At 50.2% G+C, this 56,385-nt stretch carries 63 protein-coding genes (1 of these 63 only partly in view); 2 read left to right on the plus strand and 61 right to left on the minus strand.

Features of this window, described 5'->3' with window-relative positions:
- Positions 1–348: 348 nt before the first annotated feature.
- The 25 genes from DFR60_RS26625 to DFR60_RS26745 form a co-directional block, all read right to left on the minus strand.
- Positions 349–1,254: a cell division protein FtsX gene (locus DFR60_RS26625; RefSeq protein ID WP_110325959.1), complete on the minus strand. Its 906-nt coding sequence runs from the start codon at positions 1,252–1,254 to the stop codon at positions 349–351.
- Entirely contained in the window at positions 1,244–1,960 is a 717-nt protein-coding gene (gene ftsE / locus DFR60_RS26630; RefSeq protein WP_110325961.1) for a cell division ATP-binding protein FtsE, read from the minus strand. The genes DFR60_RS26625 and ftsE overlap by 11 nt, the downstream gene beginning before the upstream one ends.
- Positions 1,961–1,997: 37 nt before the next feature.
- Positions 1,998–3,059 carry a flagellar biosynthesis protein FlhB gene (flhB, locus tag DFR60_RS26635; protein ID WP_110326073.1) on the minus strand — a complete coding sequence of 354 codons (1,062 nt, stop codon included), beginning with the start codon at positions 3,057–3,059 and terminating at the stop codon, positions 1,998–2,000.
- 43 nt (positions 3,060–3,102) lie between these two features.
- Positions 3,103–3,885 (minus strand): flagellar biosynthetic protein FliR, encoded by a 783-nt coding sequence (locus DFR60_RS26640; protein ID WP_110325963.1) that lies wholly within the window; start codon positions 3,883–3,885, stop codon positions 3,103–3,105.
- Positions 3,886–3,900: 15 nt separating this feature from the next.
- On the minus strand, positions 3,901–4,164 hold the full coding sequence (fliQ, locus tag DFR60_RS26645; RefSeq protein WP_025532318.1) for a flagellar biosynthesis protein FliQ: 264 nt from the start codon (positions 4,162–4,164) through the stop codon (positions 3,901–3,903).
- A 16-nt stretch (positions 4,165–4,180) separates the two neighbouring features.
- Positions 4,181–4,819 carry a flagellar type III secretion system pore protein FliP gene (gene fliP / locus DFR60_RS26650; protein ID WP_432764131.1) on the minus strand — a complete coding sequence of 213 codons (639 nt, stop codon included), beginning with the start codon at positions 4,817–4,819 and terminating at the stop codon, positions 4,181–4,183.
- Between the two features lie 137 nt (positions 4,820–4,956).
- Positions 4,957–5,331: a flagellar biosynthetic protein FliO gene (gene fliO / locus DFR60_RS26655; protein ID WP_002605076.1), complete on the minus strand. Its 375-nt coding sequence runs from the start codon at positions 5,329–5,331 to the stop codon at positions 4,957–4,959.
- 1 nt (position 5,332) lies between these two features.
- The gene (locus tag DFR60_RS26660) at positions 5,333–6,289 is read right to left on the minus strand and encodes a FliM/FliN family flagellar motor switch protein (RefSeq protein WP_110325967.1); all 957 of its coding nucleotides are present in this window, start codon (positions 6,287–6,289) and stop codon (positions 5,333–5,335) included.
- A gap of 14 nt (positions 6,290–6,303) precedes the next feature.
- Complete coding sequence (locus DFR60_RS26665; protein WP_002605078.1) at positions 6,304–7,191, minus strand: flagellar motor switch protein FliM; 888 nt, start codon at positions 7,189–7,191, stop codon at positions 6,304–6,306.
- Positions 7,188–8,039 (minus strand): OmpA/MotB family protein, encoded by an 852-nt coding sequence (locus DFR60_RS26670; protein WP_110325968.1) that lies wholly within the window; start codon positions 8,037–8,039, stop codon positions 7,188–7,190. Before DFR60_RS26670 ends, DFR60_RS26665 begins: the two co-directional genes overlap by 4 nt.
- Before the next feature lies 1 nt (position 8,040).
- A complete protein-coding gene (flgC, locus tag DFR60_RS26675; protein ID WP_110325970.1) occupies positions 8,041–8,475 on the minus strand; it encodes a flagellar basal body rod protein FlgC in 435 nt (144 codons plus the stop codon).
- Positions 8,476–8,487: 12 nt separating this feature from the next.
- Positions 8,488–8,844 carry a flagellar basal body rod protein FlgB gene (locus DFR60_RS26680; protein WP_110325972.1) on the minus strand — a complete coding sequence of 119 codons (357 nt, stop codon included), beginning with the start codon at positions 8,842–8,844 and terminating at the stop codon, positions 8,488–8,490.
- A 16-nt stretch (positions 8,845–8,860) separates the two neighbouring features.
- Entirely contained in the window at positions 8,861–9,241 is a 381-nt protein-coding gene (fliS, locus tag DFR60_RS26685; protein WP_002605082.1) for a flagellar export chaperone FliS, read from the minus strand.
- A 16-nt stretch (positions 9,242–9,257) separates the two neighbouring features.
- Positions 9,258–12,089: a flagellar filament capping protein FliD gene (gene fliD, locus DFR60_RS26690; RefSeq protein ID WP_110325974.1), complete on the minus strand. Its 2,832-nt coding sequence runs from the start codon at positions 12,087–12,089 to the stop codon at positions 9,258–9,260.
- A gap of 11 nt (positions 12,090–12,100) precedes the next feature.
- On the minus strand, positions 12,101–12,577 hold the full coding sequence (locus tag DFR60_RS26695; RefSeq protein WP_002605084.1) for a hypothetical protein: 477 nt from the start codon (positions 12,575–12,577) through the stop codon (positions 12,101–12,103).
- Positions 12,564–12,842, minus strand: coding sequence for a carbon storage regulator CsrA (gene csrA / locus DFR60_RS26700; RefSeq protein WP_025531624.1), 279 nt, complete (start codon positions 12,840–12,842; stop codon positions 12,564–12,566). Before csrA ends, DFR60_RS26695 begins: the two co-directional genes overlap by 14 nt.
- Positions 12,836–13,282 carry a flagellar assembly protein FliW gene (gene fliW, locus DFR60_RS26705; RefSeq protein WP_002605086.1) on the minus strand — a complete coding sequence of 149 codons (447 nt, stop codon included), beginning with the start codon at positions 13,280–13,282 and terminating at the stop codon, positions 12,836–12,838. The genes csrA and fliW overlap by 7 nt, the downstream gene beginning before the upstream one ends.
- A 27-nt stretch (positions 13,283–13,309) precedes the next feature.
- Complete coding sequence (locus DFR60_RS26710) at positions 13,310–13,900, minus strand: DUF6470 family protein (protein WP_110325976.1); 591 nt, start codon at positions 13,898–13,900, stop codon at positions 13,310–13,312.
- Between the two features lie 24 nt (positions 13,901–13,924).
- Positions 13,925–14,908, minus strand: coding sequence for a flagellin N-terminal helical domain-containing protein (locus DFR60_RS26715; RefSeq protein ID WP_110325978.1), 984 nt, complete (start codon positions 14,906–14,908; stop codon positions 13,925–13,927).
- A gap of 10 nt (positions 14,909–14,918) precedes the next feature.
- Entirely contained in the window at positions 14,919–16,394 is a 1,476-nt protein-coding gene (gene flgK, locus DFR60_RS26720) for a flagellar hook-associated protein FlgK (protein WP_110325980.1), read from the minus strand.
- A gap of 28 nt (positions 16,395–16,422) precedes the next feature.
- Positions 16,423–16,869, minus strand: a complete 447-nt coding sequence (gene flgN / locus DFR60_RS26725; protein ID WP_110325982.1) for a flagellar export chaperone FlgN — start codon at positions 16,867–16,869, stop codon at positions 16,423–16,425.
- A 13-nt stretch (positions 16,870–16,882) separates the two neighbouring features.
- Positions 16,883–17,185 carry a flagellar biosynthesis anti-sigma factor FlgM gene (gene flgM, locus DFR60_RS26730; protein WP_110325984.1) on the minus strand — a complete coding sequence of 101 codons (303 nt, stop codon included), beginning with the start codon at positions 17,183–17,185 and terminating at the stop codon, positions 16,883–16,885.
- 241 nt (positions 17,186–17,426) lie between these two features.
- Positions 17,427–17,915 (minus strand): late competence development ComFB family protein, encoded by a 489-nt coding sequence (locus DFR60_RS26735; protein ID WP_110325986.1) that lies wholly within the window; start codon positions 17,913–17,915, stop codon positions 17,427–17,429.
- Entirely contained in the window at positions 17,908–18,681 is a 774-nt protein-coding gene (locus tag DFR60_RS26740; protein ID WP_002605093.1) for a ParA family protein, read from the minus strand. Before DFR60_RS26740 ends, DFR60_RS26735 begins: the two co-directional genes overlap by 8 nt.
- 127 nt (positions 18,682–18,808) lie before the next feature.
- Positions 18,809–19,654: a pyridoxamine kinase gene (locus DFR60_RS26745; protein WP_110325988.1), complete on the minus strand. Its 846-nt coding sequence runs from the start codon at positions 19,652–19,654 to the stop codon at positions 18,809–18,811.
- Positions 19,655–20,205: 551 nt separating this feature from the next.
- On the opposite strand from DFR60_RS26745, the gene DFR60_RS26750 reads away from it, so the two are divergent.
- The gene (locus DFR60_RS26750) at positions 20,206–20,997 is read left to right on the plus strand and encodes a transposase (protein ID WP_243005191.1); all 792 of its coding nucleotides are present in this window, start codon (positions 20,206–20,208) and stop codon (positions 20,995–20,997) included.
- Positions 20,973–21,215, plus strand: coding sequence for a hypothetical protein (locus DFR60_RS31045; RefSeq protein ID WP_243005192.1), 243 nt, complete (start codon positions 20,973–20,975; stop codon positions 21,213–21,215). Before DFR60_RS26750 ends, DFR60_RS31045 begins: the two co-directional genes overlap by 25 nt.
- Positions 21,216–21,371: 156 nt before the next feature.
- On the opposite strand, the gene DFR60_RS26755 is transcribed toward DFR60_RS31045, so the two are convergent.
- From DFR60_RS26755 to DFR60_RS26930, 36 genes are all read right to left on the minus strand, one after another.
- On the minus strand, positions 21,372–22,847 hold the full coding sequence (locus DFR60_RS26755; protein WP_110325990.1) for a flagellin N-terminal helical domain-containing protein: 1,476 nt from the start codon (positions 22,845–22,847) through the stop codon (positions 21,372–21,374).
- 203 nt (positions 22,848–23,050) lie between these two features.
- A complete protein-coding gene (locus DFR60_RS26760; RefSeq protein ID WP_110325992.1) occupies positions 23,051–23,968 on the minus strand; it encodes a M15 family metallopeptidase in 918 nt (305 codons plus the stop codon).
- A gap of 114 nt (positions 23,969–24,082) precedes the next feature.
- Entirely contained in the window at positions 24,083–24,733 is a 651-nt protein-coding gene (locus tag DFR60_RS26765) for a flagellar brake protein (RefSeq protein ID WP_110325994.1), read from the minus strand.
- A 63-nt stretch (positions 24,734–24,796) separates the two neighbouring features.
- Positions 24,797–25,183, minus strand: a complete 387-nt coding sequence (locus DFR60_RS26770; RefSeq protein ID WP_110325996.1) for an EscU/YscU/HrcU family type III secretion system export apparatus switch protein — start codon at positions 25,181–25,183, stop codon at positions 24,797–24,799.
- Positions 25,170–26,687, minus strand: coding sequence for an antitoxin (locus tag DFR60_RS26775; RefSeq protein WP_110325998.1), 1,518 nt, complete (start codon positions 26,685–26,687; stop codon positions 25,170–25,172). Before DFR60_RS26775 ends, DFR60_RS26770 begins: the two co-directional genes overlap by 14 nt.
- Complete coding sequence (locus DFR60_RS26780; RefSeq protein ID WP_110326000.1) at positions 26,687–28,477, minus strand: flagellar assembly protein A; 1,791 nt, start codon at positions 28,475–28,477, stop codon at positions 26,687–26,689. Before DFR60_RS26780 ends, DFR60_RS26775 begins: the two co-directional genes overlap by 1 nt.
- A 38-nt stretch (positions 28,478–28,515) precedes the next feature.
- Positions 28,516–29,295, minus strand: a complete 780-nt coding sequence (locus DFR60_RS26785; RefSeq protein ID WP_055659095.1) for a flagellar hook-basal body protein — start codon at positions 29,293–29,295, stop codon at positions 28,516–28,518.
- A gap of 13 nt (positions 29,296–29,308) precedes the next feature.
- Complete coding sequence (locus tag DFR60_RS26790) at positions 29,309–30,049, minus strand: flagellar hook-basal body protein (protein WP_110326003.1); 741 nt, start codon at positions 30,047–30,049, stop codon at positions 29,309–29,311.
- An 8-nt stretch (positions 30,050–30,057) separates the two neighbouring features.
- Positions 30,058–30,834, minus strand: a complete 777-nt coding sequence (locus tag DFR60_RS26795) for a sigma-70 family RNA polymerase sigma factor (protein ID WP_110326005.1) — start codon at positions 30,832–30,834, stop codon at positions 30,058–30,060.
- 6 nt (positions 30,835–30,840) lie between these two features.
- A complete protein-coding gene (gene flhA / locus DFR60_RS26800) occupies positions 30,841–32,895 on the minus strand; it encodes a flagellar biosynthesis protein FlhA (RefSeq protein WP_055659100.1) in 2,055 nt (684 codons plus the stop codon).
- 2 nt (positions 32,896–32,897) lie between these two features.
- Positions 32,898–33,962, minus strand: coding sequence for a flagellar motor switch protein FliN (gene fliN / locus DFR60_RS26805; RefSeq protein WP_110326007.1), 1,065 nt, complete (start codon positions 33,960–33,962; stop codon positions 32,898–32,900).
- A gap of 15 nt (positions 33,963–33,977) precedes the next feature.
- Positions 33,978–34,835 carry a motility protein A gene (locus tag DFR60_RS26810; protein WP_110326009.1) on the minus strand — a complete coding sequence of 286 codons (858 nt, stop codon included), beginning with the start codon at positions 34,833–34,835 and terminating at the stop codon, positions 33,978–33,980.
- A gap of 48 nt (positions 34,836–34,883) precedes the next feature.
- Positions 34,884–35,090, minus strand: coding sequence for a flagellar FlbD family protein (locus tag DFR60_RS26815; RefSeq protein WP_002605108.1), 207 nt, complete (start codon positions 35,088–35,090; stop codon positions 34,884–34,886).
- A gap of 15 nt (positions 35,091–35,105) precedes the next feature.
- Positions 35,106–37,100 (minus strand): flagellar hook-basal body complex protein, encoded by a 1,995-nt coding sequence (locus DFR60_RS26820; RefSeq protein ID WP_110326011.1) that lies wholly within the window; start codon positions 37,098–37,100, stop codon positions 35,106–35,108.
- Positions 37,101–37,172: 72 nt separating this feature from the next.
- Positions 37,173–37,571 (minus strand): TIGR02530 family flagellar biosynthesis protein, encoded by a 399-nt coding sequence (locus DFR60_RS26825; RefSeq protein ID WP_110326013.1) that lies wholly within the window; start codon positions 37,569–37,571, stop codon positions 37,173–37,175.
- A 27-nt stretch (positions 37,572–37,598) separates the two neighbouring features.
- Positions 37,599–38,216, minus strand: a complete 618-nt coding sequence (locus DFR60_RS26830; protein WP_110326015.1) for a flagellar hook assembly protein FlgD — start codon at positions 38,214–38,216, stop codon at positions 37,599–37,601.
- 54 nt (positions 38,217–38,270) lie between these two features.
- Positions 38,271–39,674: a flagellar hook-length control protein FliK gene (locus tag DFR60_RS26835; RefSeq protein ID WP_110326017.1), complete on the minus strand. Its 1,404-nt coding sequence runs from the start codon at positions 39,672–39,674 to the stop codon at positions 38,271–38,273.
- A 33-nt stretch (positions 39,675–39,707) separates the two neighbouring features.
- Positions 39,708–40,160, minus strand: a complete 453-nt coding sequence (locus tag DFR60_RS26840; RefSeq protein WP_110326019.1) for a flagellar FliJ family protein — start codon at positions 40,158–40,160, stop codon at positions 39,708–39,710.
- 10 nt (positions 40,161–40,170) lie between these two features.
- Positions 40,171–41,472, minus strand: a complete 1,302-nt coding sequence (locus DFR60_RS26845; RefSeq protein WP_110326021.1) for a FliI/YscN family ATPase — start codon at positions 41,470–41,472, stop codon at positions 40,171–40,173.
- Positions 41,473–41,492: 20 nt separating this feature from the next.
- Positions 41,493–42,281, minus strand: coding sequence for a FliH/SctL family protein (locus tag DFR60_RS26850; protein WP_110326023.1), 789 nt, complete (start codon positions 42,279–42,281; stop codon positions 41,493–41,495).
- Entirely contained in the window at positions 42,265–43,272 is a 1,008-nt protein-coding gene (fliG, locus tag DFR60_RS26855) for a flagellar motor switch protein FliG (protein WP_110326025.1), read from the minus strand. Before fliG ends, DFR60_RS26850 begins: the two co-directional genes overlap by 17 nt.
- A 1-nt stretch (position 43,273) precedes the next feature.
- Entirely contained in the window at positions 43,274–44,893 is a 1,620-nt protein-coding gene (gene fliF / locus DFR60_RS26860) for a flagellar basal-body MS-ring/collar protein FliF (RefSeq protein WP_110326027.1), read from the minus strand.
- Between the two features lie 29 nt (positions 44,894–44,922).
- Complete coding sequence (fliE, locus tag DFR60_RS26865) at positions 44,923–45,231, minus strand: flagellar hook-basal body complex protein FliE (RefSeq protein ID WP_002605118.1); 309 nt, start codon at positions 45,229–45,231, stop codon at positions 44,923–44,925.
- Positions 45,232–45,489: 258 nt separating this feature from the next.
- Entirely contained in the window at positions 45,490–46,692 is a 1,203-nt protein-coding gene (locus DFR60_RS26870; protein WP_110326029.1) for a PspC-like choline-binding domain-containing protein, read from the minus strand.
- 18 nt (positions 46,693–46,710) lie between these two features.
- On the minus strand, positions 46,711–47,940 hold the full coding sequence (locus tag DFR60_RS26875) for an N-acetylmuramoyl-L-alanine amidase family protein (protein WP_110326031.1): 1,230 nt from the start codon (positions 47,938–47,940) through the stop codon (positions 46,711–46,713).
- 83 nt (positions 47,941–48,023) lie between these two features.
- Entirely contained in the window at positions 48,024–49,220 is a 1,197-nt protein-coding gene (locus tag DFR60_RS26880; protein ID WP_110326033.1) for a C40 family peptidase, read from the minus strand.
- 192 nt (positions 49,221–49,412) lie between these two features.
- Positions 49,413–49,811, minus strand: coding sequence for an ATP synthase F1 subunit epsilon (atpC, locus tag DFR60_RS26885; RefSeq protein ID WP_110326035.1), 399 nt, complete (start codon positions 49,809–49,811; stop codon positions 49,413–49,415).
- An 11-nt stretch (positions 49,812–49,822) separates the two neighbouring features.
- Positions 49,823–51,214 (minus strand): F0F1 ATP synthase subunit beta, encoded by a 1,392-nt coding sequence (atpD, locus tag DFR60_RS26890; protein ID WP_055659131.1) that lies wholly within the window; start codon positions 51,212–51,214, stop codon positions 49,823–49,825.
- 64 nt (positions 51,215–51,278) lie between these two features.
- Positions 51,279–52,133 (minus strand): ATP synthase F1 subunit gamma, encoded by an 855-nt coding sequence (gene atpG, locus DFR60_RS26895; protein ID WP_002605124.1) that lies wholly within the window; start codon positions 52,131–52,133, stop codon positions 51,279–51,281.
- A 16-nt stretch (positions 52,134–52,149) separates the two neighbouring features.
- On the minus strand, positions 52,150–53,652 hold the full coding sequence (gene atpA, locus DFR60_RS26900; RefSeq protein ID WP_110326037.1) for a F0F1 ATP synthase subunit alpha: 1,503 nt from the start codon (positions 53,650–53,652) through the stop codon (positions 52,150–52,152).
- Between the two features lie 34 nt (positions 53,653–53,686).
- Entirely contained in the window at positions 53,687–54,235 is a 549-nt protein-coding gene (gene atpH, locus DFR60_RS26905) for an ATP synthase F1 subunit delta (protein WP_055659134.1), read from the minus strand.
- Positions 54,223–54,738, minus strand: a complete 516-nt coding sequence (gene atpF / locus DFR60_RS26910) for a F0F1 ATP synthase subunit B (protein ID WP_022031959.1) — start codon at positions 54,736–54,738, stop codon at positions 54,223–54,225. Before atpF ends, atpH begins: the two co-directional genes overlap by 13 nt.
- Positions 54,739–54,781: 43 nt before the next feature.
- On the minus strand, positions 54,782–55,039 hold the full coding sequence (gene atpE / locus DFR60_RS26915; protein ID WP_002605128.1) for an ATP synthase F0 subunit C: 258 nt from the start codon (positions 55,037–55,039) through the stop codon (positions 54,782–54,784).
- Between the two features lie 71 nt (positions 55,040–55,110).
- The gene (gene atpB, locus DFR60_RS26920; protein ID WP_055659136.1) at positions 55,111–55,812 is read right to left on the minus strand and encodes a F0F1 ATP synthase subunit A; all 702 of its coding nucleotides are present in this window, start codon (positions 55,810–55,812) and stop codon (positions 55,111–55,113) included.
- A gap of 51 nt (positions 55,813–55,863) precedes the next feature.
- Positions 55,864–56,265, minus strand: a complete 402-nt coding sequence (locus DFR60_RS26925; protein ID WP_002605130.1) for an ATP synthase subunit I — start codon at positions 56,263–56,265, stop codon at positions 55,864–55,866.
- A gap of 20 nt (positions 56,266–56,285) precedes the next feature.
- Positions 56,286–56,385, minus strand: the end of a protein-coding gene (locus DFR60_RS26930; RefSeq protein WP_055659138.1) for an AtpZ/AtpI family protein. Its footprint extends 236 nt past the window's final position; 100 of the gene's 336 nt are visible here — the last part of the coding sequence; the start codon falls outside the window, past its right edge; it ends in the stop codon at positions 56,286–56,288.

Below are 56,385 nucleotides of genomic sequence, written 5' to 3' on the forward strand. Positions count from 1 at the left end.
AACATTACTATATTTCGTGAAGAGAGTACAAAGTGCCACAAGCCCAGTATTTCAAAGGGGTTGTGGCACTTATACGTTCATTCATGTGTCAAAGACGGGATTATATTTTAATATGACAACAGATTCAAGTGTATCCATCTTAATTCACCAAACCGCATCACCCGCCTCTATTCAATTTTTTCACTGCATTTGGATAATTTTTTGACTTGTTAAAACATAGATTATCAGATTTTCGCGGACAGAATGTCCGTGCGAAACGATAGATTCAGCATACTACATATATACTCCGGCGTCAATCATATTTTAAGCGGCAGGGAACCTGATCCGGTTATCCTGCCGCTGATTTACTCACTTCTTCAATTTCCCCATTACCGAACAGCCCCCCGCAACTCCCGTCGCCAGCCCCAGAAGCACAGACGCCAGCGTCAGTTTTGGAAACACCTCCGACGGCGGCAGAAGACTCACAGCTCCGCCATACAGATTGAGCCCGGCCGCCACCAGCTCCAGTCCCCAGCGGTACCCTGCAAACAGCAGGAAAAGGGGGATGCACATTCCTGCCAGTCCCATAACGAGACCCTCCACCAGAAACGGCACACTGATAAACTCTTCCCTGGCCCCCATCAGCCGCATGACTCTGGTCTTCCCCTTCTGAGACTCAATACCGACGGAGAGGGTGTTGTGAATCAGCAAGATGGAGATCAGGAGCAGAATCGCCGCGCTCCCCGCAATCAGCCTTGATATGACCGTCTTGATACGCAGCAGCGCACGCACCGTATCCGCCGAGTGCGTCACCTTGCGGACTCCCTCCAGATTTTTCACATACTCCACGAAGCCCTCCTGCTGTTCGATCCCTCCGATGTAGACCTGATAGTGGTTGGACGCCGCCAGCGGGTTATCCCCATCAAAGATTCCATCCAGCAGCTCGCCGTCCTTGAAGTAATCATTTCGAAAGCCCTCCCAGGCGTCATCCGCAGAAGTATAGACCGTTCTCACGACCTCCGGTCTCTCACGGATTAAGCCCCCGATCTCCTCCACCCGTTCAGGGGATACCGTCTCCTCGAAGAACACGGCCACATAGACCTCTTCCTCCGTCTTCTGCAGTACGCCGTCCAGATTTAAGACAGCAATATAAAAGATGCCAAAGAGAAAAATACACGCCGCAATGGTAAGAACAGAGGCCGCCGTGTAAACCTTGTTATGCCATAGATTTTTAAAGCCCAGCCGGCATAAATACAGCCACGTCCTAAAAGCCATACATCAGACCTCCCCTGCTGTTATCCTTAATCACCCTGCCATACCGCAGCGCAATCTGACGCTTATGCATGTATTTCACCAGCTCCTGGTTATGGGATACCACCAGCACAGTCGTACCCTGACGGTTAATTTTCTCCAGCAGGCGCATAATCTCTTCCGCGTTCTTCTGATCCAGATTTCCCGTAGGCTCATCGGCCAGAAGAAGGACCGGCTGGTTTACCACCGCCCGCGCCAGGGCCGTCCGCTGTTTTTCCCCGCCGGAGAGCTGTCCCGGATAACATCCGGCCTTTTTCTCCAGGCCCACCTGACTTAAGACCTCCATGACCCGGCTCCGCATACGTTTATGGTCCGCCTCGATGACACGCTGGGCAAATGCCACATTTTCGTAGACCGTAAAATCCGGAAACAGGCAGAAATCCTGAAATACCATGCCGATATACCGCCGGTAACGGCACACCTGCCGCTCCTTCAGCTGCCTCAAATCAATGCCGTTCACCACGATATTTCCCTGGTCCGCCTCCGTCTCCCTCAGGATCAGCTCCAGAAGCGTCGTCTTTCCGGCTCCGCTGTTACCCACCAGAAAGACGAACTCCCCCTTTTCGATCTGAAGGCTCACATCGTCGAGGGCTTTTTGCCCCGTTTCATATGTCTTTATCACTCTGTCGAATAAAATCATGGTGTTATCCACAGTACTCCTCTTTTCCATCACGGTTATCCACGAAATTAAATACCTTTCCCCGGGATCAGATGTCTTTCTTCTTCAGCTTATAAACAAATGCCAGCACCTTCGCCACGGTCTGGTAGAATTCCTCAGGAATTTCCATATCCACCTCAACACTGGCATACAGCCCCCTTGCCAGCGGCTTGTCTTCCATAATATAAACTCCGTTGGCCTCGCCGACCTCCACAATCTTGAGCGCAAGATGATCCGCGCCTTTCGCCAGTACCACGGGAGCCCGGTTCGCATTGGAATCGTATCCCAGCGCTACCGCGAAATGGGTCGGATTCCTGATGATCACATCCGCCTTCGGGACATTCTGCATCATACGCATGGACGCCATCTGGCGCTGTTTCTCCCGAATCCGTCCCTTGATCTGCGGATCGCCCTCCGTCTGCTTGTACTCTTCCTTGATTTCCTGCTTGCTCATGCGCAGATTCTTCTCATACTCCCACCACTGGTATAAGTAATCGAAGGCGGCCAGAAAAATAAAGGCGACCCCCACCGTGTTCACCAGCGACACCGCAGTGTCCCCAACGTACACGAAAGCCGCCTGTACCGTACCGTCCATCAGACGTGCAAACTCGTGGATTCTCCCCTCTATATAACTGTAAATCACCCAGGCCAGGATGGTAATCTTAATCAGCGCCTTTAAAAGCTCCACCACCGAGCGGATGGAAAACATCCGTTTAAAGCCTTTTAGAAGGCTGATCCGGTCCATCTTAAACTTCATGACATCCGTGGAGAATGACATCCTAGTCTGAAAGAGCGTCGTGACCACTGCGACTGCCACTCCGATAAAAAGCAAGGGAAGCGCCGCCTGTCCGAACAGGAGCATGGCCTTTAACAGCTTGTCGGACAAATCGTCCGCCGCCAGGGGCGTCGTGGAGGCAGCATAAGAAAAGAACAGCTCCATAGCCGTCTTCAGCGTGCGGTAGATCTTGGGGGCCAGCGCATTCAGGGAATTAAACAGCACCAGCAGAGAACAGACGGCGATGACGTCGTTGCTCTGAAATACATTTCCTTTTTTTCGTTCGTCCTGCCGCCGTTTCGGGGTGGCTTTCTCAGTCTTTTCGTCTGCCGCCACGTTCATCACTCCCTTCTGTATACAGAATAAAACCTGATACGCCCTATGATGCGAACATCATCAAGACCTTCTGTACCTCACTCATCATCATACCGTAATAAGAGTCAATAAACGCCCCGATAGGGCGCGCGAACAGCATCATTAATAAAATACCCAGCAGAATCTTCGACTGGATATTAATAACAAACACATGAATCTGGGGAATCAGCTTCATGAGCACGCCCATGGACACCTCCAGCACGAACTCCGCTGCCACAAAAGGCAGGGCCAGCTTGATCACCATCAGAAAAACGCTGCCGAATATACTCACAAGATACCAGGCAATATCCTGAGTCACCAGTCTGGCCGCCCCCACGGGTATCACCTCATACGTATAGGCAAACAGCTTCACCGTCAAAAGATGGCAGCCGGTCGCAAAGAAATACAGAAAAAAGAACACATTGATAAATTGTCCTAAGATAGCGGTCTGGACACCTCCCGCCGGATCCATAACCTTGCCCATGGACAGTCCGAACACCGTATCCATCAAATCTCCTGCTACATAAACCATATAGAAAAACAGCTGGAACACGCTTCCGATCACCAGCCCCATGATCACCTCGCGGATCAGAGCCTCCGCCATCTGAAAGGTGCTGTAGGCCTGTATGGCGGTAATTCCCTGAGCCGCTGCCGGCGCGATCACCAGGCTAAGCGTCAGCACCAGGCCGGTCTTCACCATGGCGGGAATCCCCCTCCTGGCAAACACCGGATGGACAAAGATCAGTCCGCCCATTCGCGCAAACACCAGCAAAAACACATCGAAATACTCTAAAACGCCGCTGTCCATCGCCTATTCCCCGCGTTAAAGCGACGCCATGATCGCAAACAGCTCCACCACAAACTCGTCCATCACCTTAAACATCCAGGACCCCAGCGCCAGAAGCACCAGTGCAATCACCAGAAGCTTTGGGACAAACGTAAGCGTCTGCTCATGAATCTGCGTCGCCGCCTGAAAAATAGCAACGATCAGACCCACGACAATACTGACGATTAACAGCGGCCCTGCTATTTCAAATGCAACCATCATAGCTTCCTTCATCACTTCCATCACCTGGTCCGCAGTCATACTATGTACCCCCTCATCATCGGAATCCGGCAACCAGTGTCTTGATCACAAGACTCCAGCCGTCTACCAGAACAAACATCATAATCTTAAATGGCAGTGCGATCATGGTAGGCGGCAGCATCACCATACCCATAGACATCAGGGTGCTGGACACCACCAGATCGATAATCAAAAATGGGATATAGATCAGAAATCCCATGGTAAACGCCTTATTTAACTCGCTTAAAATAAAGGATGGAACCAGCACCGTCAGTCCCAGTTTCATGTAAGCTTCCGGTCCTCCCGACACATCCGGCACCTCAGCCTTTGAGATGGAGAGAAAGAGATCCAGACTCTTCTTCTCCGTCTGCTTTAACATAAATTCCTTCATCGGCTCCTGTGCCCGGGTAAACGCCTCCTCCCTCGTGATCTCCCCTGCCTTATAAGGCTCGTAAGCCTGCGTATTTACCTTGGAAAACACAGGGCTCATGATGAACAGCGTCAGAAACAGAGCCAGTCCAATCATCACCTGGTTAGGCGGAGACTGCTGTGTGCCCAGCGCATTGCGCAGAAATGAGAGAACAATGATAATCCGGGTAAAACTCGTCATCATAATCAGCAGAGACGGCACCACAGCCAGAAAAAGAAACAGGAACATGATATCCAGCATATCCATGGGCTTTCCGCTTCCGGAGCTTCCCTCCAGCGTCAGAGAGATATCCGACGCATATGCGATCTGTCCGCATGCCGCGGACACCCTGATAAATGCCGCCAGACAGAGAAGCCCCCTGGCAATTTTCCTTTTCCCCTTCATCATAAGTCTCTCCCGTTTCTCTTCTGTCTTCCGTCCTGCTGCCGTCCGTCTTTTTTGACCAGCGTTTTGAGCTGTTCCGTAAATACAGACGCAAAGTCCGGCGAAACCTCCGCCGGACTCTTTTTCTCATAAGTCTCCAGTTCCTCCAGTCTGGTGATACCGGCCGGAGATACTCCCACAAGCAGAATCCGTCCCTGAACATCGACAATCATTAAGTAGCTGTCCCGCCCCACCGCCAGGCGGTCCAGAATCTTCATATCGCCGGACTGCTGCCTTCCGTTCATCCCTCTCCCCAGCATTCTTGTGGTGATGTATGCCAGAACGAGAACCAGTATCAGTACAATCAGATAAAATAACACTTTAAGAACCGCCATATTAATCCCTCTTGCCGACTATCTCAATAATTCTTGCGGCAAACTTCTCATCTGTCACTAAAACGTCGCCTTTTCCTATCAGTTTACCATTGACCACCACGTCAGCCGGCGAACCCGCCTGCTTATCCAGCGTCAGAATCTGCCCCTTCTGCAGGGCCAGAATGTCCTTTACGCTGCAGACCGTACCGCCGATGCGGACAGACACGTCAAGCGTAATTTCCCGGAGTTTTTTCCTCTCCTCACCGATGCTTTCCACCTGATTGTCCACAGGCACATACTTAAATTCCGGAAATGACACCTCCCGGAACGATACCGTCTTCTCTTTTTTCTTAAAAGCCAGATCCTCCGCCTGCACCGGTTCCTCTGCTGCCGTCTCCTGTCCTATGACCGGAATTCCGAAGATTTCCTGAAGTTCCTCCGTGGCGATTCCAATAACCTCGGCCGCCAGAACACCGTCGATCTCCAGATGGAGGCGGATCAGCACCAGCTGCTGCTCCCTGTCCCACCGGCGGATCGTATCCAGAATCCGTTCCGCACTGTCAAATGCCGTGACACGGGTCAGTACCTCGCCCATCTCACGCCCCAGGAAATCACCCAGATCATCCATCGCCGCGCCCATACACTGGGACGCCACCTCTTTTAATGTACTTAAAGCGATCTCGTCAAGCGGACTCTCCGTATTTACCGGCAGCCCCATAATAAAATTGGAGATCTTCACCATATCCGCCCTGTCAAATACATACAGCTGCGGAACACGCAGCCCCTCGGCCGTCCGTTCTGCCTCAATCACCACATTGAAATGGGGCAGATATTCCGCCAGGGCCTCCATATCCGTCTCGCCAAGCTCTGTCACCGTCGCCCTGGCATTCCTGCCAAGAAGAGAAGCCAGCGTATTGCAGACAGGCACCGCTTCCATTTCCAAAAGCTCTGTCAACGCTTCCTGATCCAAATATCCCATACTCTTCCTCCCGGCTATAATACCTTATTAATCTCGACCGCCTTGCGCAGCTTCGTATGGCCAAGCTTCGCCTCGAAGCAGGCCACGTCTTCCACGTAAATATCAATGCTGCTGTCCACTTTTTTATTGAGAGGCACTACGTCCCCCGGCTGAAGCTGGAGAATATCCTGGGCATCCAGAGAAAATTCGTGGAAAATCGCCCGCAGCTCCACTTCCGATTCCAGCAGATGCTGCTCGATATAGCCTCTCTTGGCCAGCTGCTTCGCCTCGTCCTTCTTCTGGCTGACCGCGTAGGTATACCCAAACTTCGAAGTCAGCTCCTCCACGTTAGGCGCCGGCATCACCAGATTTAATACCGCCGAAAGCTTATCGATCAGCACCTCCAGCTCCACCTGTATCACCACGTCCTCGGGCGCGCTCACCTGAAGCAGGTGAGGATTCGTCTGAAGGCCGGTCAGCGCCGCATCCACGTCCAGATATTCCTTCCAGGAGTCACCGATAAATTCCGTAATCTTTCCCAGTAAATACTGGAGAATCGCCTTTTCAATGTCTGTAAAATCACGGCTCAGCTCATACTCCGTGCCTGCGCCGCCGAGAAGGCGTTCAATCATGAAAAAGGCCAGTCTGGTGTCCACCTCGAGCACCAGAGGAGCCTCATTATAATCCTTGTTGTCAGGGCTTAAGGTAATCATGCCAAAAAGAGACCGGTCAGGAACTGAATTGCTGAATTCCTGATACCGTCTCTCCACAATACCCGTTACGCTTATTTCGCAGTAGGACTGCATCAGTCCCGTCAGATACGGTGCGAGAGCACGTGCAAAACTGTCATATAAGTTCTCCACCGTGCTCATGCGCTCTTTCGTAAATTTCTTGGGCGATTTAAAATCGTATGTCTTTATCACTGTGCTGTACCTTCCTGTCCCCCGCTCATATCCGCCGGCATGTCGACCGGAAACAGCGGATCCATCGTCTCCATACCGTCTATGTTATCCTCAGAAACCTTATATTCATTTCCCAATATGATCATGTCCACCCGGCGGTTCATCTCCCGCCCTTCCTTTGTGCTGTTGTCCGCGATGGGGTAATATTTGCCGTAACCGCGGCAGATCAGCTTCTTCGGTTCCATCCCGACATTCTCCTCTAAGTAGATCGCCACGTTATCGGCGCGTTCAGAGGAAAGCAGCCGGTCGTTGATCAGAGAATTAGCCGCCTGAGCCGTGTGCCCGTTAATATAGATGGCCATAATCTCATCCTGCCTGTCCTTCAGCATGATTCCCAGAGCCTCCAGCATGGATTTGCTGTTCTCCTGTAAGACCGCGCTGTCCGGGGCGAACAGCAGATCATTCTTAAACCGGATGTAGACCGCGTTCTCGCTGTCGGAAACAACGGCATCCAGATTCTCCATCTGGAAATAAGACTGGATATCCTTCGCCATATCGGCCATGGCCAGAGACGAGGCAGACTGTGATCCCGCTCCGCTGCCGGTGTTAAACTGAGAACCTTCTCCCTCCGGGGCATTGGCTCCCTCACTGATGCTGGGATACTTCAGATCCTGCGGTACATCCTCTAAGTCGCTGGTCGTCTCAATTCCCAGCTGACGCTGCATCGCCGCCGCGATCTCTTCCAGCTTGCTGATATTTACATTGGAAATACTGTATAGCAGTACAAAGAAGGTCAGGACAAGGGTTATCATATCCGCGTAGGTATTTAACCACTCCTGACCGCCTCCTTCTTCTCTTCGTTTCTTCATGTTATTTACCAATCTCCAGGGCTTTTAATGCCATGCTCTTTGCAATATTCAGCGCTGTCACATTGGCCTCATAGGCACGGGTGGCGGCCATCAAATCCACCATCTCCTCAGCGCTGTTCACGTTCGGCATCATGACATATCCCTCCTCATTGGCGTCTGGATGATCCGGATCGTACACCGGAACGAGAGGATTCTGGCTCTCCACCACTTCCTCCACATAGACTCCGCCGCGGTCCGCCTTCGTCATAGCCTTACCCAGCTCGGACTTAAAATCCAGCTGATTTTCCCGCAGCACCACCTGTTTCCTACGGTAGGGGCCTCCCTCTGCCGTTCTTGTCGTATTCTGGTTCGCCAGGTTCTGCAGGATGATATCCGTGCGGAACCGTTCTGCCGTCAGGGCCGAACCCGTTATATTGAGAGAATCCAAATACCCCATAAGCCGCTCCTTTTATTTACCCGTATTGTTAATCACATATCTGAGCGTGGAAAGCTTTCCCGACATCCGGGACGTCATCGCTGAATACTCGGTGTACGCCTTCCATAAGTCCAGTTCCTCTTTTTCCACCTGTACGTTATTCCCGTCCGGCCTGGCCTCCGTGTCGTTATCTGTTCCGACGACCGCCTGGTACACAGGACCGTTCCCATCTACCGCCTCTTTTAACACCTGCTTAAACTCCACCTTTTTCGCCTTAAAATCCGGTGTCTCCACATTAGCGATGTTATGGCTGGCGACCTGCTGCTTCAGCCACATCGCATCCAGCCCGCTCTGCAGCGCCCGAAACGCTGCGTCCTCAAATAATGGCATATGTACGCTCCTTATCTCATCCGGTATGTCCCATCCGAACCTGCTTATCCGCCTGGGAAAATGCCTCCTTCAGTTCGGTAATCATGGGGAGGACTTCCTCCACCGGTTCCGGACTCTTCTTAATGTTCGCCTGAAGGATCTGATAGTTAAAATATTCATAAAGGGAAGCCAGCCCTCCCGACACCTCATACTGGTGATCCAGTGTGGTTGATAAGTGGGTGACGATAGCCTGCGCCTTCTTAAAATGGGCGTTGCTTCCTTCATAATCGTTCTGTTCCAGGCTCACGAGCCCCTTGTTCAAGCGGTTGATCACCTCGTCAAACAGCAGATTGATCATATCGCCCTGTGTCATGGTCATGACAGACTGTTCTTTATATCTTGCATATGGGTTTTGCATAATGATTACTCCTTTATCATGATGAGAACTGCTGGGTCAGCCAGGAGCTCTGGCTGTTCATGTTGGAAATGGCCTGCTCCATGGCGTTAAACTGCTTCCAGTAACGGGTCCTCTCCAGTTCATACTTGGTATTTAACTTCGACAGTGTCTCGGATATGCGCTTCATCTCATCATAGATCGTGTTGCTGGTAATCAGCACATCCTTGGTACCCGCGTAGCGAACCATGCTTCCCGGACTTCCGCTGCTGACATTCGCTGCTTCCTTGATCGCCTCCTGCAGCTTTACCGCGACGCCCTGCTCCTTATCCGTAAAAAGCTTCCGGATATTGTCAGCATTTGTCGCCACCATGGACTTTAACGTCTCCTCGTCGATGATCAGCTTGCCATTGTCGCGCCAGTTATCGGATGTCTCGATCCCGATATCGTAAAGCGCAAGCCCCGCGTCCTCTACACTGCTGTAAAGCACCATTCTCATATCACTCAAAAAGCTGGAGACGTTGGAATCGTTATGAAGGAGCCCCTTCTTCGATTTTTCCTCCCAGAGTTCGATCTCCCGGTCGCTCATCTCTTTCTTCTGGGCGTCTGTCAGCGGGGCGTACTTCTTGTAAGTTGCCTCCTCCGCCACATAGCTGTTCAGCTCTTCAATCAGAGTGTTATAATCTTCTACAAAACTCTTTAAACTATCTATTATTTTATCAGTATCCCGAGACGTAGTCAAGCTAATTGGGGGGTCACCGGCACCGGTTGTGCCCGTTAATTCCATGGTAATTCCATCCAATTCGAAGGTATTGGTATTCCGCTCCATGGTAACGCCGTCGACGGTGATTTTAGCGTTTTGGCCAGCAGTGATTTGGGCGGTCATTTGGGGGCTGAAAGTGTAGGTATCATTTCCAAACAATTCCTTAATAAACTGGTTGGAAGCAGCGTCCGTACCGGATATTGTGGCAAGCCGGGTTCCACCTGTGATAGTCAGTTTGTTATCAGCATATGCTACATTCCCACCGGTTGCATTTTGAATAGCAGCTTTAAGGTCATCAATATTAACAGGACTCCCACTCGCCATATCAACCGAAATAACTGTTCCATCATGAGTTTTAACATTAATGACGCCCGATCCAGGGACCTGTGATGCAGCGTTCGAAGTAATATTGCCATTTACTGGTGAAATCGCTATATTCTCTGCACCAAACAGTTTTTTAATTGCAGCTTTTCCATCATCATTTGTTCCAGAAATACTAATTGTCGTATTTCCACTTATTTCAATACGGCCATCTGCAGAGTACACTGCTCCAGCACCTAAAGCATTAACTAAATCACTAATTTTACTGCTTTCGGTTAATGTTCTTCCATTAATAAACATCGTTCCGGTAAAGCCCGCTGCTCTTAATGAATTACCTGCGCCGAGAAGGTTATTCTCCCCACTCGAGAATCCGAGTATTCCTGCTATTCCATTATCCAAATTATCTTGTACAAAGCTGATTTTATGTTCCTTTGAAGCTAAAATAATAGTGTCAATATCGGTACCAGCGTCATTTTTTGTTTCAATTGTAAAACGAACAGCTTCAGTTCCTAATTTCTTATCAAGTTGAGAGTTTAACGCATCTATCACACTCTGATTCGTCTTATAATTATTAGTCCCGCTTTTTCCTTCCAGCTTGATTTCCACAGCGTTACCGTCTACCTGAAATACAAATTTTTTATCATGACCGGCATTTAAGTCCGTTCTGATTGAATCCAAAACTTCAGCCTTTTCACCTGCCATACGTTTTGAAAACAGTGATGACTGAACTCCCGTCGCATCCACACCAAACATCGTTGTAAGCAACGTTCCATAGGTCTGTGACATACTAATATTTGAGATATCGCCAGTCGAAGTCGATTCCATAATAAACTTATCCGACGCCGAAGAATACGACACTTTCACTCCCGCATCGCTGTTATTAATGGCACTGATGACATCGCTCAGCGTAGAATTATCCGTCAGCCCCTTGATTGACACACCGTTAATCTCAAACTCGTATCTCCCGCCCTGGGGTTTATTGGCAAAGTTCATGTTTTTCAGGGAAGTTCCGTAATCGAGCTTATTGGAGAATCCAGTCCCAAATCCAAGATTTTTCACGGTATCCGCATCTCCTGAGGACTGAATAATCACTCTTCTCGAAGAGTCCACAGAATTGGAGGTTGGATTTCCCGCTGCATCCAACTGCACTAATTCCATGGTTCCGCTATTGCTTCCCGATGCCGGTGTATATTTCATACCAACCGCAGTACCGAAATTCCGATACAGCGCCTGGTTAATATTCTTTAACGTGTCCGTATCATCTGCACCTGCCGTAAATGTGATTGTACGATTCACCCCATCCAGCGTAGCGGAGAAAGAATATGTACTGCCATTTGTAAACTGGCTTAAATCCGCGCCGCTGCCAACCGGTGCTCCTGTCACATTTCCCGTCGTTTTCACAGTACAGGCCGTGGCGAGACGGTCAATCGAGTCAATCTTCATGCTGCTGACCGCATTTCCTGAAACCGATGTGACCTTGATATTCGACGAACTGCTGACACCGGTCATGGTATTGTATAAGCTGCTGCTCATCAGGTTCGTGTCGCCGCTTCCATAATAAGAGAAATACTTATCGCTGAAGGTATTGATCTTCGTTATGAGGCTGCGGTAGATATCCTGTTTCCACTCCAACTGCTGTTTTAGTCCGGTCTGCTTGTCGATCTTGGACTGGGTTCCTGACAGCATGCTCTGTACCATGCTTTCCGTATCCATACCGGAGGCAAGCCCTGCTATATAGTTTTTATTGCCGCTGTTGCTGACGGTATTAATCGATGACGTCGATGACATCGCGCCTCCCCCTATCTTTTCTGATTATAGAGCATGCCCTTCGCTCCCTGGTCCATCTGTTTTAAATATCCTGTAAATTTCGTATTTGTGTTGTTCTTCCTGATTTTCTCCTGCAGAAGATCCCTGACCCGTTCCATCTCGGCCCGTGCGCCGGGCTCCAGCTCCTGTATTCTCGATATCACACGGAAGATTTCCTGGCCCTCCGAAAAAAGTGCCTGTTCCTCTTCATTTAATGTCCTGAAATCCCACCTGTTCTTCGAAATCTCATAGAGCCGCCTGCCCTCCGGGGAAAAATGCTTCATCGCCTTCATCCGCTCATCAATCCCGTCTATCTCTTCGATCAGGCGCTGCCTGGCCGCGATCCCGGCCTCAAACTCTTCCGCCTCCCTGTATTCCTGCGAGGCGATGCGGCTGGTCTCCTCCTCATACTGAAGAAAGCAGGCTTTCTTCTCATGGAGAAGTTTCCGCATCTCATCAAGCATCTCCATGATTTTCCTCCTGCTTCTCTTCCTCTTCTTCGGCCGTCATTGCCCGTAAATTTCTGGACAACTGGAACACCTTTAATAAATCGACCTTATCCGATGCCTCTTTATTATTCTCAACCGTCAAATACAGCTCTGTACGGCAGATCTTCATATCCTCGGGAGCCGATATACCCAGACGCACCTTGTCTCCCTTTACCTCGGTAACGAATATCTCGATATCGTCGCCGATTTTGATTGATTCGCCCTTTTTTCTGGATAGTATCAGCATACGTCATCCCCCGCTTCCTCATTGAAAATGGGCTGTCGTATGGCGTAATCCTGTTCCAGAATCACCTGTACCGCCAGATTCGTCTTGTGGTTAATGATAATCGGGCTCTTTAAATTGACTGTAGATTTGCGGAAGGTTTCCCCTATGACCATGAGGACCCAGCAGTCTAAATCGTCCTCGGGCACTGCCTGAAGCATGATCAGAACGTCCTGCATGACCACCGGTGCGTAATCCCGCCTTACCTCCAGGGGATTCAGCATGATAAAGCAGACACTCTTCTGTTCAATCGACTGCAGCCAGCAGATTCCATTTCCCATGTTGGAATCATTGACCAGAACGAACTGGGTGAACTCCTCAAAGCCAAAGATCGGCTGCTTAAACGTTATGATATTTTTCTCTTCTATTTCGAGGATTCCAAAATCTCTTGTCTCTATCTTCAAGTTTTTCCCTCCGCATCTTTCACCATGTTATTCTTCATAAGCCGGATTTGCACTCGGCGGAACGTACATGGGGTCACCTATGTACTCGATATCCACTCTTGGATACTGCTCCACATTTACATTCAGCTCGCCCGGCACGTAGACCGATTCCGTCTTCTGTACCTTCGGCTCGAAATTCACGGAGGCCGGTGCGAAATCAATGGCCAGATCCGCCGGAGTCCAGGAAATATCCGTTCCCACGGAAGGGATAAATCCGATTCCTGTCGTCACATTCGTCTGCGCGAGCATCTGATTTTTCATGATATCCGCCACGGTGACTCCATCCTGAATCTGCATCATCTGGTTGCCGACTCTCGAATACTGGGCTGTCGCATCGGCGGCGGCCTTCAGCCCCGCCTGGGCCGCATCACTCATCAGTCCCCTGGCCGTCTTAAATCCCATGCTGTCTCTGGAACGTGAGGTATCAATATTTACTTTAATATTTTCAGATTTCATATTCAGGCGCCCCGGGTTCTGTATGATGCCGATCTCCGGGTCCGGAATCTCGCTGTCCAGTCTGGCCCGCTGCGACGTCATAGACAACCTGATGGGCGTTGTCGTAATTTTCAATACATTCATGTCATGACACCTCTTCTCCTGATATTATTTCATGAAATCAAAAATCGAGGGTGGTATGATGCTGGATCCAAGCTGCAGGGTTACCATCCAGGCTGTTTCATAAGACTTGTTATTGACGGCCTCCGTCTCCACGCTTACCGCCTCCAGATTCTTCTGGGTCTCCTTGAGATTGACAAGGCCGCTCTCCAGACGATCCTTCGTGCGGTCTAAAAGCTTTTCCCTGGTACCGATCTCAGAGGTTGCTATCGATATATTGCTCTGCTTCTTCTTAAGCTGTGTGAGCGTGTCCATGGCGCCGCTCTTATCTCCGTCCTTCAACTGACCTTCCATCTTTCCGATCAGGCTGTACAGGTTATTGGGGAGTCCCTGATCATCGGTACCATAGCCCAGCACATCGACGCCCGATGTGGAAATCCGGATTCCGGTTCCCGCCGTATTCGTGCCGCTGGCGTAGGTTCCGAAGCCAATATCCAGATAAACCGGTTTATTTTCATTGAAATGGGTAGCCGGATCATCCGGATCATAGGCGTCTACCGCCTTGCCGTTAAACAGCAGATTTCCATCCGCATCCACCGTAAATGGCGCCTCCCCGTTTGCCGAACCGGAAAACAGGAATTTATCTCCATATCTGGCATTCATGGTCTGAAGAATCTCTTCCTTCAGTCCTCCCAGCTCCTCGGCAATCGCATCCAGACTGTCCTGGCTGCTGGCGCCTCCCGCCCTGGTTGCCTTCTCGAAAACGGTCTCCAGTATAGAATTAATCGTTGCAATATTGGAATCCGCCGTGTCCAGCTCCCCCACTGCATTTTTTACTGTATTGATGTGTTCTTCGCTCCTGGCGATCTGATCACGCACGGTAAATGCCTTGGCTGCGGCCGCCGGGTCCTCGGAAACGTGATTATACTGCCTCTGAGAAGTCAGCTTCAGGTTTGAGGATGCCAGATTTGCTACATTTCTCTGGAGGTTCCTGTTATACATTGCCGTCATCATATTTTCTGTAATTCTCATATGCCCCTCTTTACCTTCCTACCAACCCCATCTGGTTGATAATCATATCCAGCTGTTCATCCATGGTTGTCATCAGTCTTCCCAGTGCCGAGTATGCCTTATTATAGGTCATCATGTTAATGCCTTCTTCATTCAGTGACACTCCCGACACGCCCATGCGGTCCGATTCCACGCTCTCCGCAATTGCAAGAGACGCCTTGAGCCTGGAGTCATTGGTCTTTTTATCGGTTCCCAGTGTATTGGTGTATCCCGTGATAAACTCACTGAAGGTCCCAGTAAATTTGTCACTGCCTTCCCCGAACTCAAAATCCTTCTCCATAGCCGCTTTCATGGCGAGAATATCCTCATTATCGAGATCTCCATCCGGATTCTTTTTTCGGATAATATAGGCGGAATCCTTTGTCCACATATCACTGATCCGGATATTGCCGGCGCTGACCTTTCCATTAAAATCCCCCTGGATAAGAGTCTTAAACGGTCCCGGCTTATTTGGATCATCCTCGTGAACCATGCTGTTAAATACATTGGCCATGGTCTGCGCAAAATCGTCCAGTTTACGCTCATAGTAGGGAATTCCTGCGTTCAATGAATTATTGCCGGTCAGCATATCTTCAAATCCCTTGATCGCTCCCGCCCCCAGATTGGCCGTCGTCCCGTCTCCCCAGGAAAGCGAGGTTCCATCCAGTCCGATTCTCACCGCATCGTTGCTGTAATTTCCGCCGTTGGCGTCGACCACCAGCTTCCCGCCCAGCTTCACCTGAATTCTTCCCTGATCCAGTGAAATGACTTCCAGCTTCCCGTATCGTGACAAATCGTCGAGAATGGTATTTCTCTGATCCAGAAGATCATTCGGGCCGTAGTTCACGCCGTCGTAATCGTCGTTGACAAATATCTCGTGGGCGATGGACTTATTCAAATCGCTGAGCTGTTTTAACTTCGTGTTAATGTCATCCACAGCAATAGACAGATCATTTTTCGTCTGTTCCTCCAGACTTTTTAAATTGGTATCATATTCATTCAGCACCTGGGTAATGCCCTTAAATGCATTCAGCACAATATTGGCGTTGGTCTCCTGATACGGATGCTGGCTGAAATCCGCCAGCGCCTGAGAAAGCACGGTAAGTGCATCCTTGATACCGGTCCCTTCCACCTCGGGATCACTCAAGATACCTTCCATCTGCTCCATGACAGCGGCCTTCTGGTCGAAATAACCCACATCCGAATACTGCTCCCGGAATTTCGTGTCCAGGTAGGGATTTCTGATCTGGCTCACACCGCTTGCGTCCACGCCCTGGCCAGCCAGCGGTATGGAGCTGTACTGGAACCTGTCACTTCCGTAAACCTGTACGGAAACGGTATCGAGGCGCTGTCTCGTATAGCCCTTTGTATTGATATTGCTGATGTTGTTGCCGATGATATCGAGAGCCTTCTGGTTCACCATCAGCCCGCGTTTGGCCGTTTCCAGCCCCATAAATGTCGGTCTCAATTCTTCACTCTCCTATACCGGTCTCCCATCAGACCTTTTTCTCAAACCGCTGGCCTTTGGGTCCCACTGTCTTCCCGTAGATACCGGTTGGATTTCCCACCATCCGCGCATCCAGTCCCATCTTTTCCAATTCCGATTTTGCCAGGCTTTCCGCCTTTTCATTATAAAAACGGATATTACCGATCGCCCCATCCAAACGCCGGTATAAGTCTGTCAGCTGTTTCCGTTCCTCTCCGCTGCACGACTCCGCGACCTCCTGCAGTGTCTTTCCGGTAAGCCCTGTTCTCGCAAACAGTTCCTGACGTCTCTGTTCCATATTCTGAAGCTGTTTATCCATGGCCTGCTGCATCATGATGGATTCCTCGATCTTGTCAAGTTCCTTTGTCATCAGAAGTCCCAGTTTTTCCACCTGCTTCTGTTCCATTTTTTCAAACATTTCTGTATATTCCGTCAGAAAACGAATTATTTCTTCCAATATTTTTCCCTCTCTATAAACCGCTCATCAGCCTTTTCGCAATCTGTTCCGCCGACACCTGGTACGTGCCTTCGGACACCTGCTGTTTTAACGCCGCGATCTTATCCGCCGGGGCGCCCTCGTCCATGGACTTCCTAAGCGTCGCCGCAAATGACGATGCCTCGCTCTTTTTCGCGCCGTCACTGCTGATGCAGATGGCGTCACCACGCATTTTTTTATCGGCCGATGCCGGGACAGAAACGGATTTTTCTGTATGCCTGCCACTGTTTACCGCATTTTGATAAACGGAATAATTCCTCGTAACCTTCACATCCATATCCCCGACTTCCTTTCTCTCACTGATTGTTCTGCTAACTCTATAATATTTATCGGACGGTATCCCGGAAACTTTATAGTTTGAGGGATATTTTTTTAGTTTTTTTTGAATTTATTGGCGGGTTGACGCACTTTTATGGATAAAAAAACGAACCTGCTGCGGCAGGAGGGCTCAGAGAATGAATTCTAAGGCCGGCGCCGTTTGACTGGTTCGTTTTTGAGATAGTTTGTTTTGAAGTGATTCAATGGCGAGGTTCCTTTTTCACCATCAGGATTGCCTGAATCAGTGCGCTGGTCACCTCTGAGGCGAACATCTCCTCATTCTTTCTTCTGCGTTCGTCATCCTGTTCATTCATAACCACATAGTGTGGTTTCAGGCGGTTCAATGCCAGAGCAGCAATATCTTTTTTGCACTTATCGCATTTGCAGCAGTTAAAGCGGTCGAGTGTCGCATCCAGCTTCGATATAACCAGTTCCTCCATCAGGTTGACCAGTACCATATTCTGCTCTTCCTTTACCGGAATGGAAACAGCTGGCCGGCGAATAGCCTTCGCCATACTGGCGGCAGTCGGAACAGGAGGTATAGTTCCCATAAGTCCGGCAGTTCCCGTTTCCATGGTGACGGCGCTTTCATCTGCCCCGGGAACGACATTTCCTCCTTTTTTCGCGGCAGAAGGCATAATCTTCCGGTACATCATCTCTTTATCTATTTCTGATCTGCTCTTAGCCATTTGCTTCAAGCCCCCTTTGGAAGAGTTCGTCCGCCAGTTTCTCATAGTCCTTTACTGCATTGCAGGCAGGAGCATATTCCAGCACTGATTTCTGCAGCGACTGGGCTTCACGAAGTGCCACGCTTTCCCGGATGTAGGCGTTCATGACCGGGAAATCCAAATCAGCAGCCACCATATTAAGCGTGCCTTCCACTTCTCTGCTGAACCGGGTTCTCGGGTTATGCTTTGTTAAAAAAGCCCCCAAAACCTTTATATCGGGATTACAGTAGCTTCTCACCCGTTCAATTGTCTCGTTTAACTGCATAATTCCCTGCAGGCTGAAAATGTCCGACAGCATCGGCATCAAAATATAATCAGCCGCTGTAAATGCATTTACCGTCAGAATTCCCAATGCCGGAGGAGAATCAATAAATATGTAATCGTAATAGGGCTTCAGCGAATCCAGGGCCATCTTCAAAAGGAACTCTCTTCTTGCCCCTGTAAATTCAAGTTCAATACTGCTGAGCAAAATATTGGAGGGAATCAGGTCCACCAAAGACGATTTCTGAACCGCATACTTAGGCTTTAATTCTCCCTTCAAAACATCGTAAATCGTTGCACAGCCATCTGTTTCAGCGCCCATACTGAAACTTAAATTCCCCTGTGGATCCATATCCACCGCCAGTACCCGGTAGCCTTTTGACTTAAATACCGAGGCCAGCACATACGCCGATGTCGTCTTACCGACACCGCCCTTTTGATTTGACAACGCAATGGTAGCTGCCATGAGAATTCCCCCATAACTTACAATTTTCCACACAATATGACATTATTGTTATTATAGCAAGAAACAGGAAAACATACAATTGGATTTTTCTTCCGGTTAGAGGCATTTACCGCTTATTTTGGCACACTTACACTTCCTTCAGGTGTTTCTCCAGCATTTCGCACAGCCTCGGAATCTGAGACTCAAACTCCACGCCATACCATCTGGAGCTGCCGGAAGCAGCGGTTGCCTCAATACAGAGAACGACAAAATCCGCAGCCAGTGCCAACGCGCTCGCAAGGCTCAATCCACGCATTACACCTCCCAATACCACCGAGGAGTAGAGATCACCAGTTCCATGGTAACTTTGAGGACAACGATAAGTAAAGTAGGAAAAGCTCTCTCCGTCACGATTCAGATAGGCCACTCCCAATTTTTCAGGTTCAAAGCTGACACCAGTCAGGACAGCAGTTTTACATCCCAGCTCCAACAGCCGCTCCAGCATTTCCCGGATATAAGCCTCATCATAATCCGTACGGTAAGGCATACCAGTAAGCAGACTGGCCTCCGTGATATTGGGCAGAATCACTTCCGCCTTCGCGCAAACCTTCGCCATAGCCGCCGGAAAATTCTCATCAAATGCAGGATATAGCTTCCCATTGTCCGCCATAGCCGGATCAACCAGCACCAGATTTTCCCCAGTGGCAAACTGATCAAAGAAATCACAAATCTGCCCGCACTGTTCCGCCGATGCAAGGTAACCGGTATAAATACCATCAAATGAAATCTGTTCCGTCTTCCATGCCTCGGAGATCGGCGCAATCTGATCGGATAAATCCTTACAGGTAAAACTCTTAAACATCGTATGCGTGGACAACACCGCCGTTGGAAGGATACCGCATTCCACTCCCATAGCAGAAATAACCGGAAGCGCAACGGTAATAGAACAGCAGCCAACACAGGATATATCCTGCAGAGTAACGATTCGTTTCATTTATCAAATCCTCCTTATATGTATTCTTATTACAGTGAAGTATAACAAATATTGGACTGGTCATAAATACCCAGAGTGTATGAAAATGACCAGTCCAGTTATAGTGGCGGCGGCCTGCAGGAATAGAAAAATTAAATGTTGAGAGGTGAGATGCGCTGAAGGGCAGATAGGCAGATGAGAAATGATAGATAATTCCGGAAATTTGAAATATAGCACGATAATATTCTCACTCTAAATATAGGTAAAAAAATGTCCTATAAAATTATGTTTAAAATAATAACAAAGCCATTGTATTTCACTCATTTTTATGGTATAATTCACCTATATTTATATTATCTTTGGCATTTCATCTGCCAAATACGCAAATCATGATATTTCATATACCGGCAGTATCGCCGGGTATTTTCAAAAATAGTTACTGGGAAAAGGCCCGCTGACAGCTGCATTTTACGGTATTTTATAAAACAAAACCAGAAAATGTTCCTATTTTACCTGCCATGTGCCAGGAGTCTGCCGATCTTTTTCCCTGCCAAGCAGAAAAGGGGAATTCTATGGGGCAAAAGGATATTTCTCTGGTTCGTTACTTTGAAGACGAGGACCGCTATGCGGATTTAATTAATGGCTTTATATTTGACGGAGAACGAGTTATTTCGGGCGATGATATCCAGGAGCTGGATTCCCGTATAATAGGATTTTTATCAAAAATCAAAGACGGATTTAAGATTCAGAAATACCGGGATTCTGTAAGAAAAGTAGTATTGGGTCTGGGATTTGCCATCATTGGCCTTGAAAATCAGGATCGAGTGAATCACGCCATGCCCATTCGGATTATGCTGGAAGACGCAGCCGGTTACGATAAACAGATGCGTCGAATCCAAAAGCATCACCGGGACAGAAAAGATTTACAGGGCGATGAATTTCTGGGCGGCTTCTCTATCTGCGATAAGGTTTACCCAGTCATCACCATCTGCATTTATTATGGTGACAAACCTTATGATGGAGCGAAAGAACTCTATCAAATCCTGGAATACGAAACCTTGCCGGATAAACTGAAAGTTTTCTTAAACAATTACAAAATACACGTCCTTGAAATCAGAAGTTTTCATGATATCGATCGTTTTAAAACCGATTTACGTGAAGTATTTGGATTTATTCAACGCTCCGGCGACCCTGCTGAAGAACAAAAATTTACATTTGAGAACAAAGAACGATTTCAGAAAATGGACGAGGAGGCCTTTGACGTCATAACAACGGTAACCGGTTCGAAAGAACTGGAACTTATGAAGAATAATTATAGGGATGAAAGGGGAAAATCAATATGTGCGAGGCAATACTGGGAATGATTGAGGCGGGAAGAGTGGAGGGACGGACTCACGGAGAAGCTAAAATTGTAGCTATAATCAGGAAAAAATATATTAAGAAGAAAAATTTACAAATTATCTCTGATGAACTGGAACTGGATTACTTCTATGTAAAAGAAGTGATAGACTTGATTCATGAGCATCCGGACTGGACAGACTTGCAGATAGGAGAAACACTGATAATGCGTAATAATTTTTAAGATAGACGACACAGACATACGGGATAGACTATAAACGCTTCATAGAAATATTATTTAACTTTAATATGTGATATCTTAATCCACGTTATATTGTTTGAAGGGGGCGGTCTGTCTGAAACAAACCGCCCCCCTTAAGGAATATGAATATTAATATAATTACTGTAATAACTGTAATACAGACTGCGGCTGCTGATTGGCCTGTGCAAGCATCGCCTGTGCAGACTGAACCAGTACGCTGTTCTTGGTATAATTCATCATTTCCTTTGCCATATCTACATCACGGATACGGGACTCTGCGGAAGTGATGTTCTCTGTGGTAACACCTAAGTTGTTAATGGTGTGCTCAAGACGGTTCTGGATAGCACCAAGTTTACCGCGGCTGGTGGATACGGTGTTAATGGCGGTTTTGATCTTAGCCATGGCTGCGGATGCACCGTCTCTGGTGCTAATATCAACAGATGATAAATCTAATGCGTTTACATGCATATCACCAATACTGAGTTCCAGCTGGTTATAAGTATCATTGGTATCACCAATTTGAAGTGTTAAACCACCACCAGCTGAAAGACCAGATCCACCTGCTAATGTCGCCTGTGCTGCGTTTAATTGCGCCCCAGTCTTTGAGCCATCAAAACTAGCTGTCAAATCCAAACCAGCTTCTTCAAACATTTTATTTAAATCTGCCGCAGTATAGGACTTACCTGTCTCCAGCCCTATTGTTATATCTCCTCCTGCATTGATTGCAACACCTGTCGAAGCAGCAGTATTAGATAATGTTATTTTTCTTGTATCATTTCCAGCCTTATTTGATGTAATGGTCACTCCACTCGCAGTTACTATCTTTGCCTGAACAGGATCTTTTGTATCAATATGTCCTATATCTGTCTGGGCAACACTTGTACCGCTGAACCCTATATCATCTTTAAGTGTCACTTTCAAGTTCTTAGCATTGTCCGGGGCACCACTAGCAGCTGCAATTGCCCGATCAATATCATCCTGAGTAATGGAATCACCAGTTCCGCCACCTACCTCAATAGTCAATTTGCCGCTGGTATTCCATTTAGCTACTACTGATTTTCCGCCGCCTCCGGCAACAGTATCAAATTGTACTGTTAAACCTTTCGGCCCCGAAACCTCTACACCAAAAGCTGTATTAAGGCCCGTTCCATGTGCCGCGATAGTACCTGCGCCACCACTGGTCCCAACACCCATCGTACCATCCAGCAACTTTATTCCATTAAAGTCGGTACCATCGGCAATACGGTTAATCTCATCTTTTAATGCGGAAATCTCATCCTGCAAAGCTTTCCTGTCAACATCATCAGTATATGTACCATTTGCCGACTTAGTAGCCAGTTCTGTCATACGATTAAGCATAGAATGAACTTCCTGTAATCCACCTTCTGCTGTCTGAACTAAAGAAATAGCATCCTGAGAGTTATCGCTTGCCGCTTCCAGTCCCTTAATCTGTGCTCTCATCTTCTCAGAGATCGCCAGACCTGCTGCATCATCACCTGCACGGTTAATTCTGTAACCGGAAGATAACTTCTCCAGTGATCTTGCTACTGCACTGTTGTTTACGCCCAACTGTCTGTTGGAATTGAGTGCCATAATGTTGTGCTGAATCCTCATAATATTACCTCCATGTAATTTTACATTGGGACTTCCCTGTCCCTCATAATAAATAAGTATCTCCAATGTCGGACGGGCCCTGTCTGACACTGGACCGAGCTTCCAAGACATACCATCTTTTCCACTCTGTAATATATATCGGACGATTTCACCTTTTCCTTCATCGTAAAAGTGCACAAAAATCAATTTGATTTTTGTGCACTCTATCCATAAAGGCTCTCTTCAATATAAAATTCTTCCAGTGACAGATTATGCTCCTTCAAATACCGAGCCACATCAATTCCCACATATCGGAAATGCCACGGTTCATATTCAATCCCTGTTATTTCTTCTTTTCCCTCATCATATCGCAGAGTAAACCCATAATCCTGTGCGTGTTCCCGAAGCCATTTTCCTTCCGGAGTTTTCTCAAATGCCCGTTCCAGCTGGTGATAGGACCGTGTATAGAAATCAACTGCCAACCCCAGACAGTGTTCTCCAGATCCGGGTATTGACAGGGTCTGGCGTGCCAGTGCATATGATTCTTCCTTCGAACGGCCCTTTTTCACATAAGCGGAAACTTTCCTGTTAAACAGCTTCTCCTGTTTATCCAGCGTCCGGTAACCAGAACATACCACAGGGGACAGGCCTTCTTCCTTCATGGCCTCTAACATATTTATCAGCGGTTCATAAATCCTTTCATCTACCTTCTGATCCGTTCCCGGTACATCTCTCAATGTTACCGCATAATCCTCCGGAACCGGGTATTCAGCATTTGTCAGGATCAGACACCACATATCTTCCGCATTTATTACCAATTCTTCCTGCTGTTCCATTTCATAATCTGCCGATTTCTCAGATTCCTCTATCTCGTTACCTCTGTTACCATCTTCCCTGATATCATTTCTTACAGCATTATCTCCGGTAACAACCTCTTCAGGACGCGCTGCCAGCATTTTATCACCATCAACCACCGCCGCTTCAGCCATAATTTCTGTGCCCTTTTTCGCCTCCGCTGTCTTCCGCTCCTGCACAGTAAAATGCGCAGAAATATACAGAAGCATAAAAATCAGTAAAAATGTATATATCATAACCCGCCGGTTTCTAACCACCTTCCGGTCCTCCGGCTTCTTCTTTCCCATCTACTACGCTTCCTCCTGCCTGCCAGACTAACGCCCATTTATCATAGCCGCCACACCTTTTTAACAGGTCCGTAATCAGCCAGCCCTATCGTTTCCCGCACTGCGTCCTTTTATCTACCGAATCCGTCTCAACTGATCACTCTGCCGTTTCAAAATATACCGGTAAAGCAGATCCTCCTGCTTTGTGGCCATCTCCATAAACTCACAGCCATACCCAAATTCCCCATCTGGACGGTCCACGCTTCTGCGCACCTCACAGGTAAAGAGCATAGAGTCCCCCATGGCAGGTATCACAATATTAAAACGGTCATTCACCTTAAACGCCTCCCGGCTGCGGAACATGAGTCCGCCCAGGCTGATGTCTACCAGATGTACTTTTAAACCGTTATAGTCTGTGGATTCCTCTTCCATATCTAGGATATCATCCCCTCGCATGCAGTTATAGATGACCCCCGTGTCCCTGGTACTGATACGGAAATACTCCCGACGCTCATCATTTGTCGCCTCGTTCAAATCGATCACACGGGCCAGCTTTGGAGATGATAAATAAACACGCCCAATCAGCACTTTAAAACCGATCTGTGTGTTATAAATCTCGATCTTGACCAGTAGATTATACGGTATGGAAGGAAGTTCATTTCTCGAACTGCCGATATCAATAAAATTCTTTCCAATCCGGTGCATGACCCCCATGGTGATTAAATCATTGTTCTTGGCCTTTATCACACAGGAAGATCCAACATATCCGTCTGACAAGTCAACCATGTCGCGTACCCCCGTTTTTCTGTCATTTCATTCTTATCGTTACCATTCAGTCTCTCTATTGCACTATTCTGCAGGTTCCTCTTTTTTCTTTCCAGAGGCCAGATTTCTCCGAATCCTTTCGCCCGCTGCGTTCTCCTTGCCGCGAGCCGGCATAGCCGCCGTAGCTGCGGCCGCCTCCACTCCCCGGATTGACGCCGAGGTTTCGATCAGCTTGCAGTAAATAGCGGCCACCACCTCGTACAGCTCCACCGGTATGTTGCTCCCAACCTCCAGCATGCAGAGAAGTGAAGCAGCGCTGTCGTCCTTGAATACCGGAATCCCCTTTTTCTCTGCAATATCTATGATATGCTCCGCCACGGTTCCATAGCCAGAGGCGATGACAACCGGGGAAGCGTCTTCTTCCGCGTTATATTTTAAGGCAACCGCCTTGTTTTTCTTATATTTTGACATCGACGCCTGTCCTCCTGTACGGAAGATTTTTAAATACATCCATCAGTGAACGCACATGGTCCAGTCCACTGACTTCTACTTCCGCCGCATGGTATCCATACTCCTCCATAATCTTTCTGAAATCAGGCGTAAGCCGCCCAAACACGGCTGCGTATGATTCCGGACAGTACAGATAAAACTCCATCTCCCTGCCGGCCACCTGAAACTCCGCCTCCATCTGGCCGATTCCCGGAATATCGAAAGTGATCAGCACATGGACATGGTCTTCTCCATCGCGCTCCTGCCCGCTGCCGCCTTCATCTTTTGGATCGATCCAAAGTTCTGAAAATGCCTTCATCCCCTGGTATTCCACTGGTATAACAAAATGAAGCAGCGGCGTATAGTTGCATGGTGAAGACAGAAGGCTTGTAATAATTTTCTCGATTTTCTCACCGTTTAAGCTGTTCATAGGAGTCTCCCGATCCTGCTTCCTGATGATCTCCGCCAACGTATCCATGATTCGGGAACGGTTCTCCCGGTATTCCGGGCTGCCGAACTGGTTTACATAATCTTTAAGAAGGTTTTTCAGCTGGTCCTTGTCCTCCCGGCTGTTTACATGAATCAGGAGATTCAGTAACGCCTCCTGCAAATAGGACTCATTATCCTGATACCGCGACATATTATAGAGAAGATTCGGTATCATCCGTTCCGTCTGAGGGGAGAATAAAACGCTGTTCTCCAACTCCTTCAGAGCATCTAAAATATCCGCCTTGACTGCTTCCCATTCCGTCAGACTATTTTCTACCTCTGAACCGCGTCCATACACGCCGCTGCTCTGCCACATTCCGCCGGCCTGCCGCGCACCGGCCTCGCCAGTCTCACTGCCTTCCATATCCCGCTGTCCTCCGGCTCCATCGATCATGGCGCGGACCCGGTCCGACAGCATTCCAAAAATCCCGGATAAATTCCGGCTTCCCGCCAGCTGACTGGATAAGTACTCCAGACTGTTAGCCACGGAATCGAGAACATCATTTCTCGACACGCTTCCATTTACCGCCTTCAGGAAATCGGCCATTTCCAGCCGCAGTTCCGGCTTTTCATACAACAGGTTTCTCAGGAAATCGAACAGCGGTCCCTTAAACAGCGTGGACGCATATTCCTGATCCACCAGTTCTCCAACGATATCATCGGGATTGATGAGCAGCGAATGAAACAGCTGCCTGATTTCCTGCGTCATGGTGTTGTTGTTCACTGGAAGAAGGCTGATAATCTCCTCCAGCATATAGATATTCTTTAAATAGTTGACAGTCACAGCCGGATCCTTCAAAAGGTTCATGAGCGTCGCTGCCCCCGCCTCCTTCTGGAACACGTTGTGCTGACCCAGCAGCGCACTTCCCGACGGGTTCTTCGTGATATGCCGGATTTCCTGCATATCGAATGGCACGGATGGGTCTTTCTGCGCCCTGTCGGGCTGAATGATATTCTTGTTAATCACAGGGGACGTCACCCGTAAAATATCTGCCATTACCTGATTCCTTTCCTGATTTCTCCGTCAAGATAATAGAAGGAACAGCTCTCTTCCCGCTTTACAATGGTCATCTTACAGTCCCCGATATTAATCACGGTTCCCGGATGAACCTCGGCCGCTGTCAGGCGGCATTTGCCCACCTCACGGAGCTGGCGTGCCAGATCGGCAGCCTGCGTCTTTAACCGTTTCTCCTTTAAATTGTGAATCGGCGCCTCTAACTTGAGCTTTGCCAGGCGCTCCTTCTGCCTCGGTGTAATGCTGCCATCCTTCAGCTTTCCGTTCAGGTAGCTGATGTCCTTAGCCGTCTCCGCCTGTTTCCTGGAGACAGCCACCAGATCGACGCTGATCTTCTCCACTTCCTCCATCAGCTGCGGCGTCACGCCCAGCGTTACTATCGTGGATACATGGCTGGAAGCTCCCACAGTCTTCACATTCATGCAGTTATGAACTGCACAGCTTCCGGCAATAAATGCCCCCCGCTTTCCGATCAGAGTCAGATCATTGCCGCAGGATACCTCTGAGTTGATGATATACTCAGCCTGAATATTGTGCTGCGCATAAATAGTACAATCCTCCAGGAATTTAGCGGTAATATCCACGCCTGCTTCCAGAACGCCGCTCTTCATTCCCCGCATCCCCTTATGGAGTAAGATACTTCCGCCCGCCTGCAGAACCGCGCCTTCCACGATTCCCATGACAGTGATGTCACCCTTAGCTTTAACGGTATATCCTTCAAAGACGTCACCGTGAATGGTGACACTCCCTGTAAAATCAATATTTCCTATGGAATTATCCACATTTCCCGACACGACGAAGACGTTTTCCACCTGAAACCTGCCGCTGCGAAAGGTTAAGTTGCCTTCGCAGGCGGTCAGAAGCTTGTCGCGTTCCGGAGAGTAGACAACATTTTTTCCTTGCGGAATCGGGGGCATGGTACCATTCTTCCCCCTGACCGGCTGTCCGAAGACATCCATCCCATCCTGCGGCTCGGTGGGCATAGTCAGTTCGCAGACCAGTTCCCCCTTCTGCACATTATGGATCAGATTCATGCTCTTAAAATCAATGCCGCCGTTTCCTTTTGAGGCATACTTTATTTTTGCTTCACGGGGAAAATAGTCCTTAATGCGGCCGTCATTACCATCGATCGCCGGGGTTCCCCTGGCTATGAGAAACATCTGGCGGTACAATTTCTCCGACGCTATGGCGTTTACCTTTTCCTCGTCGATTCCGTGTGTGATTCGATGTGCTTCCAGCTCCTGTTCAATCTGTTCCCGGGTAATATCACTGCCGCCGCCTGAAGGTTCTATAAGCATCAGAGACACCGCCATACGGTCGTCTGACACCGTCAGCTCGACACCGGCGTCGCGGTATTCTTCCTCACCGGAGGCCTTCCAGCTCTCGGCCGCACTCCCATTTTCCAGATTACTGCGGCTCATTCTGCCGCCCAGGCTGCCAGCGCTTCCATCGTCCGTAACGCGGTTCTCCGAACCGATGTAATCCGAACCGCCAGAATCCTTTACGCCCAAACCATCTGCTTCCGCCTCTGTGCCTGCCGTATACTCCGTCTCCTCAGAGCCGTTTTCGCCTGTCAGTTCTCGTTCCAGCCGTTCTCTGCGCGTTCGTTCCGCGTCATTCCAGTCTTCGACTGTCTCTATACGCTGATCTCTGCCCGCCGCCATTTTACTGTCTTCGGTCTGGGGCCGGACTTCGCGCTCGGCCTGCTCGTCTTCCCCGCCATTGTCAAGGAATTTTGAAAACATGCTAAAAATCAGGCTCTTATCGCTCATGGGATTCCCCCTTTTTATGTAGATACTTCAAGTTTCGATTAGCGAAGATTGTTGATCATTTCCTCCATCTGATCCGCCGCGCTGACAATCCGGCTGTTTAACTGGAATGCCCTCTGGGCCTGGAGCAGATTAATCATTTCCGTGGGGACATACGTACTGGAAAGCTCCAGTGTACCGCTTAACAGACGGCTTCCCGCCTCATTCTCGTCCATGTCATCTATCGGGACCCATTCTCCGGAAACGGCGCCTGTCCCGTATAAGTTCTTTCCCACTGGAATCAGTCCATCCGGATTCTCACACGTATATAAGCCGATCACCTCGCTGAGCCCGCTCAAATCCAGCTCATTGGTAGACTGCTTCTTTCCGTTGCTGCCCTCCACCGTCTTGTATTCCAGCTCGATGCGGTCTCCATCACGGCTGAGCACATAATGGCCATCCCGTGTCGTAAGATAGTTTCCTTCATCTGTGGCCGATATCTGAAACGACCCGTCTCTTGTATAATATGGCTCCTCCGCGTCTTCATCCTCGGATTCCACCGCGAAATACGCTTTTCCGAGAATGGCAAAATCCAGATCCCGCTCCGTTTTCTCGAAGATTCCCTGCTCAAACACGGTCTCCGCGCCGTTGGTTTTCACGCCGTGGCCCACCTTCTGGTCTGCGTTTCTCGTATCCATCTGCGTATAGAGCAGGTCGTCAAAGGAGCTTCGCAGCACTTTGTAGCCCGGTGTGCTGACATTTGCCATGTTATTGGCAGTCACATCAAGCTCCGACTGAAACGCGTTCATGGCCGAAATCGCTGTATAGTATGATATATTCATCCGCTATTTCCTCCTACAGCTTCCCGATCTCCGAAGCTGATTTCTGGTTCATCTGATCCACGATCGTCAGAGCCCTGCTGCATGACTGGAACGCACGCTGAACCTCCATGGCCCGCGTCATCTCGGAATTTAAATCCACGCCCGATTCTTCCAGCTTCCCCTGATAGACCTCCGGATACACCTGCGTCAAAACTACACCATTTTCGGCGCCGTATGTACCGTTGTCGTAAAATGCCAGGTTATCGTAATTATCCGGTACCATGATCTGGATCTGCTCCAGCTCACCGTCCTCGTTATCGTAGATGATTCCATTTTCACCCACGCGGAAACCGCCCTCTTCCACCTGAATAGGACCGCCGTCTCCCATGACACGGCCGATTCCTTTTAGAACGAGATAACCGTCCTCATCCTGGGTAAAATGGCCGTTGCGTGTCAGATACTGCCGGTCTTCGCCCTGAATAACGAAGAGACCGTCGCCGCTGATCGCCATGTCAAAATTCTTACCGGTATCCACCAGCGCGCCCTGTCTGTGGGTCGTCATCTCGCGCTCCGCCACGGATATGGTGGAACCGCCGCCGATTCCTGTAGTCTGTCCGTTCATCTGACGCACCAGCTGCTCGTCAAAGGTGGTCTTTACCAGACGTTTGCTCTGGTATCCGCTGGTCTTCACATTTGCAATATTGTTGGCCGAAATGTTAAGCGCCCTCTGGTTCATCAGCACGCCCGAGGCGGCTGTATAAAATCCTGAAAACATATGGTTTCCTATCCTCTCACATATTCTTCCAGACTGTTCTTTAGTTTTTTCATTGCCTTCGTATGAATCTGGCACACCCGGGACTGGCCGATGCCCATGACCTCGGCAATCTCCGAATATTTCAGTTCCTCATAGTAGTACAGCGACACCACGAGCCGTTCTTTATCGCCCAGCGCCTCTACCGCCTCCGCCAGCGTTCTTTGAAGCTCTTTATAAAACAGGCTTTCCTCCGGCTTCGTATCGACGTCTGTCGCTTCCAGTTCCCCTTTTGCAATCACGCCTGTCATGTCCTGCAGCACCGCTTCAAAAGAAAGAATCGCTGCGTGGTTCATGTACTTTAAGTGGTTCTCCACCTTTTCCACCGGAATATCCAGAAAACCCGCGACTTCATCCGCATCCGGTTCCCGCATTTTCTCATGGGACAGCATGGAATACGCCTCATCTACCTTTTTCTGGAAACTGCGGGCCCTGTGAGGCACCCAGTCCTGGCTCCTGATATAGTCGATCATGGCACCACGCACGCGGATAAACGCGTACGTTTCAAACTGGGCTCCCTTCGACGCATCATACCGGTCAAGGCACTCCATCAGCGCCAGCACTCCCTGGTCGATCAAATCCTCCTCTTCCGTAAAGCTGCCCGCCATGCCGCGAAGCTGTGCCGCCGCGGAACGGACGATGGGGAGGAAGTGGACGATAAGCTTATTCCGCAGCTCCTGGCTTCCGTTTTTTAAGTAAACCGAAAGCACCGCCTTCCCCTCTTCTCTGCTCATCTGTTCCATCTGCATAAACCGTTACCTCTGGCCCAGGGCGATATTCCCCAAAGCCTGTATCTGTATGTTATTATCGATCTCACTGAACGACACCACTGTCACATTGGGGTAAAACTGGTCGATCAGTTTCTTAAAATAAATCCGCACAACCGGAGACGTAAGCACGATCGGCACATTGACAAGATCCTTGATTTTATTGATCTCTCCGGTGGCCGACGCCACGATATTCTGAATAGCCGATGGCTCCAGCGCCAGATAGGACCCCGTATCCACCTTCTTTACGGATGACATGATCATATTCTCGATCTTGTCGTCCAGGCTTAAGACCTTCATCTGCCCCGCTTCGGAGAAACGATGGGAAATGGTCCTCTTCAGAGCCTGACGCACATATTCCGTCAGCATATCCGTATCCTTTATCTGGGTTCCATAGTCGCCCAGCGTCTCCACGATCGTCTCCATGTCGCGGATCGGTATTCCTTCGCGCAGCAGATTGGAAAGCACCTTCTGAAGCTCTCCCACCGTAATCACAGCGGGAATCGTGTCCTCGATAATGCTGGCGTTTGTTTTTTTCAGTGTTTCCAACAGATTGTTGACTTCCTGGCGGTTTAAGAGCTCATGTAAATGTTCCTTCACCACCTCGGATAAATGGGTGATAACCACCGAAGTGGGATCAATCAGCGTATAGCCCGCCAGTTCCGCCTGGATCTTCTTATCTTCGCTGATCCATTTGGCCGGAATGTGGAATGCGGGGTCGATGGTATCGATGCCCGGAATGTCATCCGCATCCCCTCCCGGCGGCAGCGCCAGATAGTGATCCATCAGGATATCCCCTCTGGCCACCTCCTCGCCCTTCAGCAGGATGCTGTACTGGTTGGGATTAAGCTGCCCGCTGTCCTTAATTCGGACCGACGGGATTACGAAGCCCATATCCAGAGCCATCTGCTTACGGAACATGACAACACGGTCGATGAAGTTGCCGCCGTTGCTCTCATCCGCCAGTGGTATCAGGCTGTAGCCGAATTCCATCTCAATCTGTTCCACGGTCAAAAGACCGTATACATTTTCAATATTTTTATAGAAGGAAGCTTCACTGGTAACTTCCGCTTCCACATATCCTTCCGCCGCCTCTGCAACGATGGTCTTCTGCCGTTTCAAAAGCACGTATCCGCCTCCGATCATCATTGCTGATATCATGAGAATCTGGGGCACCGGGAATCCCGGAATCAGACACAGGCAGGCTGCCGCGCCGCCGGCCGTCATAAGCACCTTGGGCTGCGCCAGAAACTGGCTCGTCAGGTCCTCGCTTAAGCTGTTCTCCGATGCGGAACGCGTCACCACCATACCAGTTGCCACAGAGATCAGAAGCGCCGGGATCTGGGATACCAGACCGTCTCCGATTGTTGACGTGGTGTAGATCTGCATGATCTCGGAGATACTCCCCTGGCCGTTCATCATACCGACGACAATGCCGCCTACGAAATTGATCAGCGTGATGATGATGGATATGATCGCATCACCTTTTACGAATTTGGTAGCGCCATCCATGGAACCGAAGAAATCGGCTTCCCTCTGGATCTTCGAGCGCCGCTCCCTGGCCTGCTGTTCATCGATCAGACCGCTGTTTAGATCGGCGTCGATAGCCATCTGCTTGCCCGGCATGGCGTCCAGCGTGAATCTGGCCGCAACCTCGGCCACACGTTCCGAACCTTTGGTGATAACGATAAACTGTACCAGCACGATAATCAGGAATATGATGAAACCGATGACTGCGTTCCCCCGGATTACGAACTGTCCGAAGGTTTTAACCACCTGCCCCGCGTAACCGTTGTCAAACAGGATCTTCCTCGTCGAGGAGATGTTGAGCCCCAGCCGGAACAGCGTTGTGATCAGCAAAAGGGACGGGAACACGGAGAACTCCAGCGTTTCCCGGATATACATCGTCATGACAAGGATCAGCAGCGACAACGTGATATTCAGTATAAATAAAAAATCCAGTATGGGCGTCGGCAGGGGGATCAGAATCAGGAAAATGATTCCGATGATTCCCGCTGTCACAAGGATATTAAACCGTTTCAAATTTATTCACCATTTCCAATAATACTTCTTGTATTTACGATTTCACTGATACGGACCCCGAAATTATCGTCAATCACGACGACCTCCCCGCGGGCGATCAGCTGTCCATTTACGATGATATCCACTGGTGCATCCGCCTGCTTGTCAAGCTCCACCACCGTGCCGTTGTTAAAGTTCAGCACGTCCTTCAGTCTTCTTCTGGTCTTTCCGATCTCAACGGAGACGTTTAAGGGGACATCCATGATGAGGCCCAGATTGCCGTTTATCGACGGAGAAGCCTGGAATACGGTCCGCCCGCCGTCCACCGCAGCGGAATTCACCGTGCGGCTCTCAGCCGCGGACTGTAAGTGCTCTCTCCCGGCCGGCGCCGGAACACCGCCCGGCTGCACCGGTTTCACGAGAAGACTTTCCTCCATGGCTTTCGCCTCGGCCTCCGCCTTCTTGTCCGCTTCCCTCCTGGCCTCTATCTCCTGATACATACAGTCTGCCGCCGTGGTGGATATGCATTCCATAAACTCAGATTCCACCATGTCCTTGATCTTCACACGGTAATGAATCACGATCGTCTTTGATTCGGGAGCTTCACCAATGGCTGGGGACAGATTCTGCCTGCCGTCCGATAAGATCAGCTGGCAGTCCGATGACTCCATGGTATTGCCCAGGTATTCAGCCATGACCTCCACGGATGCGTGGACCATCTGGTTCATCAGCTCCGTGGCCGCGCTCATGGCGACCTCATCGAACTCAAAATCCGGGTCGGGCAGATCATCGATTCCCATCAGCTCATTTAGGAACGCCTGCATATCCCGCTGGCGCAGGATAATGACCATATTGCCGGCAACTCCGGAGGTCAGACAGCTCTTCACGAAAATGGCCGGTTCCAGAATCCCGTATTCCACTTCCTTCACCGTTATCTCCGTAATCTCCGGGCCGCTGATCTCTATATCCGCCTTCAGAATCGATGACAGGGACTCCCCCGCCGCCTTCGCGTGCAGATTAATCAGTTCATCAAACACCTGCCGGTCCGTCATATTTATGATCCCCTGGTTTTCTACTTCCTTCGCCATCGCCATAAGCTCCTTTTATTCCTCATTCTTTCTGTTCTTCCGTCTGCTCTTTTTCTTCTGCTTTCCCTCTTCCTTCACAGGATTCTTATCCTCGTCCGTCTTCTTGCGGCTGGCCGGAAGCAGTTTATAAAGTTTTTCTTCTATGAATTTTGGGTTTTCCCCATCCTGGATTGCCAGAACGCCTTCCAGGACCAGTTGTTTACATAAAAACTCCTCATCGTGTCTCGCCTTCAGTTTGCTCGCCACCGGCAGACACACAATGTTGGCCAGAAGAGAGCCATACAGGGTGGTGATCAGGGCCGTCGCCATGCCCTTTGCCAGGGCGTTGACGTCCTGCATGTTGCCCAGCATCAGGATTAAGCCGACCAGCGTACCGATCATACCAAACGCCGGCGCAAAGCTGGCCGCTTTCTCATAGAATCCCCGGTCCAGCGCATGACGCTCATCTAACTGATCCAGCTCCGTCTCCATAACCTGGCGGACCTTTTCCGAATCTACGGAGTCCACCACCAGTAAGAGGCTGTTGTGCATAAATGGCTCGTCAATCTCATTTAATTTGTCCTCCAGGGAGAGGAGTCCCTTCATTCGGGCCTCTGTCGCCAGCTCCACGATCTGTTCAATGGACTGCTCCGGATCGAACTTATACGGTTTTATAATGATCTTTAAATGTTTCCCTATCTTTTTAAATGCCCCGGAGGGGAAGGACAGCATCATAACTCCGATGGTGCCTCCTAAGGTAATGGCCATACTTGGAATATCGATAAACGCCCTTAAATTGTGTAAGACCAGTTTCATGGCCTCCTGATCAAAGGTCATACCGAACAGTACCAGCGCTACCGCCAAAATAAAACCCAGAATTGACATGATATCCATATCTGCTACATCCTTTTCTAAACTTTTCTTGTTGTATTTCCGCCGCGGCTATCCTTTTATCTGTTCAATCAGATCGCTGAACGTCTTTCTCCGGAATGCCGCTACCCGTTCGACTACCTCTTCCTTTGATTCCCGCACAATCAAGTGTTTGCCGTTGGTCAGAAGAATCGTGGTATCGGGATTTTCCATAATCATCTCGATTAAATCACAGTTGAGGATGAACTCCTCGCCATTTAACTTACTTAAGGGAATCACCGATACCACCTCCTGTTATCGTTTCAGATTTACAAGTTCCTCCAGAATCGAGTCCGACACCGTAATGATACGCGAGTTGGCCTGGAAACCTCTCTGTGTTACGATCATATCGGAAAACTCTGTGGATATATCCACGTTGGACATCTCCAGTGAAGACGTCTTTAACGCTCCTGTTCCGTCCTCACCAGCCTGGCAGGCCTTGGCCTCGCCGGAGTTGGAGGTTGCCCGGAAATAGGAGTTGCCGTTCTCTTCCAGGCCGTACGGATTTTCAAAGGTAACGAGATCGATACGTCCAATCTGAATTTTTCCCTTGTCCGGATGGGTCGCTTCGATGATACCGTTTCCAAGAATGGCAATCGATGCGCCGGAGAGTGAGATTGCGCCGCCTTCCGTACCGTTTTCCAGCGTAAAGGTACCGCTTCCGAGGCCTACATCGTTGGACTGTGTAGCGGCCGTGATGGTACCCGCGTTATCCTTGGGTATGAAAGAAGCGTATGTTTTATCCGCCTCATCTGCGTTTAAAAATGCGTTATTAATATCTGAATAGCCCTTATGGTCGATGGTCAGGGTACCGCCGCCGTCTTCCGTAAGCACCAGATCTCCTGCAGCGTCGCCTTCGCTGATATCACCGGAATACGTCTTGCCGCCGCTTACTGCGGTCACATGCCATTTTGCCTTGTTGCCTGCGCTGGCAGGAATCTTTACCGCGCTGTATTCTATGTTGTCGCCAGGGTTGATTCCCGAAGTACCATAGTCCTTGAGACTCATGCTCTTATTGAAGAATCCGGTTCCCGCTGCCGCAGGCATCGTCACATTGTGAAAGGACTGAGCCGTGTTTCCTGAACCACCGTTAAAAGAAGATGTAATTGCGGTGTAACCCGGATGGCTCATCTCGATGTACTGTCCCGTACCGGATTCCTTCAGCCACATCTTGCCTGCGGTTGTGGTGTTCTCATTTATTTCACCGACAAACTCCCGTCCGCCGACCGTCGCTGTTACCACCCAGGCCATCTTACCGCCTGTGCCCGGCTTCAATTCTGATTTGAAGTCCACCGGTCCCGCCGCGTCAAAGGCCGGGCTCGTGCTCATCCCGGAAAACTTCAGTCCGCCGAAGATACCGTCAGCCGCATCTGTGGAGGTGGCAAATTCGAAGGTTCCTTCGTTGATTCCAAAATGGTCGCCCAGCAGCTCCGCGCCGGTCAGCGGCTTCTGGAATACATTCTCCGCCGGTGTCGCGGTGATGGTAAAGTTTCCGCCCGGATGGGCCTTTCCGCCGCAGCCACGGGTGATGGCGCTGTTCATCTTGCTGTTAAAGTCTGAAAGACTTGTAAATATGGCATTTTTATTCACATGCACGGTAATGCTGGAATCGTTGATATCGGAAGAATTCACGACGATATCGGAACCGGAAGGCAGATTATCCTCCGCCTTGAAGGTAATGGATACGTTGGCGTCCGTCGTCGCCTTTTCCGAAGTGATCGTAAACTGAGTTCCGTTGATATTCAGCGTCTTGGATGCCAGCCCGCTGGATTTGGTCGGAATGTTCAAATGGATCTTGTCGGAGGATGGCGCCTTTCCGAGCGGATCACCGGACACGCCGAGAACCGTGTAGCCGTTGGAGTCCACCAGGTTGCCGCTGTTGGAATCCAGCATTAAGTTTCCCGCTCTCGTGTAAAAGATATTTCCGTCCGCATCCATAACCTGGAAGAAGCCCTCGCCTGTGATCGCCACGTCCATAGGTCTGCCGGTGGACTGCAGCGCCGAACGGCTCATATCCAGATCGATGCCGCCTAACTGGGAACCATATCCAACCTGGCTGGCATTGGTTCCGCCTTTATTGTTGTCGCCGCCTGCGGCGCTCTGTAATGTCTGATAAAATACATCCTGGAAACGCGCACGGCTGGATTTAAATCCGTACGTGTTCACGTTGGCAATATTATTGCCGATAACATCCAGCTTCGTCTGGTGTGCTTTCATACCTGACACTGCGGAATATAATGATCTTAACATAGTTTATATCTCCTTTTCTAACCGCCTTACCCGTCCGTCAATCGGGGTAAGAATAGCCTCCAAAAGGACCGGCTATACCATAACGGTTCCGTCAATGTTTGTGAAGACAGTGCCTTTTAAGCTCTCCTCGTTCACAACTGTCACTACTCTGTTATTCTTTACATTTACAACAAATGCCGTGGAATCCATCAGGATTAACGGAGCCTTAAGCCCCTTTTCTCCGGCCAGTTTCACGCCCTCATTCAATCGTTCCAGCTTATCAGAAGACACATCCACGCTCCGCTCCATCACCCGCTCTACCGCGTGCCTGGAGAACGTCACCTGGCTTTCTTCCTTTAATTTCTGTTCCAGCAGTTCCTTGAATGCGCTGCTTTCTTCCGTGCCCTCCGCCGGCTTGTTTCTCGCGGCTTCCCACGGTTTTCCTGTACATATGGGGGTATGAAGCATTTTGTTGTATATCATGGAATCCATTCTCTTACCTCCTTACCTCACATTCTCTCATACCTTCGGATCTTTATCTCCCGGATCGCTTCCGTCCTTGTCCCCGTCGCTGCCTGCATCCGGGTCCTTGCCGTCATCCTTCTTTGCTTCCTCTGTCCTGATCTCCATAATCTCATCCATGCTGTAGGATTCTCCCTCCACATAGATCACGAATTTCCCGTCCAGAAGAGAAACCTTGTTTACGATGCCCTCCGTCTTCTTTAAGTCCCCGGCGACCGTAAATTTTGCTGCCGTAACCGTCTTGCCGACAAGTGAGGTCACATAGGTGCTCTTGGCGTTATATGCCATCTCCTCCATCTGCTGCATGGTCGATATCTGGGCCAGCTGCGTTACATACTGGGTATCGTCCACCGGATTCATAAAATCCTGGTTTTTCAGCTGGGCTACCATCAGAGTCAGGAAATCGTCCATACTGACGGCCTTGTCGGATGCGTCTCCAAACACCGCGTCTATGACATCATTGCTCCCAGAAGTGCCATCGGTGCCTTCCGTACCTTTATCGCTGTCGTTCGATGCCTTTGCCGGTGTGTTGTCTCCCAGTGCTCCTGGCCCGCTGCTGCCGGAAGATGCAGTCCTTAAGTACGGATTCGTATAGTCTGGTATCTGTACTGACATGTCTCTCCTTTTCTTTTCATCCCTGTCCTTATCATCCCTGTCCTCATGGGGTATTTACACATATGCATACAATCTGCGTACCAGGCTTTCCGCCGCCATCCGCTCTGTTTCCTGTGCAAACACGCCGTCGTCGGCCGTCAGTCCCTGATTCATACCGTGGTGATAATGCCCTCGGGTCTGCTGCCCCTGATTCTGGTAAAGCTCCTGGCCAAATCCTGCAAAATCCATTCCGCCCTGGCTGTTGTGGTATACCTCCTCCACCTCCGCGTGAAGCGGCTGCAGCATCTCTTTTAAGCTCATCATCTGGCTGTTCACCAGCTTCTCAGTCTCCGGATTGGATACTCCGATGCTAACCGACGTCCTGCCGTTCGCACTGGCCATATGTACGATAATCTCTCCCAAGCCTTCGGGCTTCAGCTTGATGGTAAATTCCGACAGTTCCCGTTTCATGCCCTGCTCCACGCCTGCCTTCAGCTGTTCTGCTGCCGGTGTGTGGATATCGGAAGCGGTATTGTCCACCGCTGGCACGCTCCGGAATCCGCCCTGTCTCGACGCGTTTATCTTATCGAGATACGTCACGCCTTTTCCGTCTGAATTCTTCTTCAGCTCCTCCAGCATCTGGTTGTCCAGTGCCTCATCACCATCGGTCTCTTCTTCTGTCTGAACCCGTTTTCCGACTCCCATGGCCTTCATCTGGTCCGACTGGTCCTTCAGCAGATCGGAAAATGTTCCCTCATCTCTGCCTGTGCCGCTCTTCGCCTGCACCGCCATATCATCGGCAGGAACCTGGGTTTCCGCTGCTGCGGGCTCCATAGCTTCTGTCTTTCGGCCGTTTCCTGTTTCCTCTGGTTTCTGGGCCGCCGTCTGGTAAAGCGCCTCCTGATTCTTAAGTGCTTCTGATGTGTCCGCATTTACAGCTGCTGCCTGCTGAACCTCCGCACTTCCGGTGCGCTGTTCCACTCCGGCCTCTGCTGTGGCTGCGGTTTGATTCAGTATCCCTCCAGCCTCTGTTACCGCCAGCAGTCCGCCATCTTCTGCTTCCATACCGTGCACCATTGCTTCAGCCGGGTCTTCTGCCATACCTTCCAGAGCGGCTGCCGCTGCCGCGGCTTCATCCTGCACGGTTCTGTCATCGGCTTTTTCCGGCTCCTGCTTATTTTCCGGCGTTTTCTTTACTGCCGTGTCATCCTGTCCGGAGGTTTCCGCCTTCACCGCATCCTTTCCGGTGTCGGCCGCCTTCTGATCCGCCTGCGCGTCTGTGATCTTCTGCGCCTCCGCTGCCTTCTTCGTATTCCGTGTCTGTTTTCTGCACTCTGACACCTTTTTGCCCGACTTTAACATCTCGCTGAAGGTATCGGCAAAATCGGCTTTCCCTGCATCTCTGCCTTTTCCATTGTCTGTGGTTCCAGACTGCTTCCAGCCGGTTCCCACAGCCTTCATGGCTGTTCCCATATTCATTCTCTTCTCACCGCCTTTCTCTCTGTGACATATCTATTGGGAAGCACCACGCCGCACGAAATTACCCGCAACATGCTCCGCTATGGTCTCCTGCTGCTCCTTCGCTTCGCCGCGGTGGTATTCCTCTAACTGTTTTTCCTTCAGCTTTTCCAGCTTCTTTACCTCTCTGGAGGCCTCCGTCACAATCTGACGCTGCCGTTCCAGCCCTGCCTGTAAAAGCTCCAGCTCCTCCTCCATCTCCTCCAGCTGGTTCCTTGCACTTTCCAGGATAGAGAAGCAGGCTTTCAGCATAAATATCGTCGTTCCCTCTGCCTCCCGCCTGGCTATATCCGCCTGCACTCCGGCGGCCTTCTCTGCCATATCCTGTTTTTGGGCTTCCAGTGCATCCCGTTCTGCGGTCATCCTGCCTAAGATTCCCATCTCTTTTTCCAGATTCTGACTCTGGAAATTCAGCATACGCTCCAGTGAAAATGCAAACTTTTTCATAAGAACCTCTCTATTCGGTCAGTTGGATCATACGGATGACGGCCTCATCAAGGGAGAAGCTCTCATCCGTCTTCTGCTGCAAAAACTCATATATTTTATCAATTCTCATCAGCGCGTCGTCCAGTTCCTTATTGGTCCCCTTCTTATACGCTCCGATGGAAACGAGATCGATGTTGCTCTCATAGACCGAGAGAAGTTTCCGGATCTTTCCGGCCGCCGCTTTGTGCTCCGGCATCACAATGTCGCTCATCAGACGGCTGACGCTGGATAAGATGTCGATGGCCGGATACCGGTTCTGCGTCGCCACCTTTCTCGACAGCATGATATGGCCGTCGATAATGCCGCGCACCGTATCGGACACCGGTTCATTGGCGTCGTCGCCTTCCACCAGAACCGTGTAGATTCCGGTGATGGAGCCTGTCTCAAAATTGCCCGAGCGCTCCAGCAGCTTCGGAAGCTCCGAGTAAATGGAGGGCGTGTACCCCCTCGCTACCGGCGGTTCTCCGATACTTAGTCCCACTTCCCGCTGCGCCATGGCGAATCGGGTGAGGGAATCCATCATCAAAAGCACATCCATGCCCTGATCCTTGAAATACTCCGCGATTGTAGTGGCCGTCATGGTGCATTTGGAACGCATCATAGCGGACTGGTTGGAGGTGGCCACTACCAGAACCGAGCGCTTTAAGCCCTCTTCTCCCAGATCCCGGTTGATAAATTCCACAACCTCACGGCTCCTCTCACCAACAAGCGCAATGACATTGACATCAGCCTTCACATTCTTGGCGATCATACCCATCAGCGTACTCTTTCCCACGCCGCTTCCGGCAAAAATTCCCATTCTCTGCCCCTTGCCAATGGTTAAGAGGCCGTCGATGGCCTTGACACCCATCTGAATCACGGTGTCGATTCTGGGCCGTTCCATGGGGTTGGAACGTTTTCCCGTTATGGGATAATAAGCGACTTCTCCCAAAGGCCCCTGCCCATCGATGGGCATTCCCATAGCATCCACGGTACGGCCGATCAGCTCATTGGAGACCGGTATGAGAAGACGCTCCCCCGTATTGCAGACCGCGCTTCCGTATCCAATGCCTTCTGTCTCCTCGTAGGGCATCAGGAGTACCCTGTTTTCACGAAATCCCACGACCTCCGCCTTCACCGGCGGATTGTCTCCCGGAACGTCGATGGTACAGACATCCCCGATCCTGCAGGCAGGCCCCATGGCTTCCACCGTGGTTCCTACGATCTTGTCTATTTTCCCCAGATATGTATACAAATTGGCGTTCTGAACCGCCTGTCTCACATTCTCTATCATCTTATGCGCCGCCTGTCACACTATTTCAGCAATTCCGCCAGCTGCCGCTTTAAATTCTCCAATTGCACAAACACGGAGGCGTCCACGATTCCTTCCTCCGTCTCAATCTGTACATAGCCAGGCTGCTGCTGCTCCGGTCTGATGCGGACGTATCCGCCGTTTCTGTCTCTCAATGGTTCCAGACGTCTCTCCAGTTCCTCCACCAGAACGATGGAGTCGTCCGATAAATGCACGGTGATCTCATTCTTATCACGCTCCGACATCACGGCCTGCTCTACTAAATCGGCCAGTCCCTCTGCGCCGGCGCCTACCTCTCTCTGCAGGATTTTCTCTGCGATTACAAGGGCCATCTCTGTAATTCTGGCCTTTATCTCCTCCGAGTGCTCTTCCAGCTGGCGTCCCGCCTGTTCCACGGACCGTCCGATCTTTTGCAGCCCATCGGATATGTCTGCTTCGGCCCTGTTAATCCCGTCTTCATAGCCGCGTTCCTCTGCCTGCTGTTTCAGCCGTTCCGCTTCCGTCAGGGCCGTGTTCACAATCTTATCCCGCTGGGCGTAAGCGTCCTCTAAAATCCTGGCGGCAGACTGTTCTGCCTGGTTTCTGGCATGCTCCAGAATCTTTCTCTTTTCTTCGGATATCAGTGCATAACGGGGCACCGCTCCATCCGCGGCTTCTCTGGCCGTATTACCCGGTTCCCCGCTTATCTCCTCCGCCTGGGCGGTCTCGGGGCCGGTCATCTGATAGGCCGGAACTCTTCCTTCCCCCAGCACCGTCTGTCCGGACTTGATTACCCTATACAATGATCTCATCCTTTCCATCCTTGGAGATTACGATCTCGCCCTCTTCCTCCAGACGGCGGATCACAGCCACGATTCTCTGCTGCGCCTCTTCCACGTCGCTCATACGAATATTATGCAGGTACTCCATGTCGCTCTGTATGGATTCTCTCATACGGCTGGACATATTGGCAAAAATTGCGCTCATCACATCCTTGTTGGACACCTTTAACGCAACCGCCAGATCCTTGGAATCTGTCTCTCTTAAGAAGCGTTGGATAGACAGCGGATCCAGGTATGCGATATCTTCAAATACAAACATCAGCTTGCGCACATCCTCGGCAAGCTGGGGATTCTTTAAGTTCAGTTCGTCAAAAATGTCTCTCTCCGTGCTGCGGTCCACATGGTTCATAATGTCGGCGATGTAGTTGAGTCCGCCCACCTCCATGGTCTCCTCCGAAGATGAGGAGCCGATCTTCTTCTCCAGCACCTCTTCCGCAATCTTGATTGCCATCGGCAGAGCCCGGTCCATGCCTGCGATGCGCTCCACCACATCCACCCGTGTCTCCTGGGGCAGATTAGCGATGATCTTAGACGCCTGCTCCGGCGTGGCGTATGACAGTATGAGCGCCAGCGTCTGCGGATGCTCGTTCTGTATAGCAGTCATCAGGGTCTTATAATCCACTTTTCTGATAAAACTGAATGCCTTGGTCTTAAGCGCCTTGCTGACCCGGTCCATCAAATTTCTGGCCTGCTGCTGGCCAAATGCTTTTTCCAGCACTTCCTTGGCGTAGTCTTTTCCGCCCTCGGTAATCACCTTTTCCGTCACACAACAATTATAAAAGTCCTTGGCAATGTCTTCCATCTCATCCGGTGCCAGGTGAGGGAGTCTCGTAATCTCCATGGACAGCTGCTCCACTTCATTCTCTGTCAGATACCGGAACACCTCGGAGGCCCGTTCCGTACCGAGCATGGATATGACGGCCGCAGCTTTTTCTGCTGGTCTTCTTTCTTCTGCCGGCATATTACTTCTTCTCCTCCTTCAGCCAGGTACTTATCATGGATGCGATAATCTCGGGATTGTCCTCTGCGAAGGAACGAACCTGATTCACCGGGTCCTGGGGTTTTACCGGAACGTCGGCAATCTGGTTCTCCACTGCGCGCTCTTCGGCGCGTTCCGCAATGTCGCTGTCCAGATCAAAAGCATCTCCCTCAAACGGTCCGAAAAGCTCCTGGTCTTCTTTTTTCTGTTTCTTTCTTCTGTGGCGTAATATGAGGAACAGAAGCACGAGGAATAGGAAAACGCCGGCCGCGGCTCCCGCCACCAGCACGCGCGGATCGATTCCCCCGACTCCCGGAGCCGTCACCGGAATCACCGGTTTTTCCGGTTCCGGAGTTTTATCCGTTGCAATCTGCTGGAAGCTGGATACCACAATGTCTTCCTGTGCGATATTGGCAGCCTTCGACGCCGCGTCGATCAGCTGCTGTTTCTTCGACTCCGTCAGATTATTATCATTCACTGTGATGGCCACGGTGGCCTTCTGCAGCTTCACATTGTCTTTTTCAATCTGTTTCTTAATATAGCCCACCAGATAATCCACATCGCGGTAGTAATCTCCGTTAGCCCCATTGGCTCCGCCGGTTCCTGCCGCACCGTAAGTCGGAATATCCGTGTTATTCTCTTCCCCTGCCACACCGCCGGCGCCTCCGCCCTGGCCGTTTACCGACTGGCCCGACTTATAGTGATCCACCACGCCCTGACCGTTGTCCTGAGGCTCATACTGCAGGTCCTCGGTGATCATCTTATCGTAATCGATGACTACGGTAGCAGATACGCGGATCTGTCCTGGAGGATACGCAAGAGTCAGCACGTTCATAATCTTATCCTGAAGCCGCTTCTCCACCTTTGTCTCAAAATCCAGACGGCCCAGACCGTAGCTGGTCAGACCACCCACATCGTCCGATACCATTTCCTGCATGGTCTCAGCGTTGACTACGGTCACATTCTCCGGCAGAAGCCTGGGAACGCTGTTGGCAATCAGGTTCTTGATCGCGCCCACCTTCTCCGGCGACAGCTCACAGGAGGGCATCAGAGTCAGTGAGACCGCGCCTGTACTGTCAGCACCCTGATCGTCCCACACGTAGTTGCTGTCGTCGGATACGTTTAACGTCACTATGGCGTTCTTGATGCCGTTCATATCCTTCAGTGTCCGCTCAATTCTGTCCTGAAGGTTTAACAGCAGGTACTGGCGCTTCTCAAATTCCGTTGTTGTAAAGCCCATATTATCCGAAAAAATGTCAAAAGGAAGTGCCGTTTTCGGATATCCCAGTTCTGACATATCAAGCATAATGTCACCGACCTGGTTCTCCGGAACCGTCACTTCTCCTTCTGCATTTCTCTTCGCGCCGACTCCACGACCGTTCAGCACTGCGAGTATCTCGTTATTCTCTTCTCTTGAAATACCGGGGAAGAGCACCACGTATTCCCCGTCTTTATTCGTATTTAACAGAATTGCCGCTGCCAGTGCGATTATGACCGCTGCCAGTATCCCCGCTGCTGCGGCTTTCTTTTTTTTGCTGCCCAAAAGACGGCCGATCGTATCATTGCCATCGACTGCCGTTTTCACTTTTTCTTTCATACCCATAGTTCCACCACTGCTATCTTTCTGTTATTTTATATCTGCATTCCCATAATCTGAGTGTACGCACTGACTGCCTTACTGGTCAGCTGGGTCGTAAACTCAATTGCAGCAGCGGATTGTTCTGCCTGAATCAAGGCTGTATGTAAATTATCGATCTGTCCGGCAGCAAGCTTCACGTCCATTTCTCTGGTATCTTTTACTGCCTGATCCGCTTCCTTTACCGCGTCCGTCAATATATTCTGAAAACTGTTTTTCACCTGTTTCTGCGGGGTCTTGTCAAGTTTTTTCATCTCCTCCAAAGATGAAACTCCTTCCAGCCTCGTAATTGGCACTATAAACATATTTCCCCCTCCAAGCACCCCTCTTATTTTGTTTTGGTTACAAAATTTGGTTATTTTTAGTATAACTTTTTAATATCGTTACGTCAACTTAAAACTTAAGAAAAAAGTCGGTTTTTGTAATAATTCTTACGTTTTTCCATAACTTACCATCAACTGCCCAAATAGATAATGCAAATATTTATTTCACATAAAAAAACCACCATATTTTAAGGCAGTTTTCTGTTTCAGCCATAAAATACAGTGGTTTGTAATCATTTCTTAATGAACCCAGACTCCGTCAGAGTTCAGATAGTAGCCGCCGACGCTCGTCCCGCGCACCATCATTCCGGTATCCGGTGCGAAGTAATACCACTTTCCGTTGTCCAGGAGCCACCCGGTGTGCATGCTTCCGTCGCTGTCGAAGTAGTAAGTATTGCCGCCCAGTGTCATCCAGCCGGTCTGCATGCTTCCGTCGGCCGCCAGGTAATACCATTTCCGGTTATCCTGGAACCAGCCGGTCTGCATCGCCCCGTTGCTGTCCATGTAATAATATTTGCCGCTTTTCATCTGCCATCCGGTTAAAATGTAGCCATCGTAATCGAACAGATACCATAAGCCGCCGATGTTCTGCCACGTATTTGCAGGATAGCTTCCGTCCGCGTTGCGGTACCACCATCCGTCTGAATTCTTCACCCATCCGATATTAGCCGGTGTCAGATTTGCATTCTGCCTGCCCGCTCCCAGACTGTATGCCTGGTCGTCATCGATATCCTGTTCATCGGAATATACCCAGTCACCGCTGGTTATGTAACCCTGTTCCTCCGTATCCTTCGGGATTGCACGGACACGGAACTGGTAGCGGCCCGCCTGGGTCATAAAGGGATAGAAATCATAGGTGGTGGCGTTTACCTTTGCCACACCCTGAATCATCTGGCCATCGCGGTACAGCTTCAGTTCATACGCTCCAGCGTAGGGAACCTCTTCCCAGGTACCTTTTCCCAGCGGATAGCCTACCCACTCCGCGGAATTCGTAATATCCAGAGTGCCGGAAGCCGGTGTCAGTTTTACAGTCAGAAGGAGTGTCTCGTTATTATTCTGGCGTTTTACCGAGCCATAGGTCGCTCCCGAGATCTGGAACTTCCCCGCTCCTGTGGTCTTTTCGAAATAACAGCCGCTTCTGGCATGGATCTCGATCTGTACCTTTGGCACGTCGCCCGGTTCCCAGTATTCCTTATTGCCGCTGACCCACGTGTAAGCTCCGATGGTATAGAGATTACTGTCAGTCGTCACATAGACCGTAGCCGCATCCAGATCGTAGTCGGCCTTCACATCGGAACGCACCTTGATCGACACGGAAGTGATCGGTGTTCTCGTCTCATTTTTTACCGCTGCCAGAGCTGTGCCTGAAGCGCCCGGCAGCGCTGCCGTCAGCAAGCCACACGCCAGAACAGCCGCGGCGGCCCGTCTTAACCTGCGTAACATATCTTATCCTCCTGTCTGCTACGGTATCCAGATACCATCCGGATTAATGTAATACTTTTCAACGACTCTGTCCTTCACCATCCGTCCGCTGTCCGGATCCAGATAGTACCAGTTGTCCTTATAGCGGATCCAGCCAACCGCCATGCTGCCGTCCGGATTCATGTAATACCAGTCGCCGCCCTGCTGAAGCCATCCGCCGGACACTTTTCCCACCTGCGGATCCAGATAATACCATACCCGGTTGTACTGGAACCATCCGGTCACCATGTCGCCGTTGGTCGTCAGGTAATATTCCCGGCCGTCCTTCGTCTGCCATCCGGTCAGCATATAGCCGCCCATGTCAAATAAATACCATTTATCATTGATTAACTGCCAGCTGTTTACCGGGTACGTTCCGTCCGCGTTCCGGTACCACCAGCCATTCCTGTCCTGTTCCCATCCGGGATTCTGCGAACCGGGGCCGTCTCCCTGCCCAGGTCCCTGGCTGCCGCTGCCCGAGCTGCCGCCGGAACTGCCGTTTCCTGAGGACTTCCGTGTCTCCGCCGCCTCAGCATCCCGTTTTGTAATCTCCTGATTATCGGATTCCGTCCACTCTCCGGCCTTTAAATAATCCGCTTCCGACTCCGTCTTCGCCACGGCTCTCACTTTGAAATAGTAATCGCCCCGCGTCGTCATATGAGAGAAGAAATCATAATTGGTGGAGGACGTCTTTTCCACCCGGTACACCATGCTGTCTCCGCAGTAAAGCTTTACTTCATAGGCCGGAGCGTTTTCCACCTTGCTCCATCTCGCCTTGCCCAGTGGCGTCGACTCCCAGTAAGCGCTCTCCACGGTTCCCAGCGTTCCTTTCACGCCCTTCAGTTTTACCGACAGTATCAGGGAATGGTTGTCCGTCTCCTTCTTTGCCGACGAATAGACAGCTCCCTTTACGGTGGCCTTTCCGGCATTAATGGAGTTGAAATAGTATCCCTCCTCCGCTTCCAGCCTGATGTTTACCTTCGGAGTCTCCCCTGCCTTCCAGCTTCCCCTGGAATTGGCGAAATCGCACGATACCACCCGATACTTTGAGCTGTTGGATGTGGCCGAAACCGTTCCCTCATCGGCTTCCGCTTCCACCGAAGAGGTGACTGTGACCGACACGGTCTTGATTGCCTCCTCTGCGTAAGTAACCATGGAAAAACCGGCTGCCATGATCGTTATAGCGGCAAGAAGCAGCCACAGCCTGCCGGATTTGTTATTGTATCTCATCTTGTTTTCCCCCTGCTCATGTTCATTTGTTTAAAATCTTCTATTCTTTCATACTCTCCGTTGATCCACTCTCCGCAGGCCGCCTACCACGGCCTCCGTATCGACACAATCGTGCGGTACGCCGGGTTGTCATCCACCCGGATTCCCGCTTTTGCCGAGCGAGCGTGGACAATTCTGCCGCCTCCGATATACATGGCTACATGGCCCGGATAACAGACCAGATCTCCCGGTTCCATCTCTTCATATGCTATTTCCCTGCCAAAACCGGCCTGCTCAGCGGACGTTCTCGGGATAGAAACACCGAAGTGGCGGTAGACCGACTGAACGAAACCGGAGCAGTCCGCTCCCGAAGTCAGGCTGGTGCCGCCCCACACATAGGGATTCCCGATAAACTGCAGTGCGTAGTCCGCGACATTCCGTCCGAATTCCGAACCACCCGTGCTCTTGATCATTCCGGGGCCGCTGTTTTGCGCCGACCCGGCATTCCTCCGAAGTTCTTCCGCCCTGCGTTCCTCTTCCCGCTTTCTTTCCTCTTCTTTTTGAAGAAGCCGGATCTCCTCCGTCCTCTTCCTTATAATCTCGGCCTGGCTGCCGGCTTCCGCCTTTGCCGCCCTGAGTCTGCGGTCAAAATCAGACTCTTCCGCCCTTTTTTTCGTAATCATGGTCCGGAGCGTCTTTTCCCGGACTCCATATTCCTGTTTTAAGCTCTGAAGCTCCGACTGCCGCTCCTCCAGCACTTCCTTCCGGCCCAGCGCATCGTTCTTCGTCTTCTCATACTCTGTGATCAGCTTCCTGTCATACTCATAGAGCTGCTGAAAATACTCATTCCCATTGATCACATCGCCGATGGTTTTCGCTTTCAGGAGGATGTCCAGATAGGTGACATCGCCTTCTTCATAAATATACTGGATCCGCTTCTTCAGTATCTCGTACTGACGCTTCCGCTTTTCCTCCGCCTTCTGGTATTCCTCTTCCTCTTTCTCAATCTGCCGCGTCATATCGGACATGTCTGTCTCCAGCAAGTCCATATCGGTCAGCAAGTCTGTCAGCTCCTGATCCAGCTGGCCCGCCTGCACCGCGGCTTCCCCTTTTTTCTTCTCCAGTTTCTCCGCTTCCCCGTTTACCGCCTCGTACCTCTCCTCCGCTTCCTTTTTCTGCCGCTCCGCTTCGGATATGGGCGAGGCCGCCGAAGCAAATGAAAGCATCTGCCCCAGGCAGACCGCTGCGGTTACATAAAAAAGAAAACGGCAGCACTGAACCGGTTTCTGATGCCCCATCATTTGTAATCCCCTGACTCATATCATAATTATAAACGTTGTAACCGTTTGCTGATATCAGTGTACCATAGCTGGGGAATAATTTCAAATTAAGAATAAATTACTAAACTATTCTAAATTCTGTAACCTGCAGCAAAATAAAAAGACCGGCATCCGACACATCACGTATCGGACACCAGTCCATTCTCATCAATTCTATTTTCTGAGGGAAAGTCTTACAAGCGCTCTTCTGAGTGCCAGTTCCGCCCTCATGGTATCAATTTCACCGCTCTCTTCCTTCAGGCGGCGCTCCGCACGGATTCTCGCTTCCTCCGCACGGTTACCATCGATCTCATCCGGCCACTCAGCCACTTCGGCCATAATGGTGATTCTCTCCGGGAGAATCTCAATAAATCCGGACATCAGAGCCGCCTCCTTAACCTCGCCCTCCTCATGAATCTTTAAGATTCCGGGAGCCACGATAGCGGTCAGCGGGATATGATTTCTGTATACACCGATGTCCCCCTCCGTTGTCGTAAGTTCCACCATGGAAGCTTCTCCATCGTAAAATCTCCGCTCAGGAGTAATCACATGCAGTTTGAATAAATCAGCCATATTCCCACCCCCTATTTCACACGGGCAAGAACATCATCCATACTACCTGCATTTAAGAAATAGCTTTCAGGAATATCGTCATGTTTGCCTTCCAGAATCTCCTTGAAGCCCTGAATCGTATCGGCAAGCGGAACGTAACGGCCTTCCAGACCGGTAAACTGTCCTGCCACGAAGAACGGCTGGGATAAGAATCTCTGAATCTTTCTCGCACGGGAAACGGTAAGCTTATCCTCTTCTGAAAGCTCATCCATACCCAGCATGGCGATGATATCCTGTAACTCTTTATACTTCTGAAGTACTTCCTGCACGCCGCGGGCTACCTTGTAGTGTTCTTCACCCACGATACGCGGGTCTAAGATACGGGAGGTGGACTCCAGCGGATCTACTGCCGGATAGATACCAAGCTCTACGATCGCACGGCTTAAAACGGTGGTCGCATCCAGATGGGCGAATGTATTTGCCGGAGCCGGGTCAGTCAAGTCATCGGCCGGCACGTAAACAGCCTGTACGGATGTGATGGAACCGTTCTTTGTCGATGTAATACGCTCCTGGAGAGCGCCCATCTCCGTCTGCAGAGTCGGCTGGTATCCAACCGCGGATGGCATACGGCCAAGCAGAGCGGAAACCTCGGAACCTGCCTGCGTGAAACGGAAGATGTTGTCGATGAACAGAAGGACATCCTTTCCTGCCTGGTCACGGAAATACTCTGCCATGGTCAGTCCGGTCAGTCCGACTCTCATACGGGCTCCCGGCGGCTCGTTCATCTGTCCGAACACCATGGTCGTCTTATTGATAACACCTGATTCCTGCATCTCATAGTATAAGTCGTTGCCCTCACGGGTACGCTCACCAACGCCGGTGAATACGGAATATCCGCCGTGCTCTGTAGCGATGTTACGAATCAGCTCCTGAATTAATACGGTTTTACCTACACCGGCGCCGCCGAACAGACCGATCTTACCGCCCTTCTGATAGGGGCAGAGAAGGTCGACTACCTTGATACCTGTCTCCAGGATCTCGGTCTCTGTGGACTGCTCTTCAAATGTAGGAGCCGGTCTGTGGATCGGTAAGTACTCTTTCACTACCGGCTTTGGTTTATTATCGATGGGATCACCCAGTACGTTAAAGATACGTCCCAGGGTCTCTTCACCGACCGGTATCGTGATCGGCGCACCCGTTGCGACGGCTTCCATACCACGCACCAGTCCATCGGTCGAGCCCATGGCGATACATCTTACGGTATCATCGCCAAGGTGCTGGGATACTTCCACAACCAGTCGGTTTCCGTTCTTCATCGTGATGTCGATCGCATCATTGATGCTCGGAAGCCTGCCCTGGCTGAACTTGATATCCAGTACGGCACCGATGATCTGGGTGATCTTACCAATATTTTGTTCTGCCATCTTGTTTCTCCTTTATTTTATAATGAAGTCCGGTTCGCCTTCGCGCTCCCCGAACCCGCTATACCTATGATATCGCATTGGCACCTGCAATGATCTCGGTGAGTTCCTGCGTAATGGAGCCCTGTCTTGCACGGTTGTATGCCAAACCAAGTTCTTCAATCATCTCTTCCGCGTTATTCGTCGCTGAATCCATGGCTGTCATTCGAGCGCCGTTCTCACTTGCCACAGCCTCTAAAAGCGCGCCATAAATCAAGCTGCTCATATATTTCGGAATGATGGAATCCAGCACCTGATCTTCATTCGGTTCGTAGTTCATGAGCACCAGGTCCGTCTTTTCGCTGTCTTTGCCGGCTTCCACGGGAAGCAGCTTCTTCAGCGTCGGAATATGGGTCACCGTATTTTTGAATGAAGTGTAGGCCAGATAGATTTCACCGATCTGGTTCTGACCAAACGCATCCAGAAGTTCCGCAGTCACATCCGCCGCGTCGCGGTAGATCGGCTCATTGATAACCTCGGAATAGTCCTCGGCGATCGCATAGCCTTTTCTCACAAAGGAATCCTTTCCCTTACGGCCGATTGCATAGATGACGGTGTTCTCCGGAGTGAGTCCCTCCGTGCCCGTTACCAGCTTGACGATGTTGTTGTTATAACCGCCCGCCAGTCCACGGTTGGAAGTGATGGCGATTACCGCCTTCTTCTTCGAGTCTCCCGCCTTTAAATACTTGTGCTCAATACTGCCGGATTTGCGCAGCATGGAACAGATGGTATCGTACATCAGGTCGTAATACGGTTTTGATTCTTCCGCCTTCGCTCTGGACTTCTGCAGCTTCACGGTGGATACAAGCTTCATGGCTTTCGTAATCTGCTCGGTGCTTTGAATACTTTCTTTTCTATGTTTGATATCCCTCATGGATGCCATGATTCTTCACCTGCCTTTAATAAGCCTCCGCTTTACACTCGTTAATCGCCTTCGTCAGCAGTGCATCCGTCTCCTCGGTAATCTGCTTCGTCTCACGGATGGAAGCCGGAATCTGCGGATACTTGCCGTCGATAAAGCTGAATAATGCCCTTTCAAAATCAAGAATGCGGTGAGTCGGAATGTCAAGCAGCAGTTTTCTGGTTGCCGCGAAAATAATCATGACCTGATATTCTACCGGCATCGGCTGATACTGGCCCTGCTTTAACACTTCCTTGATTCTCTCGCCCTGTGCCAGCTGTTCCGTGGTCTCCTTGTCAAGCTCTGAGCCGAACTGGGCAAAGCTTGCAAGCTCGCGGTACTGAGCCAGCTCCACACGGATGGGAGCGGCAATCTTCTTCATCGCCTTGATCTGAGCCGCGCCGCCTACACGGGATACGGACAGACCTGCGTTGATAGCCGGACGGAAGCCGGAGTTGAACATCTCTGTCTCCAGATAAATCTGGCCGTCAGTAATAGAGATAACGTTTGTCGGAATATAGGCCGAAACGTCACCTGCCTGAGTCTCAATAATCGGAAGAGCCGTTAAGGAACCGCCGCCTAAAGCGTCGGATAACTTACTTGCTCTCTCTAAAAGTCTTGAATGGAGATAGAATACATCGCCCGGATATGCCTCACGTCCCGGTGGTCTCTTGAGCAGTAAGGACAGGGTACGGTAAGCCGCCGCATGTTTACTTAAGTCATCGTAAACAACCAGCACGTCCTCGCCGTTCTCCATCCACTCCTCGCCGATGGCGCATCCGGAGTATGGAGCAATATACTGAAGAGGAGCCAAGTCGGAAGCTGTGGATACCACGATGGTGGTGTAGTCCATAGCGCCGTACTCCTCAAGAGTCTTTACAATGGTTGCAACCGTAGAAGCCTTCTGGCCGATGGCCACGTAGATACAGTGAACTCCCTGGCCCCTCTGGTTGATGATGGTATCGATGGCAATCGCCGTCTTACCTGTCTGACGGTCGCCGATGATTAATTCACGTTGTCCTCTTCCGATGGGGATCATGGCGTCGATCGCCTTAATACCGGTCTGAAGCGGTGTGTCTACTGATTTTCTGTCAATTACGCCGTGAGCAACTCGCTCGATCTGACGGAATTTGTCTGTCTGGACCGGTCCCTTGCCGTCTACCGGCTGTCCCAGCGCGTTCACCACGCGGCCGGTCATCGCATTGCCGACAGGAACTTCCACCACGCGGCCGGTCGTCTTAACGGTATCGCCCTCGCTGATGTCTCCGGCACCGAGTAAAACGGCGCCCACGTTATCCTCTTCCAGGTTGAGAACCATGCCGTAGATCTCTCCCGGGAACTCTAAAAGTTCACCCTGCATGGCGTTCTCAAGACCGTGGATACGTGCAATTCCGTCCGCTACCTGAATGACTGTACCAACATCAGAGACTTCCAGCTTTGTAGAATATCTTTCAATCTGTTCCTTGATGACAGAACTGATCTCTTCTGGTCTTAAATTCATTAAGGTTTGCACCTTCCTTCTATCTTTCTATTTGTTACGATAACTGCAGTTTTGACAGGCTGCGGTGCAGCTCGTTAATCTGCGTTTTAATGCTGGAGTCCACGACGCGGTCTCCGATCCGGATAACCAGACCGCCGATTAAGGACGGGTCCACCGAATACTCCATCTCAAATTCCACGTACTCCGTGGTTTCTAAAAGCCTCTGTTCGATCATGGCTTTCTGTTCACTCTTTAATTCCACGGCGCTCGCCACATGGGCCACGCCGATTTTCTTATATTCTTTGACCGTATCGATAAAATACGTGCAGATTGCAGGAATGTCCTTCTGTCTGCCCTTGTCGACAATGACTGCCAGAAAACCCATCAGATCGTCTGACACCCGGCCGGCGAAAATATTCGTTATGATACCGATCTTCTCTTCCTTCACAATCTTTGGATTATCCAGAAGTTCCGCCAGTTCCCGGTTTTCCCGCCAAATGGCAAGCAGCGCCTTCACCTCATGAAACAGGGTGTCGACACTCTGCTTTTCGATGGACTCTTCAAACAATGCATCGCCGTATACTTTTGATACTAGCTTTGCCATGTGCTCTCACCCATCTCTTTCAAAGTTTCCTCAATCAGGGCATCCGATACCGTCGTATCAATGGACGCAGCCACAACCTTGCCGGCCATGACAGAAGCGATGGATATGATCTGTTCCTTCATATCGTCAAGCGCTTTCTTTCTCTCCAGCTCTACTTCGCGGTTACCCCTCTCAATAATGCGGTTCGCTTCTTCCCTGGCTTCTGTAAGTATTTCTGCTTCGCGCTGCTTTGCTCTCTTTCTCGCATCCTCTAAAATCTGTTCCGCCTCTTTGTTCACACTGGTAAGCCGTGTCTGATACTCTTCCTTCATGGCTTTCGCAGCTTCTTTGTCATCAGCAGCGGACTTCAGTTCTCCGGCGATCTTCTGTCGTCTTCTCTCCAGAACGTCACGCACGGTGTTGAACAGCAGATAGGATAATGCGAAAAACAGGATAAAGACGTTAATGCCCGTCACAAACGCATCGAAAAGCAGCTGTGGGTCAAATCCCAATAATCGTTCCAAGGTTTCGCCTCCTCTCGCTCTCTATTCTTATCCGTTCTTCTCTTTAGCTGAATGGCTTTAAGAACATAAGGATAGCAGCGACAGCGAAACCGTAAAGACCTGTTGTCTCGGCAACGGCCTGGCCTAAAAGCATGGTAGATGTGATATCAGACTTCGCGCCCGGATTGCGGCCTACTGCTGCTGCTGCGTGTCCTGCTGCGATACCCTGTCCAATACCAGGTCCGATACCTGCGATCATCGCAAGGCCCGCACCGATTGCTGAACAACCTAAGATAAAATCCTGTCCTGAAATTCCGTTCATAGATAACTTCCTCCTGAAATCAATTTTGTATTACGCGCTCCTGCGCTTTTTGATTGTGAAAACAATCCCTGTTAATCCATCTTATCATTGACATATACCATGGTCAGCATACAGAATACATATGTCTGTATACATCCCGAGAACAGGTCACAATATACATGTAAAAATGACGGGATACCAATTTTTACAAAGATTGGCATCATGCCGTACCACAATCCCATGATTACAACGCCTGACATCATATTACCGAACAGACGAAGCGCCTGAGACAGTGGATTTGTAATCTCTCCGATCAGGTTAATCGGGAATAGGATCGGGAACGGTTTGAACATGCTCGTCAGATGACCGATTCCGTGGTTTTTAATACCCTGATACTGTGTAATGCAGAATGTGAAGATACCCAGCATAAACGTTACACCAAAGTCTCCTGTTGGTGTTCTGAGTCCAAATAAGCCGCCAATATTGCAGAACAATATGAAAATAAATATAGTTCCGATATAGTTAACGAACTTTTTCGCATTATGGCCCATTGTGCCGTTTACCATGTTATCAAGCGTCTCGACAGCGAATTCCATGATATTCTGAAATGTACCCGGTACTTCCGTCGCTTTCTTCATCTTAACATTGGTTACAATTGCGATCAGCAATATGACAATGGTCACGATACTTAAACCGATCTCGGTCGTTGTTACCCAGAGTTCCTGGCCGAATGCCTGAAACTTGAAAACGCCCTTGATCATAAAGTCCACATTATTGGCACTAGCTATGCCCATACGCTTAAGCCTCCTTTCTTACTTGATCACACCGGCTCCTGTACACGAAAATTACTCCTCTTTTTTCCCACGTGACACGATCCTGTGTATAACCGGCTGCAGATATGCACCAGCCTTGAGTCCGAGGACTCCGATTACTAGGGCAACCGCATTGACCTGATCCGGAAACCAGACCACGACGATAACCAGAACAGCAAAAAGCACGACATAACGGATGACCGAACTGATCACCGTCCTTTTCTGGACAGTCTTCGAATCTTCCGTCTTCATGGAGCGGTCCAGCACCTCCGCCATGGAAAAAAACATGGCAAGAGCCAGGACCATCCCCAGCAGGAGCCCGGCAAAAACCGACGGCTTTGGATACACAATAAGCGCAACCAGCATGGCTGCCACGGTAAAAATCACGATTCCTGATGAAACCTCAAGCACCAGATTCTTTGTTTCCTTCCCCAATTCACAAATCCTCCTGTTTTCTAAAGCTTTTCATCATCCTCATGTCTCCTTACGCGGCTCTTCTGCTTCGGCTTATGCACCGGCGGACGCGGCTCTCCCATTTGCTCCCGACGTGCCTCC

This window comes from Hungatella effluvii (assembly GCF_003201875.1).
GTDB classification, from domain to species: Bacteria; Bacillota; Clostridia; order Lachnospirales; family Lachnospiraceae; genus Hungatella; species Hungatella effluvii.

What these genes read in the sequence shown, in the direction of transcription:
- DFR60_RS26825 (WP_110326013.1), bottom strand. Translation starts at nt 37,571, where the DNA reads ATGGATTCCATGATATACAACAAAATGCTTCATACCCCCATATGTACA.
- DFR60_RS26830 (WP_110326015.1), bottom strand. Translation starts at nt 38,216, where the DNA reads ATGTCAGTACAGATACCAGACTATACGAATCCGTACTTAAGGACTGCA.
- DFR60_RS31045 (WP_243005192.1), top strand. Translation starts at nt 20,973, where the DNA reads ATGTGCGAGGCAATACTGGGAATGATTGAGGCGGGAAGAGTGGAGGGA.
- DFR60_RS26760 (WP_110325992.1), bottom strand. Translation starts at nt 23,968, where the DNA reads ATGGGAAAGAAGAAGCCGGAGGACCGGAAGGTGGTTAGAAACCGGCGG.
- fliF (WP_110326027.1), bottom strand. Translation starts at nt 44,893, where the DNA reads ATGGGTATGAAAGAAAAAGTGAAAACGGCAGTCGATGGCAATGATACG.
- DFR60_RS26810 (WP_110326009.1), bottom strand. Translation starts at nt 34,835, where the DNA reads ATGGATATCATGTCAATTCTGGGTTTTATTTTGGCGGTAGCGCTGGTA.
- DFR60_RS26740 (WP_002605093.1), bottom strand. Translation starts at nt 18,681, where the DNA reads ATGGCAGCTACCATTGCGTTGTCAAATCAAAAGGGCGGTGTCGGTAAG.
- DFR60_RS26880 (WP_110326033.1), bottom strand. Translation starts at nt 49,220, where the DNA reads ATGATGGGGCATCAGAAACCGGTTCAGTGCTGCCGTTTTCTTTTTTAT.
- fliD (WP_110325974.1), bottom strand. Translation starts at nt 12,089, where the DNA reads ATGTCATCGACGTCATCGATTAATACCGTCAGCAACAGCGGCAATAAA.
- fliS (WP_002605082.1), bottom strand. Translation starts at nt 9,241, where the DNA reads ATGCAAAACCCATATGCAAGATATAAAGAACAGTCTGTCATGACCATG.
- DFR60_RS26745 (WP_110325988.1), bottom strand. Translation starts at nt 19,654, where the DNA reads ATGAAACGAATCGTTACTCTGCAGGATATATCCTGTGTTGGCTGCTGT.
- DFR60_RS26770 (WP_110325996.1), bottom strand. Translation starts at nt 25,183, where the DNA reads ATGTCAAAATATAAGAAAAACAAGGCGGTTGCCTTAAAATATAACGCG.
- DFR60_RS26820 (WP_110326011.1), bottom strand. Translation starts at nt 37,100, where the DNA reads ATGTTAAGATCATTATATTCCGCAGTGTCAGGTATGAAAGCACACCAG.
- DFR60_RS26785 (WP_055659095.1), bottom strand. Translation starts at nt 29,295, where the DNA reads ATGAATATATCATACTATACAGCGATTTCGGCCATGAACGCGTTTCAG.
- flgC (WP_110325970.1), bottom strand. Translation starts at nt 8,475, where the DNA reads ATGGGGTATTTGGATTCTCTCAATATAACGGGTTCGGCCCTGACGGCA.
- atpC (WP_110326035.1), bottom strand. Translation starts at nt 49,811, where the DNA reads ATGGCTGATTTATTCAAACTGCATGTGATTACTCCTGAGCGGAGATTT.
- DFR60_RS26715 (WP_110325978.1), bottom strand. Translation starts at nt 14,908, where the DNA reads ATGAGAATTACAGAAAATATGATGACGGCAATGTATAACAGGAACCTC.
- fliP (WP_432764131.1), bottom strand. Translation starts at nt 4,819, where the DNA reads ATGGATATGCTGGATATCATGTTCCTGTTTCTTTTTCTGGCTGTGGTG.
- atpH (WP_055659134.1), bottom strand. Translation starts at nt 54,235, where the DNA reads ATGGCAAAGCTAGTATCAAAAGTATACGGCGATGCATTGTTTGAAGAG.
- atpD (WP_055659131.1), bottom strand. Translation starts at nt 51,214, where the DNA reads ATGGCAGAACAAAATATTGGTAAGATCACCCAGATCATCGGTGCCGTA.
- DFR60_RS26850 (WP_110326023.1), bottom strand. Translation starts at nt 42,281, where the DNA reads ATGAGATCATTGTATAGGGTAATCAAGTCCGGACAGACGGTGCTGGGG.
- csrA (WP_025531624.1), bottom strand. Translation starts at nt 12,842, where the DNA reads ATGCTGATACTATCCAGAAAAAAGGGCGAATCAATCAAAATCGGCGAC.
- fliO (WP_002605076.1), bottom strand. Translation starts at nt 5,331, where the DNA reads ATGGCGGTTCTTAAAGTGTTATTTTATCTGATTGTACTGATACTGGTT.
- DFR60_RS26710 (WP_110325976.1), bottom strand. Translation starts at nt 13,900, where the DNA reads ATGAATGTATTGAAAATTACGACAACGCCCATCAGGTTGTCTATGACG.
- DFR60_RS26755 (WP_110325990.1), bottom strand. Translation starts at nt 22,847, where the DNA reads ATGAGGATTCAGCACAACATTATGGCACTCAATTCCAACAGACAGTTG.
- DFR60_RS26670 (WP_110325968.1), bottom strand. Translation starts at nt 8,039, where the DNA reads ATGAAGAAACGAAGAGAAGAAGGAGGCGGTCAGGAGTGGTTAAATACC.
- DFR60_RS26750 (WP_243005191.1), top strand. Translation starts at nt 20,206, where the DNA reads ATGGGGCAAAAGGATATTTCTCTGGTTCGTTACTTTGAAGACGAGGAC.
- DFR60_RS26835 (WP_110326017.1), bottom strand. Translation starts at nt 39,674, where the DNA reads ATGAATATGGGAACAGCCATGAAGGCTGTGGGAACCGGCTGGAAGCAG.
- fliE (WP_002605118.1), bottom strand. Translation starts at nt 45,231, where the DNA reads ATGTTTATAGTGCCAATTACGAGGCTGGAAGGAGTTTCATCTTTGGAG.
- DFR60_RS26640 (WP_110325963.1), bottom strand. Translation starts at nt 3,885, where the DNA reads ATGGACAGCGGCGTTTTAGAGTATTTCGATGTGTTTTTGCTGGTGTTT.
- DFR60_RS26625 (WP_110325959.1), bottom strand. Translation starts at nt 1,254, where the DNA reads ATGGCTTTTAGGACGTGGCTGTATTTATGCCGGCTGGGCTTTAAAAAT.
- DFR60_RS26790 (WP_110326003.1), bottom strand. Translation starts at nt 30,049, where the DNA reads ATGTTTTCAGGATTTTATACAGCCGCCTCGGGCGTGCTGATGAACCAG.
- DFR60_RS26660 (WP_110325967.1), bottom strand. Translation starts at nt 6,289, where the DNA reads ATGGGATATTTGGATCAGGAAGCGTTGACAGAGCTTTTGGAAATGGAA.
- ftsE (WP_110325961.1), bottom strand. Translation starts at nt 1,960, where the DNA reads ATGGAAAAGAGGAGTACTGTGGATAACACCATGATTTTATTCGACAGA.
- DFR60_RS26870 (WP_110326029.1), bottom strand. Translation starts at nt 46,692, where the DNA reads ATGTTACGCAGGTTAAGACGGGCCGCCGCGGCTGTTCTGGCGTGTGGC.
- DFR60_RS26735 (WP_110325986.1), bottom strand. Translation starts at nt 17,915, where the DNA reads ATGGCTAAGAGCAGATCAGAAATAGATAAAGAGATGATGTACCGGAAG.
- fliN (WP_110326007.1), bottom strand. Translation starts at nt 33,962, where the DNA reads ATGGCGAAGGAAGTAGAAAACCAGGGGATCATAAATATGACGGACCGG.
- DFR60_RS26775 (WP_110325998.1), bottom strand. Translation starts at nt 26,687, where the DNA reads ATGGCAGATATTTTACGGGTGACGTCCCCTGTGATTAACAAGAATATC.
- atpB (WP_055659136.1), bottom strand. Translation starts at nt 55,812, where the DNA reads ATGGGCATAGCTAGTGCCAATAATGTGGACTTTATGATCAAGGGCGTT.
- DFR60_RS26840 (WP_110326019.1), bottom strand. Translation starts at nt 40,160, where the DNA reads ATGAAAAAGTTTGCATTTTCACTGGAGCGTATGCTGAATTTCCAGAGT.
- atpA (WP_110326037.1), bottom strand. Translation starts at nt 53,652, where the DNA reads ATGAATTTAAGACCAGAAGAGATCAGTTCTGTCATCAAGGAACAGATT.
- DFR60_RS26795 (WP_110326005.1), bottom strand. Translation starts at nt 30,834, where the DNA reads ATGCAGATGGAACAGATGAGCAGAGAAGAGGGGAAGGCGGTGCTTTCG.
- DFR60_RS26845 (WP_110326021.1), bottom strand. Translation starts at nt 41,472, where the DNA reads ATGATAGAGAATGTGAGACAGGCGGTTCAGAACGCCAATTTGTATACA.
- DFR60_RS26780 (WP_110326000.1), bottom strand. Translation starts at nt 28,477, where the DNA reads ATGAGCGATAAGAGCCTGATTTTTAGCATGTTTTCAAAATTCCTTGAC.
- DFR60_RS26680 (WP_110325972.1), bottom strand. Translation starts at nt 8,844, where the DNA reads ATGCCATTATTTGAGGACGCAGCGTTTCGGGCGCTGCAGAGCGGGCTG.
- DFR60_RS26875 (WP_110326031.1), bottom strand. Translation starts at nt 47,940, where the DNA reads ATGAGATACAATAACAAATCCGGCAGGCTGTGGCTGCTTCTTGCCGCT.
- atpE (WP_002605128.1), bottom strand. Translation starts at nt 55,039, where the DNA reads ATGAACGGAATTTCAGGACAGGATTTTATCTTAGGTTGTTCAGCAATC.
- DFR60_RS26765 (WP_110325994.1), bottom strand. Translation starts at nt 24,733, where the DNA reads ATGGTTGACTTGTCAGACGGATATGTTGGATCTTCCTGTGTGATAAAG.
- fliG (WP_110326025.1), bottom strand. Translation starts at nt 43,272, where the DNA reads ATGCCGGCAGAAGAAAGAAGACCAGCAGAAAAAGCTGCGGCCGTCATA.
- flgM (WP_110325984.1), bottom strand. Translation starts at nt 17,185, where the DNA reads ATGGATGTGAAGGTTACGAGGAATTATTCCGTTTATCAAAATGCGGTA.
- fliQ (WP_025532318.1), bottom strand. Translation starts at nt 4,164, where the DNA reads ATGACTGCGGACCAGGTGATGGAAGTGATGAAGGAAGCTATGATGGTT.
- atpG (WP_002605124.1), bottom strand. Translation starts at nt 52,133, where the DNA reads ATGGCATCCATGAGGGATATCAAACATAGAAAAGAAAGTATTCAAAGC.
- DFR60_RS26695 (WP_002605084.1), bottom strand. Translation starts at nt 12,577, where the DNA reads ATGGAGATGCTTGATGAGATGCGGAAACTTCTCCATGAGAAGAAAGCC.